The following is a 56,021-nucleotide window of genomic DNA, read 5'->3' on the forward strand; positions in this document are numbered from 1 at the left end:
GCCCCGGCGTCCCTAGTTGAGGACCTGGCTCTTGACGCGGTCGTTCATCGACTTGATCCCTTCGGCGACCGACTTCTCGCCGACCATGATCAGCTGGTGCTCCTCGTTGAGGATCGTGTCCACGTCGGAGGTCTTGTCGCTGACCGGCATCTCCAGCAGGACCTTGTCCGGCTCGAAGGCCTTCTTCGACAGCTCGTCGGCCGGCATGCCCTTGAGCTTGAAGTACGCCTCGGTGATCGCCGGGTCCTGCAGCGCCGGGACCACGCCCACCTGGGCGATCGCCGAGGCGCCCTCCTTGCCCGCGGCGAACTGGACGAACTTCTTGGCCAGGTCGGCGTTCTCGCTCCGCTTGTTCACCGCGAACGCCGTCGGCGAGCCGAACGTGACGACCTCGCCGGAGCCCTGCCGTTGCGGCATCGGGGCCAGCGCCCAGTCGACCTGGCTCTCACCCTTCTCCTTGGCTTCGAGGATGCCGGAGATGTACCAGGTGCCCATGGGCATCATGGCCGTCGCGCCGGTCTCGAACATGGTCCGGTAGTCGGCCTGCTGCGCCGTCGCGGTGCCGAAGTCCAGCGCGTTGCCGCCCTTCTGCAGGCCCAGCGCCATGTTGTACTGGTCGGTGAAGAAGGCGTAGTCGCCGCCGAGCTGGTCGCCGCCCGTCTGGGCCGCCGAGACCGCCTGGACCACCGACCGCCAGGTGTGGTGGTAGGTGCCGTAGACCTTCTGGCCGCCGTCGCCCTGGGTGAGCCGCTGGGCGTGCCTGGCGTAGTCGTCCCAGGTCATGGCGCCGTCGAGGGTGATGTTCGCCTTGTCGAACAGGGTCTTGTTGTAGTAGAGCAGCCAGAAGTCCTGACGGTACGGGACCGCGAAGTAGGTGTTGTTCACGTTGAACGCGTCCAGGCCCGCGAGCTTGGCGCTGTCGGTCGACTTGACCAGGTCCGTGACGTCGAGGAGCTGCCCGCGGCTGGAGTAGCGCGAGTAGTCCGTCACGTTCTTCATGGTGATCACGTCGGTCTTGTCGCCACCGGCCAGCATCGTGGTGACCTTCTCGGGATAGTCGTCCGCGAGGATGTCCACGGGCTTCACCTCGACGCCGGGGTTCGCCTTCTCGAAGGCGTCGAAGAGGGCGGTGAACTCCGGGGTCTTGGCGAGGTTCCACACCGTCACCGTGAGGGTGGCGCCTCCGCCCTCACCGGCGGGCTCACCGGAGCCGCCGCCACCGCAGGCGGCGACCGCGAGGGCGAGCGCGGCGGCCACCCCGGCGGTCCTCACCCAGGGGCGGCGCACTCTGACCTTGACGGGCGGATTCGAAGCGAACATCGATCCGGTCTCCTTCCATGAAGCGGGCTCAGGCGCTCACGGCGATCTCGTCCGCGGTCACCGGCGCGCGGGGCGGCAGGCCGGACACGTAGCGTTCGAGCTCGTCGAGGGCGCTGTCACTCATCCGCCGGGTCTCCGATCCCAGAGACCCGGCGATGTGGGGGGTGATCATGACGTTGGGCAGGTCGTACAGCGGCGAGTCAGCGGGCAGCGGCTCCGGATCGGTGACGTCGAGGATCGCGTCGAGCCGCCCCGGCACGCACTCCCTTTCCAGGGCGGCGGTGTCGAGGACGGACCCGCGCGCGGTGTTGATGACGGTCGCACCGTCCCTGAGCAGGGCGAGCTCCGCCGCCCCGATGAGGTGACGGGTGGCTGGCAGCGCCGGCACGTGCAGGGTGAGCACGTCGCAGCGCGCCAGCAGATCGGGCAGCCCGACCAGCCTGCCGCCCGCCGCGCGCACCCCGGCCGGGTCGGCGTACGGGTCCGCCACCAGGATGTCGACCTCCAGGGCGCGCAGCCGTTCGATGACCCGGCGGCCCACCCGTGAGAAGCCGACGACGCCGATGGTGCGTCCGCGGTTGGACAGCTCGCCGCGCCCCGCCGCGTAGGACCAGTCGTCGCGATGTTTGCGCGCGTCCTGGGCCAGGAACGGGGCCTTCTTGCCGGCGAAGATGATCGCGGCGAGAGTGTACTCGGCGACCGGTATCGCGTTCTCGTCGGCGGCGTTGGTCACGAGGATCCCGCGCCGCCAGACCTCGTCGGTGACGAAGGGGCGCACCGTGCCCGCGCAGTGGAAGACGGCCCGGAGCTCCGGGGCGCCGTCCAGCAGGTCCTTCGTCAGCGGCGGGCAGCCCCACGAGGTCACGAGCACCTCGACCTCACGCAGCCGGCGACGGACGAGCGGGTCGTCGAGGTTCATGGCCGAGATAGGATCGGCGAGTTCGACGAGATCGTGCAACCGGCGTAACTGCGGCTCCTGAAACTGCACCTGGATGTGTGCGGGATCCATGACCAGCAGGGCCTGTGGCCGTCGACGGTCTCTCACGCGGGTCCTTTCGGCGCAGCAAGCGCTTGCCAGTGCCGCTGATCATGTCCATTCATGTCAATCACGTCAAGACCTCGTAACAGGGCTATGCGATCGTTATTGATCGGGATGGTCAGCCGTAACGGCGTATTTCGGTCCGATTGCTGATCGAAGTGAGCGCTTTTGATCAGAGCGTGCTTGACGTGTTCGCTCGGTGCTGCCAGCATCCTGAACCCACGCAGGAGATCGCTGACTGGAGGCCCGATGCGCTGGCTGCGGGAGCTGGACGACCGGACACTGTCGCCCCACACCGGCTGGACCCGCGATCACTGGGCGGCGCTGGCCGACCATCTCCTGCTGACGGCACGGCGGCACGCCTCCCCCTCCCACGCGCGGATCTCCTTCCCCGGCGAGCCGGGCGGCTACGGGCCGGACGTGGACGCGCTGGAGGGCTTCGCCCGCACCTTCCTGGCCGCCGGGTTCCGGGTGGCGGGGGAGTCCGGCCGCGACCCGCACGGCCATCTCGAGTGGTACGCGCGCGGCCTGGCCGCCGGCACCGACCCGCGCTCCCCCGAGCGGTGGGTGCGGCTGGACGAGCACGACCAGGCCAAGGTCGAGGCCGCCTCCATCGCCCTGGTGCTCCACCTGACCCGGCCGTGGCTGTGGGACCGGCTCGACGACGGCGTGCGCGAGCGGGTGATCGACTATCTCGCCCCGGCGATCGGGGCCGCCTACCCGCCGATCAACTGGGTCTGGTTCCAGCTCGTGGTCGAGCAGTTCCTCGCCTCCGTCGGCGGGCCCTACTCGCGCGCCGACCTCGAGGCCGGGCTCGCCCTCACCGACGGGTTCGTCCGAGAGGAGGGCTGGTACGCCGACGGCGACCGGCGCGCCTACGACCACTACGTCGGCTGGGCGCTGCACTTCTACCCGCTGCTGTGGACCGAGATGGCCGCCGGCGACCCGGCCGCCGACGCCCGCCGCCCCGCCTACCTGTCCAGGCTGGAGCGCTTCCTGCACGACGCCGTGCACCTCGTCGGGGCCGGCGGGTCCCCGCTGATCCAGGGACGCAGCCTCACCTACCGGTTCGCCGCCGCCGCCCCGTTCTGGGCCGGCGCGCGGGCCGGCCTCACCACCCCCGCGCCCGGCCTGTTGCGCCGCGCCGCCTCCGGGATCGCCCGCCACTTCGCCGAGCGCGGCGCCCCCGGCGACGACGGCCTGCTCACGCTCGGCTGGCACGCCCCCTGGCGGCCGATCGCCCAGTCCTACTCCGGCACCGGCTCGCCGTACTGGGCGGCCAAGGGCCTGTACGGTCTCGCGCTGCCCGCCGACCACCCGGTGTGGACCGCCGTCGAGGAGCCGCTGCCGGTGGAGGAGGGCGACTTCCAGCGCGTGATCCGGTCACCGGGCTGGCTGGTCTCCGGCACCCGCGCCGACGGCCTCGTCCGGGTCGTCAACCACGGCACCGACCACGCGCTGCCCGGCGACCACCGCACCGACTCCCCGCTCTACGCCCGCCTCGGCTACTCCACCGCCACCTCACCCGTCCTGGCCGGGCCGCACGCCGCCGACCCCCTGGACCAGTCGGTGACCCTGCTGGACCCGTCCGGCCGGCCCAGCCACCGCACCGGCTTCGACACCCTCCTGGCCGACCGCCTCCCCACCGGCACCGTCGTCGGCGCCTCGCGCTGGCAGGCCCACTGGGTGGACCCCGACCCCGGCGCGCCCGACCACGGCTACGGCCGCGCCGGCGCCGTCACCACGGGCCCCGGGCTCACGGTCATGTCCGCCCTGCGCGGCCCCTGGGAGGTCCGCCTGGTCCGGGTGTCCGCCCCGTGCCCGTACCCGCTGCGCGTCGGCGGCTGGCCCGCCCCCGCCCCGCTGCCCTCCCGGGTCGTCCCCGGCCCCGGCCTCGACCTGGCGGACGTGACCTCCGCCCCGGACGCCACCCCGCTGTCGTCCGAGACGCTCATCCCCTGGTGCGGCACCAGGGCGGCCGCCGAGCCTGACCGCTGGTACTCCGCCCTCCTCCACCTGGGCGCGGCCACCCCGCCGCCCGACCTCGCCCTGGGCTCCACGACCGCCCGCGTCACCTGGCCCGACGGCGTCGTCGACACCCTCCGTCTTCCCTGAGGGCCGCCTTCCCTGAGGGCCGTCTTCCCTGAGGGCCGTCTTCCCTGAGGGTCGTCAGGCCGAGGACGAGCGGACGATCAACCGGGGCTCGACGACCACGCGGTGCGCCGGGCGATGCGGGTCCTGGTCCGCCAGACGGGCCGACAGCAGCGCGAACGCCGCCCGCCCGATCGCCGCCTTCGGCGGCCGGACCGCCGACAGGGGCGGGTCGCACAACTCGGCGACCTCGTCGTCGTACGTGACGACGCCCAGGTCGCCCGGCACCCGGATGCCGCGCTCCTGGCAGCGCTCGACCAGGCTGATCGCCTCCGGGTCGGAGTGCACCAGCAGCGCGCTGGTGCCCGTCGCCAGGCAGGCGTCGAGGATGTCGTCCAGGGCCGCCGCCCAGCCGGGGTCACGCCGGTCCACGGTGGTCACGTCCGGGACGCCGTCGAGGTCCAGTCCGAGCTCCTGGCACGCCTGCCGCCACCCGTGCCGCACGTGCGGCGTCGTCGGGCTCCGCACGGTGGTGATGACGCCGACCCGGCGGTGCCCCAGCGCGGCCAGGTGCCGCACCGCCATGGCGGCCCCGAGCACATGGTCGCTGACGACGGACTCCATGGCCTCCCGGTAGGGCCCGACGGTGGCGGCGCGTTCGACGAGCACCACCGGGACGGGCGACTGCCCCAGCCACCGCACCAGCTCCTCGCCGTCGTCGCCGGTGGTGGTGGGCGCGACCAGCAGCCCGTCCACGCCCACGAACTCCACCAGCCACGACAGCTGCCGCCGCTCGTCGGCCGCCTGGTAGGAGGCGCCGCGCAGCACGAGCCTGGCCCCGGCCGCGGCGGCGGCCTCGCGCACGCCGCGGATCACGTCGGGCCAGTAGTAGTCGAGCGAGGGCACGACCATCCCGACCGTGAGCCGGCGCGTGTCGCCGCCGTTCTCCTCGGGGGCGGGCTGCGGCGGCGCCGGCCTGTCGGGCTCGCCGACCAGCGCGCCGCCGTGCAGCACGGCCCCGCCGCGCACCCTCCGGATCACCCCCTGCGAGGCCAGCAGCGCGATGTCACGGCGGATGGTGATGGCCGAGACGTCCAGTTCCTCGGCCAGGTCGGTGACGCGCACGACGCCGCGCTGCCGCAGCAGCTCGACCACCTGGGCGCGGCGCTCGTCGGGCAGCGGCGCCGGCGACTCGGGCCCGGTCATCCGCGCACCCCCACCCGCACCAGCACGGACCCGGCGGCGGTGCCGGGCACCGCCAGCTCCAGCCGGGTCAGCCGCTCGCCCCACACCGCGGCGAGCATCGGATCGTCCAGCTCGCGCACCGTCAGCGAACCCGCCGCCAGCCCGGGGTCCCAGGTCAGCACGGCGGCCCGCCCGCCTCCGGGCGGCCGCACCTCCACCTCGCCGGGACGGTCCCGCCGCACCTCGCCGGCCAGCAGGTAGCGCAGCACGCTGGGCTCGCCCGCGCCGGTGAAGCGCCAGGCGTCCTCGATCGTCACCTCGCCGGACGACCGGTCGAGCCGGGCCGTCCGCCACCACCGTTCCAGGCCGTCCACGGGGTAGGCGGGCGCGAGGTCGAGCCGTACCAGGAAGCCGTCCGGCCCGTCGGCCGCCTCGACGTCGCGGGCGTGGAAGGACGCGCCGGCCCGCTGCGGCGTGCCGCGGACCTCGGGCACGTTGTGCCAGTCGCCGCGCATCGTCCAGATCGCGTACCGGTCGGGCCCGAAGGTCCCGGCCGTGTACGTGGGCCGCCCCGCGTCGACCACGGCCGGCACCCCGTCCACGGCCACCACGACCGAGCCGACGTCGTTGTGGTTGTGGTTCTCCCCGTTGTGCCCGCCCTTCACCACGAGCGCCGGTCCGCGGGCGGTGCCCGCCGCTGCGCGGGCGACCCCCACCTGGACGCCGGGCAGCCACGCGGAGGCGACCAGCGGCGGGTCGGCGGCCTCGGCCGCCGGCCAGTCCGGGTCGGCCAGCTCGCCCATGGCCCGCCCCAGCTCGGCGTCGGGAGAGACGGCGGCGGAGCGCCGCGAGGCCGCGTGACGGACCCCGAGCGGATCGCCGGCCCGCCGCGCCCACCGGTGCGCCACGTGCCAGGGCCGCTCACCGGGCGGCCGCGCGCGGCTGTCGGCGACGTTCACGTACCACTCGCCGCCCAGATGCATCAGGTACGGGAAGCGCGCGGTCGCGCGGGCCACCGGCACGGCGGAGGCGTCCAGCGCCCCGGCGGTGGCGTGCTCCAGCACGTCGAGCGCCTCCAGCGCGCGGCAGGCGCCCTGCCACCAGTATTCGTAGCCCTCGTCCACCGACCCGTCGGCGGGCAGCGCCCCGAGGTAGCGGTCGACGCCCTCGACGGCCAGCGCGACCTGCAGCGCCCGCTCCTCGCCCGGCTCCGCCAGGCGCAGCGCGGCGACGAGCACGTTGCCGCAGATCCACGGGCACCAGTTGTGCACGTGGCCGTCGAGCCCGAGCCAGTGCCAGTCGCGCCGCCGGGTGAACGGCTCCAGCACCCGCGTCCGCACCTCGGCGCGCACCCGCTCCCGCAGCCCGGGGAAGCGCCGGTCGAGCGGCTCGCCGAGCGCCTGGTCGGCCCAGGCGAGCTGGGCGGCCACGTCTCCGGCGCCGAGGTCGAGGCAGGGGGCGGCCGGGTCGGGCAGCACGGCGCCGCGCGGCCGGCAGGACTCCTCGTGGGCGGGCCAGCACCACGAGGTCTGCTCGCACAGCAGCGCGATGCCGTCGGCGGCCTCGGCCAGCCACCCGTCGTCGCCGGTGGACGCCGCCATGAGCACGGCCCGGGTGAGCCGCTGCTGGCGGCCGAACACGGCGTCCTCGTAGGCGGTGCGGTCGCCGTCCTGGAAGTAGCGCGCGTACTGGGAGGCGAGCGGCTGCGGCCAGGGCGTGCCGCGCTCGGCCTCGGCCCGCTCGCGCATCAGCGTCAGCGCCCTGCGGGCCGGTTCGCCGCGCAGGTCGGGCGCGGCCAGCGCGCGGCCGGGGTCCAGCAGGACGCCGGCCAGCGCGTCCGGGGAGGCGGCCGGGCCCCAGAGGCCGAGCAGGGGGCCGGGCCGCCCGCTCGCCGTGGCCTTGACGGCGGAGCCGGTGGCCGTAGTCGTCATGTTCCTCCTCCGAGCCCCCACAGCGTATCGATCGAACCTGATCGAAGATGATTCCTCGCGAACCTCCATGGTGCAAGTGATCGAACTTCGCCCGTCCGGCGACCTGCCGTTCCGGGCGCCGACCGGCGGGGGAGCCGCCGTGCCGGCCTGCCAGGAGTGAAGGCCGGGTCCATGGGCAAAGGGAGGCACCCTTTGCGAAGACGGGAGATTCGGATGGCGACGAGCGCCGGACGGCGTGCGGAACGGGTGGCCAGGGAGACGCTCGGGCTGGAGGAGCTGCGGCCCGGCCAGCTCGAGGCCATGACGGCGCTCGCGGAAGGCCGGGACACGCTGGTGGTCATGCCGACGGGAGGCGGCAAGTCGGCCGTCTACCAGGTGCCCGCGCTGCTGCTGGACGGGCCGACGCTGGTGGTGTCGCCGCTGATCGCCCTCCAGCGCGACCAGGTCGCCGGGCTGCGCCGGCGCGACGAGCGGGCGGTCAGGCTGGACGCCGCCACCTCGAAGAAGGAGCGGGACTCCTCCTTCCAGTCGCTGCGCGCGGGCGAGACGGAGTTCCTGTTCTGCGCGCCCGAGCAGCTCACCAAGCCCGACGTGGTGCGCGAGCTGGCCGCCGCGAAGCCGTCCCTGCTGGTGGTGGACGAGGCGCACTGCGTGTCCGCCTGGGGCCACGACTTCCGGCCCGACTACCTGCGGCTCGGCGCGGTCGCCGAGGCCCTCGGCCGGCCGGTCGTCGCCGCGCTGACCGCGACGGCCGCGCCCCCGGTACGGACCGAGATCATCGAACGGCTGCGCATGCGCGACCCGGTGGAGATCGTGTGCGGGTTCGACCGGCCCAACATCCACCTGCGGGTACGGAGGACGTCCGGCGACGGCGAGGACGTGGTCGAAGCCGTCGAGGAGCTGGCCAAGCCCGGTCTCGTCTACACCGCCACCCGCAAGCAGACCGGTGAGCTGGCCGGCCGCCTGCGCGAACGCGGGGTGCGGGCGGCCGCCTACCACGCCGGGATGCGGCGGGCCGACCGCGACGCCGTCCAGGAGTCGTTCATGACCGGCGAGCTCGACGTGGTGGTGGCCACCAACGCGTTCGGGATGGGCATCGACAAGCCGGACGTGCGGTTCGTCGTGCACGCCCAGGTGCCCGGCTCGCTCGACGCGTACTACCAGGAGATCGGCAGGGCGGGCCGGGACGGCGAGCCCGCCGCGGCCGTGCTGTTCTACCGGCCGGAGGACCTGGGGATGCGGCGGTTCTTCACCGGCGGGCTGCCGGACGAGGACGCGCTGGCCGTGATCGCCCGCGCCATCCGCGAGGCGGGCGGGCGCACCGACCGCAAGCACCTGCGCGAGCTGCTCGGGCTCAGCGTCCGCGGCGTCACGTCGCTGCTCAACCTGCTGGAGAAGGCGGGCGCGGTCCGGCTCGGCACCCGCTCGGTCAGCGCCACCGAGGACGCGCCCCCGCCCGAGGAGGCGGCGCGGGCCGCCCGGGAGGTCGCCGAGCGGCACCGGGAGGTGGAGCGCACCCGGCTGGAGATGACGCGCCGCTACGCCGAGATCCGCGACTGCCGGCGCGTCTTCCTGCTCGGCTACTTCGGCGAACGGCTGCCCGGCCCGTGCGGCGCCTGCGACACCTGCACGGCCGGCACCGTCTCGGAGCCGGAGCCGGTGAGCGGCGGCCCGTTCCCCGTGCACGCCCGCGTCGAACACGTCGAGTGGGGGCCCGGCGAGGTCATCCGCCGCGACGAGGACCGGCTGACCGTGCTGTTCCACGAGAACGGCTACCGCGAGCTGCTCCTGGAGGCCGTCGTGCGGGAAGGGCTGCTGCGCGAGGCCGGGTGACCCGGGCACCCCTCCCGGTCGTGCACCATGGAAGCGTGACCGTCGCAGCAGACACCGCGCTCGACCGGCTGGCCGGCCTGATCGAGGCCGGCGGGGTGCTGGTGCTCAGCGGGGCGGGGCTGTCCACCGAGTCGGGCATCCCCGACTACCGCGGCCCGACCGGCCGGTCCCGCAACGCCGAGCCGATGACCTACCAGCGGTTCGTCGGCAGCGAGCAGGCCCGCCGGCGCTACTGGGCGCGCAGCCATGTCGGCTGGCGGCAGATCGGCGAGGCCCGCCCCAACACCGGGCACCTGGCGGTGGCCGCGCTGGAGACGCGCGGCCTCCTGGCCGGCATCGTCACCCAGAACGTCGACGGCCTCCACCAGGCGGCCGGGGCGCGGCAGGTGATCGAGCTGCACGGCGGCCTCGACCGGGTGGTCTGCCTGACCTGCCGCGAACGCACCCCACGGGCCGACCTCGACCTGCGGCTGCGCGCGGCCAACCCCGGCTGGGCGGCCGAGGCCGGACAGATCAACCCCGACGGCGACGCGGTGCTCACCGACGCGCAGGTCGAGGGGTTCCGGCTGGTCGGCTGCCGCTCGTGCGACGGGGTGCTCAAGCCCGACGTGGTCTTCTTCGGCGAGAACGTGCCGCGCCCGCGGGTCGAGCAGTGCTTCGCTCTCGTCGGGTCGGCGCGGGCGCTGCTCGTGCTGGGCTCGTCGCTGGCCATCCGCTCCGGCCTGCGCTTCGTGGACCGGGCGGCCGCGCTCGGCCTGCCCATCGCGATCATCAACCAGGGGGCCACGGGCGGCGACCACCACGCCACCCTCACCGTCGACGCCCCGCTCGGCGCCACCCTCACCGCCCTCACCGCCACCTCCCCGCAGGACCGCTGACGCGGGACCGGTGTGCGAGGGCGGCACAATAGGTGCATGCCCGCCACCTGTCATTGCGGCCTGCCCGCCGCCTACGCCGACTGCTGCGGCCGGCTGCACCGCGGCGAGAGCGCCGCCACGACGGCCGAGCAGCTCATGCGTTCGCGCTACTCCGCGTTCGGCGTCGGCGACGCCGCCTATCTGATGCGTACCTGGCACCCGTCGACCCGCCCGCCCGGCCTGGATCTCGAAAGGAAGACCCGCTGGGTGCGGCTGGAGATCCTGGAGACCAGCGGCGGCAGCGTCGTCCACACCGAGGGCACAGTCCGCTTCCGCGCCCACTACGTGCACCGCGGCAAGCCGGGCACGCTGGAGGAGCACAGCCGGTTCGTCCGCCACGAGGGCCGCTGGCTCTACGTCGGCGCGCTCTAGAGGCAGCCGGGTCAGGGCTCGAAGCACCGCAGGAGCCGCTGCGGGACGCGAGCGTCACGGACCTGAAGCCGCTCTGGACTTCTCCTTTTTCAGGAGTAGTGTCTCCTCGAAAAGGAGTTCGACTGCGAGGAGGAGCCATGGCGCGGGTGGTGTCACGGGACGGCACGTCGATCGTCTATGAACGGGTCGGCGACGGTCCGGTCGTCGTCCTGGTGGGGGGAGGGCTGGACGACGGGACGGAGAACGGGCCCCTGGCCCAGGAGCTGGCCGAGGACTTCACCGCCGTCAACTACGCTCGCCGTGGCCGTGCCGGGAGCGGCGACGTGCAGCCGTACGCGCTGGAACGCGAGATCGAGGATCTCGCGGCGCTGATCGACGCGGTCGGCGGGCCGGCGCACCTGTTCGGCGCCTCCTCCGGCGGCGCGCTCGCCCTGGAGGCGGCGGCGGCCGGGCTGCCGATCGGCAAGCTGGCGGTGTTCGAGGTGCCTTACGCGGTCGGCGGCCCCGCTGTCGAGGCCTGGCAGGCCTACGTCACGCAGCTGCGCGCGGCACTGGCCGACGGGCGACGCGACGAGGCGGTGAAGCTGTTCATGCGGCTGGCGGGCGTCTCCGAGCAGGACATCGCCGGAGCGGAGAGCTCGCCGATGTGGTCCCCGCTGCTGGAGCTCGCTCACACGTTGGCCTACGACGCCGCGTGCCTGGGTGACGGGCCGCCGCCCGCCGCCCGGCTCGCGACGATCACCCAGCCGACGCTGGCGCTCACGGGATCGGGCGTCGACCCGCACATGGCAGGGCTGCAGAGCGACTTCTTCAGCGGGGCCGCCGACGCGATCGCCGCGTGCGTCGCCCGCGCCGAGCGCCGCGTCGTCGAGGTGCGCGAGCACACCGTCAACGCCAAGGCCCTCGCTCCCGTGCTCACCGACTTCTTCCGGTCCTAGCGGACGGCCCGCGTCCGCCCCATCGAGTATCCGGGTTGATCAGTCGCCGGGGACCCCTCGGGAGGCTCTGGAGGTCTTCGGCGGCCGGTCCCGCCGGGTGAGCGCCGGCACCAGTCCTTGCGGCAGGAACAGCACGACCACGATCAGCACCAGCGCGTACACCGCGTACGACAGCACGCTCGGCGCGTAGCTCGGCATCCCCGGCAGCGCGGCGAGCCGGTCGAGCCCCTGGACGAGCAGGGTGATCGCGCCGGCTCCCGCCACCGCGCCCCACACCGTGCCGAGCCCGCCCACCACGGCCATGACGATGTACTGGATGGAGATCAGCACCGGGAACGACCCCGGCGCGACGTACCCGGTGTAGAAGCAGTAGATGCCGCCCGCCAGCCCCGCGAACGCCGCCGACAGCGCGAACACGACCAGCTTGTAGCGGCCCACCGGGATGCCCGAGGAGGCGGCGGCCGTCTCGCTCGTGGCCAGGGCGCGCAGCGCCCGGCCGGGGCGTGAGGTGATGACGTGGTGCGTGACCAGCATGACCAGCGCCAGCGCTCCCCAGGTGAGCCAGGCGTACGCGGCCGCGCCGTCCATCTCCCAGGACCCGACGCCGAACTGCGGGATGGCCTGCAGCCCGATGTCGCCGCCGGTGAACTCCAGCTGCCCGGCCAGCGACAGCAGGATGAGCTGGACCGCCAGTGTCGCGAACGCCAGGTGGTGGCCGCGCAGCCGCAGCAGCGGCATCCCGATCACCGCCGCGAACAGGGCGGCCACCAGCGGCGCGGCCACGAGCCCGAGCAGCGGGGGGAATCCGTTCAGCGTGAGCAGCGCCGCCGTGTACGCGCCGACGCCGTAGAAGGCGCCCTGCCCGAGCGAGACCTGCCCGGCGAACCCCATCAGCAGCGACACCCCGACGGTCACGATCGCGGCCAGCCCCAGCAGGACGTAGACGGCCAGCGCGCTGTCGTCGAGCACCAGCGGCAGCGCCAGCGCGACGGCCACGGCCGCGGCCCCGGCGGCGATCCGTGCGGCCGTGCTCCCGGCGATGACCCGTGCGGCCGCGGTTTCGGCGGCGACCTTCTTCACACCGCCTCCTCGTGGATGGCCGACCGGCGGCTCGCCTGCACGATCATCACCACCAGCATCAGCCCGAGCGCCACCTCCAGCTGGTGCGAGCCGTACCCGTACCCGGCGGCCATGGTCTCGGCCACTCCCAGCAGCAGCGCCCCGCCGAGCGCGACGACCGGGCGGGTGAGCGCGCCGAACACGGCGGCGGCGAAGGCGTTCACGATCAGGGTCACGTCCGTGTCGAAGGAGATCGGCCGCAGCGGCGTGATCAGCACCCCGGCGAGCCCGCCGAGCAGCCCGCCGAGCGCGAACGCCAGCAGGCCCATCCGCCGGGGGTCGATGCCGACCACGCGGGCCGCGTACGGGTTGGACGCGCACGCGGTCAGCGCCTTGCCCAGGTAGGTGCGCCCGAAGAAGAGCGCGAGCAGGGCGAACGTGGCGGCGGTGACGGCGATGACCAGCAGGTGCTGGGTCTGGATGCGGGCGCCGGCGATCGTCACCGACCCGGCCAGGCCGGGGGCCGAGCGCGGCTGGTCGCCCCACAGCACGATCTCGACCGCGTACGCGAGCACCCCGACGCCGAGCGTGACGATCAGCGACGACAGCGGCGTGGTGCCGGGCCGGCCGATCGCGGCCAGCCCGGTCAGCAGCCCGGCCAGGCCGGCCAGCAGGACCGCCGCCGCCTCGCTCACCCCGTGCGGCATCCCGAGTCCGAGCAGCGAGGACGTGCACAGCCCCGCGACGACGGCGAACGTGCCCTGGGCGAAGTTGACCACCCCGGTCACCCGGTGGATGGCGACCAGCCCGCTGGCGATGAGCGCGATCGCGCAGCCCACGGCCAGCCCGTTGAGCAGATACGTCAGGAAGGCGCTCATGTGATCGCCCCGCCCAGGTAGGCGCTGGCCACGCGCGGGTCGCCGGCCAGCTCCGCGCACGGGCCCTCGGCCTGCACCTGACCGGATTCGAGCACGTACGCGCGCGAGCACAGCTCGAACGCCAGCCGGGCGTTCTGCTCGATCAGCAGCACCGCCACCCCCTGCTCCCGGTTGAGCCGGGTCAGGTGGGCGGCCAGGTCGGCGGTGATGTTCGGGGCCAGGCCGAGCGACAGCTCGTCCACCACGAGCACCTGCGGCCGGGACATCAACGCCCGGCCGACCGCCACCATCTGCTGCTCGCCGCCGGACAGCACGCCGGCCCGCCGCCCGGCCAGGTCGGCCAGGCGGGGCAGCAGCTCGTAGACCGGTGCGGGGTCGCGCTGCCCGGAACGCCAGCCGCCCAGCGCCAGGTTGTCGGCGACCGACATGTCAGGGAAAAGCTGGCGGCCCTCCGGGACCAGGGCCAGCCTGCCTCCGATCCGGACCGTGCCCGACGCCGGGGCGAGCAGCCCGGCCAGGGTGTTGGCCAGCGTCGACTTGCCGGCCCCGTTCGGCCCGAGCAGCGCCACCATCTCGCCCTTGTCCACCGCGAGCGTGACGCGGTCGAGCGCGGTGGCCGTGCCGTACTCGACGACCAGGTCCGCGACGTCGATCATGACGCCGGCCCGAGGTAGGCGGCGAGCACCAGCGGGTCCTCCCGGATCTCGGCCGGCGGGCCCTCGGCGATGACCTGCCCCAGGTCGAGGACCACGACGCGGTCGGCGAGCCGGGTCACGAAGCCCACGTCGTGCTCGATCAGCAGGATCGTCAGCCCGTCCGCGCGCAGCTCCTCCACCAGCGCGGCGAGCCGCTCCCGCTCGTGCCCGCGCAGCCCGGAGGCCGGTTCGTCGAGCAGCAGCAGCCGGGGCCGCGCGCACAGCGCGCGGGCCAGTTGCAGCGCCCGCTGCTGGCCGATCGGCAGCCGGTCGGCGGGACGGCCGGACCACTCGGTCAGCCCCACCCGCGCCAGCGCGGCATCGGCCTCGCGGCCGATCTCCCGCTCCTCGCGGCGGTGCCGGGGCAGCCGCAGCGCCGCCGACACGAACCCCGACCGGGTACGGCCGTGCATGCCGACCATGACGTTCTCCCGGACCGTCATGCCGCGGAACACCCGCGCACCCTGGAAGACGATCGACATGCCGAGCCGGGCCCGCCGGTGCGGGGCCAGCCGCTCCACCCGCCGCCCCAGGAAGGCGATCTCCCCGTGGTCGGCGGCCAGGTGGCCGGTGACCAGGTTGAACAGCGTGGACTTGCCCGCCCCGTTCGGTCCGATGACGGCGCACACCTCGCCCTCGGCGACGTCGAGCGAGACGTCGCGCACCGCGTAGACGCCGCCGAAGGAGCGCGACACCCCGGTGACCGCCAGCACCCGCTCACCCCAGCCCGGCGACGGTCTTGGCCAGCTGCTCCTGTGCCCACTCGGTCGGCACGAACGCGCCGTCCTTGACCGTGTTGACCGAGATGTACTCGGGTGAGAGCCCGGAGTGGTCGGTGGGGGAGTAGCGGAAGCGGCCGTTCGGGGTGATCAGGTCCATCGTCTCCAGCGCCTGCTGGACCTTCTCCTTGTCGGTGCTGCCCGCCTTCCTGATCGCCTCGAACAGCAGCAGGCTCGCGCTGTAGCCGTCCTGGGCGAACTGCGGCGGCGGGTAGCCGTGCTTCTCCTGGTAGGGCTTGGCCATCTGCTCGATGACCTGCTTCTGCTTGCCGTCAGGCAGGTGCTCGCCCACCACGCCGATCGCGCTCTGCACCGTCATGCCCTCGGCGGCCTCGCCCATCGGCTCCAGCCACAGCTTGCTGGCCTGCGACGCGGTCAGGAACAGCGGCGTCTTCAGCCCGGAGGCCGCGTACTGCTTGGCGGCGGTCACGCCCGGCGCGCCCGAGCCCCAGAACACCAGCGCCTCCGCCTCGGAGTCGCGCACGTGCTGGAACAGCGGGCTGAAGTCGGAGGTGCCGGTCTCGTACGCCTCGTCCACCGCGATCGTGACCCCGTACTTCGGCGCCAGCTCCACCATCGACTCGTGCCCGGAGACCGAGTAGGCGCTCTTGGAGTCCCAGGCCACCGCGATCGTCTTGATGCCCTGCGCCTGGATGTACTGCAGGTAGCGCTCGGCGTACATGCTGGACAGAGCGGGCGTGACGAAGATGTACGACTTGATCGGCTCGACCTGCTCCACGGCGGGGGCCAGCGACAGGTAGGGCATCTTCTCGCGCTGCGCGAGCGGCTCGATGGCCAGCGCCGAGTTGGAGAACACCGGGCCGATCAGCGCGTCGATCTGGCCCTTGATCTGGTTGTAGGCCACGATGCCCTGGTCGGGGGCGGTCTTGTCGTCGCGTACGACCAGCTCCACCTGGCGTCCGAGCAGTCCGCCCTGGGCGTTGACCTGCTCGACGGCCAGCTCGACCGCCTTCTTGTCCTCGCTGCCCAGCGGCGTGTAGTTGCCGGTGAGCGAGACGATGAGGCCGATCCGGATCGGGTCCTGCCCGCCGTCGCCGCCGTCTGTGCCGCCGCCACCGCCGCCGCCGCACGCGGCCAGGGCCACCGCGAGACTTGCCAGGAACGGGAGCAGCTTGCGCATCGGGGCCTCCTGGGGAAGTGGCCCCGAATGTAGGCAGGTACATTACGGCTGTCAATAGAATGCCTAACATTGCGGCGGAGCGGGCTGTGGCGGAACGGGACGGCGGCGTGCGGCCGCAATCGGTGATCCTGACCTTCCTCGGCGATCACGTGTACGGCCGGACCGCCTGCGTGTTCTCCGGCAGCTTCATCGACGCGTTCGCCCGGGTCGGCATCTCCGAGGAGGCGACCCGCTCGGCCCTCACCCGGATGGTCCGGCGTGGCCTGCTGCGCCGCCAGCGCGCCGGGCGGCGCATGTACTTCGGGCTCACCGCCACCAGCGCGGAGGTGCTCAAGGACGGCGCGCGGCGGATCTGGCACACCGGCGTGGTCAACGACGCCGACCACGACCGGTGGACCCTGGTCGGCTTCTCGCTGCCGGAGTCGTGGCAGCGGCAGCGCCACGAGCTGCGCTCGCGGCTCGTCTGGGCCGGGTTCGGTCCACTGCAGAACGGACTGTGGATCGCTCCAGGTGAGGTGGACGCCACCGGCCTGATCGAGGATCTGGGCTGCGGGGTGAAGGTGTTCTCCGCCGAGCCGCGGCAGCCCACCGACATGCAGGCGCTGGTCGCCGACGCCTACGACCTGGCCGGGCTGGGCCGGCGCTACGAGGCTTTCCTGTGCCGCTGGGACCGGCCGGACCCGGTGCCGGCCGCGCCCGACGACCTGGCCCGCTCACTGCTGCTGCTCACCGAGTGGCTGCAGATCATCAGGACCGACCCCCGCCTGCCGCTGCGCCACCTGCCGCGCGACTGGCCGGCCGAGAAGGCCCAGAAGGTCTGCCACCGGCTGCACGAGCGGTTCAGGCCGGAGGCGGCCGCCATCGTCGAAGGGCTCCTCGACACCGTTCCCGATCTATGTTGGGCACAACCGTGACAGCCGTCGCATAGTGGCCTAACTTGAGGGCGGAGAACCTCAAGGAGGGCGATGCGGAATCAGGGGCTGGGCTCGTGGCCGGCACGCAGGACCCGGATGACGCCCGAACGGGTGGCTCTCACGTACCGGGAGGACCACCGCACCTACCGCGAGCTGACCACGCGCGTGGACCGGCTCGCGTCGGCGCTGCGCGGGCTCGGCGCGCGGGCCGGCGACCGGATCGCCTACCTGGGCCCCAACCACCCGGCGCTGGTCGAGACCTTCTTCGCGGCCGGGGCGCTGGGCGCGGTGTTCGTGCCGCTCAACACCCGCCTGGCCGCGCCCGAGCTGGACCACATCCTGCGGGACGCGGGCGCGGAGATCCTGCTGCTCGGCGCCGGGCACGACGGGGCCGGCCTGCCGGGGCGGCACGTCCGGGCGGACGAGTACGAGGACCTGGTGGCCTCCGGCGACCCCGCGCCGCTCGACGAGCCCGTGGCCCTGGACGACCCCTGCCTGATCATGTACACCTCGGGCACCACCGGGCGGCCCAAGGGCGCCGTGCTCACCCATGCCAACCTCGTCTGGAACACCTTCAACCTGCTCGTGGACGTGCCCTTACGGCACGACGAGGTGACGCTGATCAGCGCCCCGCTGTTCCACATCGCCGCGCTCGCCCAGACCCTCGTCCCCACGGTGCTCAAGGGCGGCCGGGCCGTCCTGGAGCCGTCCTTCGACGTGGACCGCACCTTCGACCTGGTCGAGAACGAGCGGGTCACGGTCATGTTCGGCGTGCCCGCCATGTTCCTCTTCCTCGCCCAGTCACCCCGCTGGCCCGGCGCCGACCTGACGAGCCTGCGCCACCTGCTGTGCGGCGGCGCCCCGGTGCCCGAGCCGCTCATCCGCCTCTACCAGGACCGCGGGCTGACCTTCCTGCAGGGCTACGGCATGACCGAGACCGCGCCCGGCGCGCTGTTCCTGGCCGCCGAGCAGTCGATCGCCAAGGCCGGATCGGCCGGCGTCCCGTGCTTCTTCTCCGACGTCAAGCTGGTCGCCGCCGACGGCTCGCCCGCCCCTCCCGGCCGGCCCGGCGAGGTGTACGTGCAGGGCCCGAACGTCACGCCCGGCTACTGGAGGCGTCCCGAGGAGACCGCCGAGGTGCTCTCCGCCGACGGCTGGTTCCGCTCCGGCGACGTGGGCATCGCCGACGAGGACGGGTACGTACGCATCTCCGACCGGATCGGCGACATGTACATCTCCGGCGGCGAGAACGTCTACCCGGCCGAGGTCGAGAGCGCGCTCTACAGCCATCCGGCGGTGGCGGAGGTCGCCGTGATCGGCGTCCCCGACGACAAGTGGGGCGAGGTCGGCAAGGCCCTGGTCGTGCTCCGCCCCGCCGCCGCCGCCGAACCCGCCGAACTGATCGCCCACCTGTACGGCAGGCTGGCCCGCTACAAGATCCCGAAACACGTGGAGTTCGTGCCCGAGCTGCCGAGGAACGCGGCCGGCAAGCTGCTCAAGGCCCGGCTCCGCGACCGCCACGGCCAGGGCGGCCATTGACCGGCCCGCCCGCCGCCGCGCCCACCCGCGACCCGAGGAGATGACCCATGCGCACCTCACCGCCGTTCCGCGCCGACCACGTCGGCAGCCTGCTGCGGCCCCAACGGCTCCTTCAGGCCAGGCAGACCCTGTCCGGGGAGGAACTGCGCGAGGCCGAGGACCAGGCCGTCCGCGAGGTGGTGCGCCGACAGGAGGCGATCGGCCTGCAGTCGGCCACCGACGGCGAGTTCCGGCGGGCCTCCTGGCACATGGACTTCATCTACCGGCTCGGCGGCATCGGCCAGGCCACCGACGAGCACATCACCGTCCGCTTCCACAACGAGCGGGGCGACATCGAGTTCACCCCGGCCGCGCTGCGGGTCCACGACAGGATCCGGCTCGCCGAGCCCATCTTCGCCGACGACTTCACGTTCCTGCGCGACACCGTCACCACGGCGGTGCCCAAGCTCACCATCCCGTCGCCCAGCATGGTCCACTACCGCGGCGGCCCCGCCGCCATCGACCGGGACGTCTACCCGGACGTGGAGGAGTTCTGGTCCGACCTCAGTGCCGCCTACGCCGAGCAGGTGCGCCGCATCGGCGAGCTCGGCTGCGCGTACCTGCAGTTCGACGACACCAGCCTGGCCTACCTGAACGACCCCGCCCAGCGCGCCGAGCTGGCCGAACGCGGCGACGACGCCGACCACATGCACCTGCGCTACATCAAGCAGATCAACGCCGCGATCGCCGCCAAGCCCGACGGCATGACCATCACCACCCACATGTGCCGCGGCAACTTCCGCTCCTCGTGGGCCGCCGCCGGCGGCTACGACTTCGTCGCCGAGGCGCTCTTCTCCGAGCTGGCCGTCGACGGGTTCTTCCTGGAGTTCGACGACGAGCGCTCGGGCGGGTTCGAGCCGCTGCGGTTCGTGCCGCCCGGCAAGATGGTGGTGCTCGGGCTGGTCACCACCAAGCGCGGCGAGCTGGAGTCGAAGGACACGCTCAAGCGCCGCATCGACGAGGCCGCCAAGTTCGTCGACCTCGACCAGATCTGCCTCTCCCCGCAGTGCGGCTTCTCCTCGACGGTGGAGGGCAACGTGCTCACCGCCGACCAGCAGTTCGCCAAGCTGGCGCTGATCGTGGAGACCGCCCGGGAGGTGTGGGGCTGACGGCTGGGCGCGCCCCGTCAGCCCCCATGATGGCGCGCGCCCTGCTCCCTGGGCAGTCCGGCGGCGCGGTCGTCAGGGGTGGGCGCGGCATCCCGGGCGGCCGAGGACGACCACCACCAGGGAGCCGTTCCTCCGGGGGCACGGAGCCGCCGCACCGGACGCGTGAGGGCCGGTCAGGCGCGGGCATTCCGGAGAGCCGGGCTGCGGCTCGCACGTAGGACGGACGGGCAGCCCGAGCGCGGCGGCCAGGGCGTGGGCGCCCGTCGTGGTCAGGCTGATCGGAGATCCTGCCATGGCCTCCGGCCGCCCGCCGGGGACGTCCTTCCCGGCGCGGCCCGGCGGCGGCTCGCCCCGGGCCCTGAACAGACCGAGGGCGGTCAGGATCAGGGCGAAACCGCCGATGATGCCGGCGGCCTCGTCGGCGGCGCTCGTGCCTTCGGCGACGATGGTGACGCCCAGATAGACCAGCCCGACCGAGGCCAGGACGGTGGTGAAAAGCTTTCTCGCTCTGTTCTTGCGATTCTTCGACATGGAACTGCGTCTCGGCTTTCCGTAAGCGACGGTTTTCACGTGTTCTGACGCAGGTCAGCGGAGGTTTGCCGAGGAGGGGCCGTCACGATTCCGCAACGTTGAAAGTTATACGAAAGCAGGCCGGGCAAGTTTTAGGTAAATGTCAGAGAATTGTGCATGAAAGGGTAGGTGAGGTATTCGTACCACTCCATGAGGCGAGAAAACCGAAACTAGTGGACGATCCGGGAGTCAGCAGGGCGTTCCAGCCGAGATGCGTCACGGTCACGTGGGCGCCGTCGGAGGTCAGGGCGCCGTTCCAGATCTGACTGACGCGCTGCCCGTCGGCGAACGTCCACGACACCCGCCACCCGCTCGTCGCGGTGGCGCCCGTGTTGGTCACCGTCACCTCACCCTGGAACCCGCCGTGCCACTGACTGGTGTTGCGGTAGGCGGCCGTGCACCCGCCCGGCGGCGTCACCGTGGGCGTCACCGTGGGCGTCACCGTGGGCGTCACCGTGGGCGTCACCGTGGGCGTCACCGTGGGGGTGACGGTGGGGGTGACCGTGGGAGTGACGGTCGGGTGCGGGCCGGAAAGGGCGTCGGCCAGCGCCGGGTACCACCGGTCGGCGATCTTCCGGTCACCCGAGGCGTTCGGGTGCACCCCGTCGTAGGTGTCCGCGGCGGTGCTGAACCCCGTCCACTGGTCGACCACCACCACCGGCGACTGCGCGGTGGAGATGCCCGCGGCCCAGGCCGGGATGGCGTTGTTCAAGGCCACCACCCGCTGGGCGCACGCCCCGCACGTGGCCGGGGTCATCGGGATGATCTGCGCGACCAGGACGCGCATCGCCGGGTTGCTCGCCCGCATCTGACCCACCAGCGTGGTGTACGCGTCCAGGATGGCTGCGGGCGGGATGTCACTCCACACGTCGTTGGTGCCGAAGTGCATCAGCACGACGTCCGGCCTGGTGGCCGCCAGCCAGCCGGGAAGCTGGTTCTGGCGGGCCACGTTCGTGACGAGCGCGCCGCCGTGCCCCTCGTTGTCTCCGTCGTACGCGACCGAGCAGCCCTGGGGCGGGAGGGTGCCGACGAAGTCGACGTCGGTGTGGCCGGTGTCCCGCAGCCGGTTCCAGAGCAGGGCCCGCCAGCAGCCGGGGGAGCCGGTGATGGAGTCGCCGAGCGGCATGACGCGGATGGCGGCGGCGCCCGCGGCGGTCCCGTTCGCGGCGACCAGCGTCCCCGCCAGGAGAGCCAGCACCGCCACCAGGATGACCCGTACCCTCGCCATCGCCCGCTCCCGTCGTCGTCTCCGCAGATCGTAGGAAGGGGCCGGGAACTCGCAAAGACGGCCGCCTCCCCGAAGGGCCGTGACCTGCGCGGACCGCCAGAAAGGGGATGTAACTTTCAACCCCGCGCTACGGAGGGCCGTTCCCGTTCCGTTCCCGGGGACGGGGTGGGAGCGGAGGGCGCCCGGTGGGGAGCCCTCCGCTGGGGTCAGTGGCGGTCGCTCACGTGCCGGACCTGGTCGCCGGCGTGGTCCGTGGTCGTCCTGGCCGCCTCCGAGGCCGACTCGCGCACCTGCTGGGCCGCCTGCCCGGCGACGTCCTTGACGTCATGGCCGAGGCTCGCGGCCGACTCGCGCACGCTCTCCTTGATCGGCTCCACCAGGTCTCCGGCCTGCTCCCTGAGCTGCTCACCGGCCCGCTGCTCCGCCTCGGTGCGGGGGATGAGCGCGGCCGCCAGCAGCCCGACGCCGAACGCGATCAGGCCGGCGGCCAGCGGGTTGCCCTGCGTGCCGCGCATCGCCTGCTCGGGAGCCGCCCGCACGGCGCCCGCCGCGTGCTCGGCCCCCTGGCGGACCGCGCCCGCGGCCTGCTCCGCGCCTTCCCTGACGGCCTCGCCCGCCTGGTGCGCGCCGTGCGAGACGGTGCCCGCCGTCTGCGCCGCGCCGTGGCGGATCTGGTCGGTGGTGCGGGACGAGGTTCCCATGATGCGCTCCCATGTCGTACGCGCTGCGTCGCGCGCGCGGTCGGTCCGGCGTCGCACGATCCGCTTCGGGCTGGTACGGTCCGCCAGCCGGTCGACGTCGGCGGCGAGCTCGGCCCGGGTGACGGCGATCTGGCTTCTCACTTCCTCAGGTCGCGTGCCCATGCCGCGTCCTCCTTGAGGGTTTCGATGGTCTGCTCCGGCTTCGGGTTCACCCGGCGCAGCCGGGCGCGTCCGGACACGAACAGCGCCGCCCCGGCCGCCGCCCAGATCGCCGCGACGATCAGCGCCGCCCAGCCCAGGTCCATGACGTTGCCCAGGCCGAACATCACGGCCAGCGTCAGCAGCACGGCCACCATGTAGCCGGCGAACCCGGCGCCGCCGAGCATCCCCGCGGCCTTGCCGGCCTTGACCGCCTCCTGGCGGATCTCCGCCTTGGCCAGCTCCACTTCCTGGCGGAACAGTTTGGAGACGTCCTCGCCTATTTCGGCGACGAGCTGGCCGAGCGACTGCTGTTCCTGGTCGGGGGTGGTCATGGCAGGTCACCGGCCCTGCCGGGGGGCGGGGTCGCGGTGCCGGGAGGGGGTACCGGCCGGGTCGGATCCCCGCTGCCCTCCAGGTCAGGCTCGCCGTACGGCCCGGTCCCGGGAGCGCCCGGCTCGGTGTAGGGCGCGGAGCCCGGCGCGGCGTACGGCGCGGAGCCGGTCTCGGTGTAGGTCGTGGAGCCCGGCTCGGCGTACGGGGTGGGCCCCGCGGGGTACGTGCCGCCGGTGAACGCGTTCGGCGCCGGCTCCGGGGACCGCCGCTCGTCCTGCTGCGGGCCGCTGGTGGCCTTGGCGATCCGGCCCACCAGGAACCCGGCGGCCAGCGCCCCGGCCAGGAACACCGCCGGCTTGCGCCGGGCGAAGTCCTGCACCTCGCTCACCACCCCGGCGAGGCCGTGCTGCTCCAGGTAGTCGGCCGCTCGCCGTCCCCCGTCGGCGACCTGCCGCACCACCCCGGCCACCTGCGAGTCCGGCTTGGCGCCGTCGTTCATCGCGGCCAGCTCGTCCGCCCACTGGCGGATGCCCTGCGCGGCCCGCTCACTCTGGTGCCTGGCCTGCGCCCTGGCCTGTTCACGGATCTGCTCGACGGCCTGGCGAGTCTGCTCGCGGGCCTCTCCAGCGACGACCCCCGTCTGCTCCCGCGCCGTCGCGGCCACCTCACGGGCCGCCTCCTTGCCTTGCTGGAACGTCCCCTCCTGCTGTACGCGGGGCGGCTGGGGGGAGGTTCCGGCTGGATACTCGGTCATCGATGCCCTCCAAGGGCTCGTGTCGTCCAGAGCGCCTGCCGCTACCCTCCGTCCCAAGCCCTATTCAAAGACGGGCAAACAACGCCCAAAGACAACGGGCTTTCACCGACCGGCTCCTGGACCGACGCGGGCCGTACTCCTGGGCGAGCCCGTACGATCCCGAAAGAGTGTCGGCGGGCGGGTAGGCGGCGACACCGCCCGGCCGGGCATCAGGGCGGCAGGTGCGAGACGATCGTGTCCCGTATGAGGGCTATGTCGTCGATACTCTGCCGGGCGAGCTGATTGAAGATCAGGCCGTACTGGTGCGTGGCCGCCTGGTCCAGATAGAGCACCCCGTCACGGCCCATGTCCATCCAGACCAGCCGTTGCCCGGCATCGTCGCCAGGCTCCGAGAGCATCAGCAGGGTGAAGGAAGACTCGGCGATCTGCCGCGGCCTGCCGAGAAGGCTCAGCTGCATGTGGACGTTCGGCATATCCAGAATCTCGAGGAGCTTCCGGAGCTGTGCGCGCATGATGGCTGGTGATCCGAAGTGCCTCATCAGTACGGACTCGTCCAGGACGATATGCAGGTGCAGGGGTGAAGGCGCTTCGAGGAGCTGCTGACGTTTCATCCGGATGGCGATGCGATACTCGATCTGCTCGGGGGTGAGCGCGGTGTCGATCAATTGCCAGTTCTGGATGAGTTCGCGCGCGTAGGCCTCGGTCTGCAACAGACCCGGCACCACGTCGGCTTCCCAGAGACACGCCGCCCTGGCCACCGCCTCGATGTCGAGGAAAGCGGCGAAACCCTCCTGGGGAGATGACCCCGCGTACGCCCGCCACCAGCCTCGTGGCCGATCATGGGCCGTCAGCGCAAGCAGTCGCCGCCGGTGGTCGGGGGAGAGGCCGGGATCGTACAGATCGAGAAGGGCTTCCGCGTCGGTCGGGGAAATGCCGATGCGGGCGTTCTCTATCTTGCTCAGCTTGGCGGTGGACCAGCCGAGTCGTTCCTTCACGTCGTCGCCGGTCATGCCGGCCCGATCGCGGAGTCTGCGGAGCTCGGCGGCCATCATCAAGCGGGGGACAGGTGTCGGCTTGCGGTCGTTCACTCCACTGGCGCCAATCTCTTGATATACCCCGCTTTGTTGCTATTAGTCCCTTGAGGGGAGGCAGAGAAGTAACCCTTTCAGGAAATATTGCACGAAAACCTTCTCTCTGTCACCGTAATAAGAGGAGGAGAAGGTGATCCTCGCTCGGCCACACCTGGCTCTTCGATCACAAGTCTCCGACTGACCCTGGGCAGGGTGCGAGGCACGAGGCCAACGGCGACACCGTGCGCATGTGCCTGTTCACCACCTCGCGATCGGCCACCACCCCGGCCGGTCCCCGGAGAAGGAGGCCGTCACGTCCGATGGTTTCTGTTACCTCACGACCGGCCGGACACAGCGCCGGGCGGTCACGGCGCACCGCCTTGTAGCCCAGGGGGCCCTGGTGATGAGCTCCCGCGGCCCATGGCCGGTGCCATGGCACCGACTGCAACTGGGGTACCTGCACGACGTCTACCTGGCCCTGATACGGCGAGAGGTCCAGCTCAGCGCCCACTGGATCAGCGAGTTCGTGCCGCGATCCGCGACCATCCTGCTGGCTGAGACCGCCTCGAACGGCGCCACGGAGTTCGCTCTCGCCTGGGACGAGGAGAGCGGCTGGCGTCTGGGAGTGTTCGTCCAGGGTGACGAACGATGCCCCACCCTGCTCCGCCGCCAGGAGTACATCTGCGGAGCCGTGCTGCCCGATCCCGCCGAGGTGGCCGACACCGTCGTCACGCTGCTCAGGCGGCACCTGCGGCGGAGGTGGCCGTGGCAGGCGTCCCAGACGTTCTGGGGCGGCTACCCTCCCTCCTACCGCTGCTATCGGGACGTCGACGACGGCTTTGACGACCTCCTCCGAGGCCATCTCCCTCCGGACGACCCGAGTTGCCTCCCCTCATGGAGCGGCCACTGAAGCCTAAAATTTCCACATCGGGCAACAGCGAACCGGCGAATGCCGCCCGATCCCGGGCGTGATCATGTGATCATGTGACTTACCTGAACGCTAGGTCGATCTAGCTAGAGAGTCACAAGGCGGACAAATGATACATAGGGGCGGGATGCCGCACGCCGGGCTGACCGGCAGCGAGATCTGGAAGCGCGCCTGCGGTACGGACAAGAACTGCGTCGAGGTGGCAGGGCTGGCCGACGGCCGGGTGGCCATCCGGGACAGCAAGGACCTGACGGCTCCGCCCCTCGTCCTGGAGCCCGAGAGCTACGGGCTCTTCCTGGCCGCCATCAAACGCGGAGACCACTGACCCGCGCCGGTCGTCCCAGGAGCGCGTCGCGGGCCGGGTGATCGGCGGTCGCGTCGCGCTCCTGGTCCAGCTCACGCGGACAGGACCGCCCCCTTCCGCGTGTCACGCCCGGGGTGAGCGGACGCGCGGAGAGGGCAGGGCAGGGGGCATGAAGAAGACACTGCTGGCCACGACGCTCGGCACCGCCGCGGCGGCCGCTCTGGGCGCCGCCGCCACCCGATCCGGGATGCCCTGGTTCCAAAAACTCGACAAGCCCTCATGGCAGCCGCCGCCGGTCGCCTTCCCTCTGGTGTGGAACCCGCTGTACGCGCTCATCGCCTACGGCGGCGCCCGCGCGCTGGACCGGGCGGGTGACGGGCGCGGCGCGCTCGGCCGCACGCTGGCGGCCAACCTGGCGCTGAACGCCGCCTGGCCGGCGCTCTTCTTCGGCCGCCGCTCGCCCCGGCTGGCGCTCGCCGAGATCTTCGCGCTCAACGCCGCCAACCTGCTGCTCGTGCGCAAGGCCCTGCGCGCCGACCGCACCGCGGGGCTGCTCCTGGTCCCGTACGCGTCGTGGACGGCCTTCGCCACGGTGCTGAACGCGGAGCTCGTCCGCAGGAACCCCGAGTAAAGGCCAACGGGCCCAACCCTTACGTAGTCGATCCCTCACGCAGGGTACTGATCCAGTCGGATGATCAGATCACCGTTCGCAGGGGGGATCCATGCGCAAGCGCACCATGATCGCAGTCATCACCGCCGCCACCGCCGGCGTGCTGCTGGCAGGCGGCCCGGCGACCGCCGAGGACGAGCGCTGCGTCAAGCGCCACGTCGGTCCGGGCTGGTCGCCGAACTGGCCGATGCTCGACGAACTGGGCATCAGGAGAATCGTCGAGCGGTCGTCCGGCACCGCCTCGGTGTGCGTCGGCGGCCGGTCCGCCACCCCGGAGCGGCGACCCAGCACCACGGCCGTCGAGCCGTAACCCGCCCGCCGGAGCCCGGCCGCCCCGGCGGGACGGCCGGGACGATCCTGACACCCGCCTGCCGGGCCGTCAGAGCGACAGGTCACGTGCCGGGTGCGCGGTGCCGCGCCCGCCGAGGCCCTACGCTGCTGCGCATGGCGAACCGGGTGATCGACGGCCGCTTCGAGCTCGTGGCCCGGCTCGGCGGCGGCGGCATGGGACTGGTGTGGCGGGCGTGGGACCAGGCGCTGCACCGGGAGGTCGCGCTCAAGGAGGTGCGGCCGCCCGATCCCGCCCTGGGGGAGCACGACCCCGCCCAGGCCCGTGAGCTGCGCGCCAGGGTGCTGCGCGAGGCGCGGGCCCTGGCCCGGCTCAACCACCCGCACGTCGTCACCATCCACCACATCGTCGACACCGGCGAGGACGCCTTCCCCTGGCTGGTCATGGAGCTGGTGACCGGGGGGACCCTCCAGGACCGGCTGTCCGACGGGCCGCTGTCCCCGGCCGAGGCGGCCCGGCTGGGGCGGGAGGTGCTGTCCGCGTTACGCGCCGCGCACGCCGTCGGCATCCTGCACCGTGACGTCAAGCCCGGCAACGTCCTGTTACGCCCGGACGGGCGCTGGGTGCTCACCGACTTCGGCATCGCCGCCGTCCAGGAGTCGCCGGGACTGACGGCGACCGGCTCGTTCATCGGCTCGCCCGAGTACATGGCGCCCGAGCGCATCAACGGCCACGAGGGCGATCCGGCCTCCGACCTGTGGTCGCTCGGCATGCTCCTGTACGTGGCCGTGGAGGGCCGTCACCCGCTGCGGCGGGCCACGCCGCTGGCCACCCTGGCGGCGGTGCTCAACCAGGAGGCGCCGCCGCCGGAGCGGGCGGGCGCGCTGGCGCCGGTGCTGTTCGCGCTGCTCAACCGCGACCCGGCGGCCAGACCGGACCCCGGCACGCTGGACCGCATGCTCACCGCCGCGGCCCAGGACCCGGGGCCGCCGCCCTACTCCGGCCCCCACCCGCTCCACGGCCCGTCTCATGCGGGTCCGTCCCATCCCGGCCCGTCCCATGCGGGCTCGTCCCACGCCGGCCCGCCGCTTCACGGCCCGTTCTCGTCCGGTCCGCATGGCCTGCCGGGGCAAGGCCCGCCGTCCGGGTCGGCCGGGTCGTACCCGGGGTCTCACGGCGGGCCCGCGTACGCCGGTTCTCCCGCGTACGGGCCGGGCGGCGGGCAGCCGTCAGGCCCGCAGGGGGCGTCCTGGAGCACCCTGCCGCCGCACGGCCGCAGATCGGGCCGCCGCAGGGGAGTGACGACGTCGATCGTCCTCGGCGTGGCGGCGGTCGTGGTCGCGGCGGCCGTGGTGTGGGCGCTGCCGGGGTTCCAGCGCGGCGGCGTCACCGCAGCCCCGTCCGCGGGCGACCGGACGAGCGCGCCGCCCGCCTCCGGGAGGCCCCCGGAGACGACCCCGGAGAAGACCCGGGAGGCGGCCACGGAGGAGACTCAGGGGCCGCCGGAGGAGCCAGCCGACCTGCTCACCCCGGCGGGGATGCGCCGCCTGGTCGCCGACCTGCGGACGGTCATGGGGGGCACGGAGGTCGTCGAGCTGGTCGTCTATCCGACGTACGCGATCGCCGGGGCCCCGGTCAAGGGCCGCAAGGCGGTCTACGACCGCTACACCTACCGGGGCGGCGTGGCCACCAAGGACGGCCCCGGCGGTCCCGTCACCAACCCCACCGTGAACCTGCGGGCCTACAACTGGAACGCGCTCCCCGGCCTGATCCGCAGGGCCGACAAGGAGCTCGGCATCAAGAAGCCCACGACCCGCTACGTCATCGTCGACGCCGCCTTCTACGAGAACGGCTCGATCCGGGTCTACGTCTCCGACGAATACCACGCGACGGGCTACCTGGCGGCCGATCCGACGGGCAAGGTGCTCGCGAAGTACCCAGCCGGAGGCTAGGAACGGTTAGATCCCGGCGTACCCGGGCACCTCATCGGCCATGGCGGAGCACGGGTTCCTGGTGATCGGCAACGCGGCGGCAGGCGGGGTCGACGAGACGGCGCGCGCGACGGTGCTGGAGGAGTTGTCGGGGGACGTGGCGACCTTCGACGTCGAGCGGCCTGGCGACATCGAACGCGCCCTGGCCGACCATCCCGCACGCGTCCCTGTCGTGCTGGGCGGCGACGGGACCGTTCACGCGGTGGTGGCGGCGCTGCTGGCCAGGGGAGAGCTGGCCGAGCGCCCGATCGGGCTGGTGCCGCTGGGCACCGGCAACGACCTGGCGCGCGCCCTGGGCATCCCGCTCGACCCGCGGGAGGCGGCCCGCGCGCTGGACGGTGGCCGGGAGCGGACGCTGGACCTGCTGGTCGACGACGAGGGCGGCATCGTGGTGAACGCCGTGCACGTCGGCGTCGGCGCGCACGCCTCCGAGCACGCGGTCGCCCTCAAGCCGCTGCTGCGCCGGGCCGCGTACGCGGTGGGCGCGCTGGTGGCGGGGGTGCGCAGCAAGGGGTGGCGGCTGCGGGTGAAGGTGGACGGCGAGCCGGTCACGGACGGGCGGCGGCGGGTGCTCATGGTGGGGATCGGCAACGGCGTCTCGATCGGCGGCGGCACCCCGCTCGCGCCGCACGCCCGCCCCGACGACGGCCTGGCCGATGTGGTGATCTCGTACGCGGTCTCGCCGCTGGCCCGGCTGTCCTTCGGTGTTCTGCTGCGTCGCGGCAGGCATCCGGAGCGCGCCGACGTGGTGACGGTCAGGGGCCGGGACGTCACCGTGGAGGGCGAGCCGGTCCCGGCCAACGCCGACGGCGAGCTCTTCCCCCCGGCGACCCGCCGCGCCTGGACGGTCCGCCGCGCCGCCTGGCGGGTGATCGTTCCGCAGGACTCCTGAGCCGCGTGGTCGTCCCGCAGGACTCCTGAGCCGCGTGGTCGTCCCGCAGGACTCCTGAGCCGCGTGGTCGTCCCGCAGGACTCCTGAGCCGCGTGGTCGTCCCGCAGGACTCCTGAGCCCCCTGGCGGGTCGGCGCGGCATCGCTCACAGTGGAGACCTGACGGTTCTCACCCTCAGGGGGACGAGTGAGCGAGTCGCCACAGCTGCCGATGTGGATGCGCAGGAACGGTTTCGGCCCTGCGCCCGAGCTGTCCGCCGCGGAGCGGGTCAGCCGGGTCGCCACCCCGTTCGGCGCCGACGCCTGGATGGTCACCCGCCACGCCGACATCCGCGAGGTGCTGGGCGACGCCGAGCGTTTCCCGATCGCCATGCGCGGCCTGGCGCAGTTGCCGGGCGCGCCGGAGCTGACCGAGGAGCAGCTCGCCGTCCTGCGCGCCGGCAATCTGCTCCAGATGAACCCGCCCGACCACACCCGGGTGCGCCGCGCCCTGGCGGCCGAGTTCACCGTCCGCCGGATGCGCCGCCTGGAGCCGCGCGTCGCCCGCATCGTCGGCGAGCACCTGGACGCCATGGAGGCGGCCGGCCCGCCCGCCGACCTGGTGAGCGCGTTCGCGCTGCCCGTCCCGTCGCTGGTCATCTGCGAGCTTCTCGGGGTCCCGTACGAGGATCGGGAGGACTTCCAGCGGCGCACCGGCCGCATGCTCGACATGCGCACCCCGCCCGACGAGGCGGTCCGGCTCCAACTGGAGTCGCGCGCGTACATGGCCGAGCTGGTCGCCCGTCAGCAGGCCGACCCCGGCGAGGAGCTGATCGGCACGCTGGTGCGCGAGCACGGCGACGACCTGTCCACCGACGAGCTGATCGGCATCGGCGGGCTGCTGCTGCTCGCGGGGCACGAGACCACCTCCAACATGCTCGCGCTGGGCACCCTCGCCCTGCTGCGCCACCCCGGCCAGCTCGCCCTGCTGCGCGAGGAGCCGGGCCTGGTGGAGGCCGCGGTCGAGGAGCTGCTGCGCTTCCTGAGCATCGTCCACTCCGGCACGTTCAAGGTGACCGGCGCCGAGGTCGAGATCGCCGGGCAGCGGATCGGGCCGGGCGAGCTGGTGGTGTGCGCCCTGCCCGCCGGCAACCACGATCCGGAGCTGGTGGACGATCCCGGCCGCCTGGACCTGTCGAGGGGCGAGCCCGGCCATCTGGCCTTCGGGCACGGCGTCCATCACTGCCTGGGCGCGCCGCTGGCCCGGATGGAGCTGCGCATCGCGCTCCCGGCGCTGCTGGAGCGCTTCCCCGCGCTCAGGGAGGCGGAGCCGGCCCCGGTCTTCCGCGGTCAGCACATCGTCTATGGGCTGACCTCCCTGCACGTCGCCTGGTGACTCAGGCGGGGGTGATCGGGAAGTTGTGCCGGAAGACGTTGCCCGGGTCGTAGGCGGCCTTGACCCGCCGCAGGCGCTCCAGCGTCGGCGGCGGGAACACCCGGGTCAGCAGCTTGTCGTCGAAGTGCGGCTCGAAGCTGAGGTAGGCGGCCGTCACGTTCAGCCCGTCCCACGCCCGCTCCGCGCGCTCCACCGCGCCCGGGAGGACCACGCCGGTGATCGAGAAGTTCTGGGTGCGGTGGGCGTAGGCGGTGGCGGCGGGGTCGACGTCGTTGACCGCGCCGCCGACCGAGCGCACCTGGAGCATGCCGAGCAGCCCGTCGCCGAACATCTGCGCGAGCCGTCCCGTGGTGGCCGCGTCGAGGTGGTCCACCAGCGCGGAATGGCCGTGCAGGCCGCCGGCCTGCCCGGTGTGCCGGTTGCGGTGCGGCGCGACGACCGCCGCGTACGGGGCGAGCCGCGCCTCCTGCCGCAGCACCGGCGCCACCTCCAGGAACGGCTCCAGCGCCGCCACCGCCTCATCGGTGTCGTCGCCGGCCCACACGGCGAGCGTCTGGGCGAGCGGGCCCTGACCCGGGCCGCCCTGGAAGATCGTGGTGAACGGGGTCAGCCTGCGCGGGCTCGCCTCCACCGTGCGCCCCCAGCTCTCCAGGTACGCGGCAGTGTCGGAGGCGTCGTGCACGAACACGGCGAACACCACGTCGGCCAGCTCGGCCGCCTCGATGTCGAACGAGGTGACGACGCCCAGGTTGCCGCCCGCGCCGCGCAGCCCCCAGAACAGGTCCGGGTGGTGCCCGGCGTCCGCCCGCACGGTCCGGCCGTCGGCCAGCACCACGTCGGCGCCCACCACGTGGTCGAGCGTGAGCCCGTAGGAGCGGGCCAGGAACCCCTGCCCGCCGGCCGTGGCCAGCCCGCCCACGCCGACGTCGCCGTAGTCGCCCGAGCTGATCGCCAGCCCGTGCGGGGTGAGGGCCTGCGCCACGTCGCCCCAGCGGGCGCCGGCGCCGACGCGCACCAGCCCGCGCCCGCGGTCGAGCACCTCGACCGTGTCGAGCGCGCCGACGTCGACGACGATCCCGCCGTCGTTGGTGGACCGCCCGCTGATGCCGTGGCCGCCGCTGCGCACGGCCAGCGGCACGTCCTGGCCGCGCGCGTACGCCACCGCCTCGGCCACTTGCGCGGCCGTGGCGGGGCGGAGCACCAGGCCGGGGGAGCCGGGCCACACGTAGGTGGAGCGCACGCGCTCGTACTCGCGGTCGCCGGGCTCGACGGCGCGGTCCGCCAGTGAGGCGGGCAGCGCGTCGTAGTCGATGCCGGGACGGCGCAGGGAGAGCGCCCGGGGCGGTCGCGCGGGACCGGTGGCGGCGCCGCGGGTGGCGCGTTCGGCGGCGACGGCCTCGCGCAGCGCGGGCGCCAGCTCCCGGCCGAGCCGCTCGACGGCGCCGGGGTCGTCCCCGGCGAGGATGAACGTGCTGATCCCGTCCTCGACGACCAGCGGCAGCAGCCGCTCCACCCACTCCCCGGCGGGGCCGCCGGCGAACCCGTCCATGAGGTTGAGCAGGCGGCGGATCTCCCGTGGGTCGCGGCCCGCCCCGGCCGCCGCCTCATCGATGATCTTGTTGCCCGCGGTGATGTCCTCCGGCGTGGCGTAGCCGAGGCTGGGCAGCCAGCCGTCCGCCTTCTCGCCGACGAGCCGCAGCATCCTCGGCTTGTACGCGCCGAGCCAGATCGGCACGTGGTGGGCCGGCGCGGGACCCCGCTTGGCGCCGTCGACCCGGTGGTAGGCGCCGCCGGCCTTGAGCGGGCGGCGCTCGCCGGCGTCCCACACGCCGCGGATCACGTCGATGGCCTCGCTGAGCGCGTCCACCGCCTGCCCGGGGGTCAGCCGCCGGCCGCCCATCGCCGCCACCGCGTCCCAGAACGCGCCCGCGCCCAGGCCCAGCTCCACCCGGCCGCCCGACAGCAGGTCCAGGCTCGCGACCGATCGGGCCAGCACGGCGGGCGGCCGCAGCGGCAGGTTGAGCACGTTGCCCGACAGGTGGATCCGCTCCGTGCGCGCCGCCACCCAGGTCAGCAGCGTCCAGGTGTCCAGGAAGGCCGGTTGGTACGGGTGGTCCTGGAAGGTCACCAGGTCGAGGCCGGCCTCCTCGCTCAGCCGTGCCAGCTCGACGGCCCGCTCGGGCCGGGCGGCCTGCGGGGTGATGAACGACCCGAAACGCAGGTCGTGGCCGTAGTCGGGCATCGCATCCTCCAATAGGTAGATATGTCAACCTTAATCAGCTTAGGTGACATGTCAACCTCGGTGGCATAGGCTGGCGGCATGACAGCCACGACCGCCTCCGAGCTGGCCGCGTGGCGGGCCTACAGCACCGCGCACGACCAGCTGACCGCCCACCTGTCCCGCGAGCTGGCCCGGGCCACCGGGCTGTCCGAGGCCGACTACCGGATCCTCGACGCGCTGCTCGACGCCCCCGGCGGGCGGATGCGGGCCCTGGAGCTGCGCTGGGTGCTGCAGTGGGAGAAGAGCCGGCTGTCCCACCAGGTGGGCCGGATGGCCAGGCGCGGCCTGCTCGGGCGCGAGTCGTGCGCCGAGGACGCCCGGGGCTGGGACATCACGCTCACCCCCGAGGGACGCGAGGCCGGCGCGCGGGCCCGGCTGGTGCGCGAGCACTCCGTCCGCCGCACCGTGCTCGAAGCGCTCGGACCCGACCGGCTGGCCCAGCTGGCGGAGACGGCGGCCCTGCTGTCGGCCCGGCTGGAACGGGTCGCGGAAGAGGACCCGTCCTGCCGCGCCGCCCGCGCCGAGGCCTTCCCCGAGGCTTCCGAAGACCCGGGGCCGTCACCCCGCTGAGCGCAGCAGCAGCAGGGCGATGTCGTCGTCGCGCTGGCCGGCGCTCTGGGCCTGCTCCAGCAGGGCGTCCGCGATCTCCTGCAGCGGCCGCCGGGCGAAGCGGCCCAGCCGCCGGCACAGGTCCTCGATGCCGTCGTCGAGCGTCACGCCGGGCGCCTCGACCAGCCCGTCGGTGTAGAGCACGAGCATGCCGCCAGGGGGCAGCGCCATCCGCGCCGCCTCGTACGCGGCGTCCGGGTCGATGCCCAGCAGGAGCCCCGGCGGCGGCTCGATCAGCCGGACGTCCCCGTCGTGGTGCAGCAGTGCGGGGAGGTGCCCGGCGCTGGCCACGTCCAGCAGCTCCCGGCTCAGGTCGAGGTTGACGTAGAGGCAGCTGGTGAACCGGTTCGGCGTCAGGTCGATGAGCAGCCGGTTGGCGTGCGTGAGCACCTGGCCGGGGTCGGCCCCCGAGGCGGCGTAGGCGTGGATCGCGGTGCGCACCTGCCCCATCAGCGCCGCCGCCGTCGGGTCGTGGCCCTGCACGTCGCCGATGACCGCGGCCGCGCAGGTGTCGCCGAGCCGGATCAGGTCGTAGAAGTCGCCGCCGATGTCCATGCCGCGGGTGGCGGTCACGTAACGGGACGCCATCTCCAGCCCGTCGACCCGTGGCAGTCGGTGGGGGAGCAGGCTGGCCTGGAGGCTCTGCGCGAGCTGGTGCTTGGTGTCGTAGAGCGTGGCCCGTTCCAGCGCCTGCGCGACCAGCCCGGCGAGCGAGGTGAGGGTGGCGCGCTCGTCGGCGGTGAAGTGGTGCGGGCGCTCGTAGCCGATCACGAGCGTGCCGAGCGTCCGTACCGGCGTGTTGAGCGGCAGCACCGCGCAGGCCGCGATGCCGTCGTCGGCCGACGGGGGATAGATCTCGCGCAGCTCTCTGGGGGTGGCGTAGAACACCGGCCCGGCCGGGGCGCCGGGGGCGCTGGGGGCGTCGGGCTCGGACATCGACCACTCGTTGAACTGCTCGATGCTCGCCTGGACCGTGCCGTGGCTGCCGAGCAGGATCATGCGGCCGCTCTCCATGGTGACGATGGACAGGGACTGCGCGTTGAAGAAGGGCAGCACGTGGTCGGCCACCTGGTCGACGACCTCCTGCACGGTGGCCGCCTGGCTGAGTGTGGTGGCCAGCTGCAGCATGCCGTACAGGGTGGTGGCGTCCGCCGTCACCCCGCCGGGCGGCATCGGGTCGGGCATGAGATGGCCGGGGTCGCGCGCCATGGTGCTGGGCGTGATCCGGACGCTGAGGCCGAGCGGAGCCGGGTAGAGCTGGAAGGCCAGCCACTGCTGCCCGCCGGGACGCCGGGCGGTGAAGGAGGCGGGCTCCTGGCTGATCACCGCCGCCCGGTAGCGGTCCTCGTACTGGGGGGTTTTCAGCCACGGCAGCACCTCCCAGGGGCGCTCGCCGAGCAGGCGGGACGGCGACTCGCCGAGCAGTTCGGCGGCCGGTGCGGTGAGGAAGGTGATCCGGCCCTCCAGGTCCAGCGCCAGATAGCCTTCCGGCAGCCCGTTGAGGCAGTCCAGGGCGGCCAGGCCGGCATCGGGGTCGAGGTGCCGCCCCCGAGCGCGGGAGACGACGCGCGGCCGGGCCCGCGCCTGCACCGGCTGCCCGATCAGCGCGGCCTCGCGCAGCACCGTGCCCATCTCGCGGCACGTCTCCTCGATCACCCGCCGCTGTTCCTCGGTGAGCTCCGCCTGGCCCGACGGCCACGCCAGCAGCAGGCCGCCCCAGTCGGCGTCGCCGGTGTGGACGGGCGCCGCGGCCAGCGCGAAGTGGTACGGCAGCGCCAGTGCGGCGCCGGGGAAGCTGCGGGCCAGGTCCTCCTGGTCGGCAAGCCAGACCAGGCGGCGTTCGCGCACCGCCACCGCGACCGGGACCGGCCCGCTGAGGCGGACCCTGGACCAGGCTCGGGCGATCGCGGCGGGGAATCCGTGCTCGGCTTCCATGAACAGCACCTGGCCGTCCTCGCCGAGCAGGTAGAGGGCGCCGATGTGCGCCCCGCTCGCGTCGACGGCGTCCAGCAGGAGGCCATGGAGGTGCCGCGCGTCCCGGCCGGGGCCCGCGGCGGCCTGGGGCTCTCGCCGCACGTCGCTAGCCCTTCCCGGCCCCGATAGCCATAAATCCCCAGAAATCCCCCATACAGGCAGGATGCACCTATATATCCGCAGTCAAACCTGAAATTTCCTGACAGCGACAACCGTGGTCGTCACGCGATGCTTTCGTGACCGGACGAGGGGTAAGGGGCAGGTGAGCGCTAGGGGTATCGGGGGAGGCGTGAGACGTTCGCTGCGGCCGCGGCGCGAGAGGAACCACCTGACGCAGTGGATGTTCTCGGCCATGCTGATCGTCGTCACCGTGGCGGTGCTCGGGCTCGGCCTGCTGCTCGGGGCCGTCGACCGGCTGGCGCCGCTGCTCATCTTCCTGCCCGCGATCATCTCCGGGATCGGCAGCGTCGCGCAGACCACCGTCGCGTCGGTGTGGGTGGTCGTGGTGATGGGCGCGGCGCTGTACCCCGCGGGCGAGGGCGCCGGCCTCGACGTGAGCGCGGTGGTCTTCGCGGCCCTGTTCGGCGTGGGGAGCGTGGTCGGCTGCCGTTACCGGATCACCCGCGACCAGGAGGTCCACCGGCTGCGCTCGGCCGGTGCGGCGCTGCAGCGGCAGCTCGTCCGCCCGCTGCCGCTGCGCACCCCCCACGTGGTGGTCGACGGGGCCTACGAGCCGGTGGAGGAGGACTCCACGGTCGGCGGCGACATGTACGAGGTCGCCGACACCGATCACGGCACCCGGGTGATGATCGCCGATGTGCAGGGCAAGGGCCTGCACGCGATCGGGGCGGCCATCGCGCTGCTGGGCGCGTTCCGGGAGGCGGCCCATCGCGAGGAGAGCCTGATCGGCGTGGTGGAGGCCCTGGAGACCGCGGTGGCCAGGTACAACGAGGGCGAGCGGCGCGCGGGCGAGCCGGAGCGGTTCGTCACCGCCCTCGTCCTGCACATCGACGACCGGCCGGAGGCGGAGGCGGTCAACTGCGGGCACATCCCGCCGTACCTGATCGCCGACTCCCGGGCGTGGCAGGCCGATCTCGGCGAGCCGGAGCTCCCGCTCGGCCTGAGCGGACTGGCCAGGCGGGGGAGCAGGCCGCGCGCGTCGGCGCGCTTCCTGTTCCCCCGGAAGGCCAAGATGCTGCTCTGCACGGACGGCGTCACCGAGGCGCGCGCCCCTGACGGCGTCTTCTACCCGCTGGAGGCCCGGCTGCGCGCCTGGGCCAGGCATCCTCCCCAGGGCCTGGCCGACGCGCTGCTGTCGGACCTGCACGCCTTCACCCGCGCCGACTTCGGCGACGACCTGGCGGTCCTCACGCTGCGCCGGACCGGCTCGGGATGGCGCTGATCAGCCGGGGTCGCCGGCCCGGTCGGCGCCCAGGTCGCGGTGCCGGAACATGTCGATCAGCGCCTGGACCGGGATGCCGGCCTCGGTGTGGTGGCGCAGCTCGGCGCTCGGGTCGATCTGGTAGTGGTTGCGGCGCCCGATCCGGATCCGCTCCAGATAGCCGGCTTCCTCCAGGTCGGAGACGATCCCCTGAGCGGCTCGTTCGGTGATGCCGATCGTCGCGGCGATGTCGCGGAGCCGCGTCTGCGGATCGGTGGCCACGGCGATCAGCACGCGCGCGTGGTTGGTCAGGAACGTCCACCCGGACTTTCGGTCGACGACATCGCTCATCCCATCGCCACCCTCCTGGGCCCATCTTTGTTCACCGGAACATTTTATACCGAAAACTTCTTCCGGTATGGTGTGACGCGGAGGTCGCGTCGCGGGGAGTCACGATGGTGATGAGCAACGTCCGGCACACCCAGGTGCCGTTGTCCGAAGAGCCGCGTGCCGAAGAGCCGCGTGCCGAAGAGCAGTTGTACGCCGACGGCATGCTCCGCGTCACCCGCACGGTGACGCCGGGGTGGGCCCTGGTCCGGTTGGAGGGCGACCTCGACGTCACCAACCGCACACGGGCGCTGTCCGCGCTGAGACGGGCGCTGAGACGGGCGCGGCCCCTCGGGGATCGCCTGATCGTGGACGTCGGCGGCGTGCGCTTCATCGACGTCGCGGGGCTGCGCGCGCTGCTCGACTTCACCGAGGACGCCGCCGCCGTCCTCCGCGACGTCCCGGCCCAGATGCGCCGCCTGATGGACCTGCTCGACCTGCCCCCGCTCGACCGAGCGGACAGCCGGACGCCCGCCCCCGGAGGGAGCGGGCGCCGCGTAAAGGGGCGGGGGATCGCCTAGTTCAGCGACTCCGCGGGGCCGTGCCGGTGCGCGGCCTGACCGCGCGCCTGGCTCGCCGCCGTCCCCGCGCCGCCGATGCCGCCGGTGTCGAAGGCGTACGTGGCCGCCAGGGTGGCGATCGCGTCCGCGTTCACGTCCAGCGCCTTGTCACTGATGTTCTTGATCGTGTCGCAGGCCTGGTGGTAGCACGGGTCGAGCGGGACGCCCGCCGTGCCGCCGAAGATCGCGGCCTCCTCGGGGGTCTTGAGCACCTCGGCGCCGGTGAACAGGCCACCGGACGGGATGCCGACCTCGATGAACGGCCCGTAGTCCGACCGGCCGGTGAAGGCCGTCGCGGTGAACGGCTCGCCGCGGTCGGCGAAGTACTTCTCGAAGTCCGCCTCGATCTGGTCGGATCCGGGAGGCCCGGCGGTGCCGAAGGCGTCGCCGTCACCGTCGTAGATGCCGAAGGTGTAGTTCGTCGAGGCGATCATGTCGAAGTTCAGGTAAAGAGCGATCTTGGCCCGCTCCTCCTCGGGGAGGTTGGCCACGTAGTGCGCCGAGCCGAGCAGGCCGAACTCCTCGGCCCCCCAGAACGCGAACCGCATCTTGTTCTTCGGCTTCAGCTTGGCCATCTGGAGCGCGACCTCCAGGACGCCGGCGCTGCCCGAGCCGTTGTCGTTGATGCCGGGACCCTCCTGGACGCTGTCCAGGTGCGCGCCGAGCATGACGACGTTGCCCGGGTCGCCCTTCCGGCTCTCCGCGATCACGTTGTACGTGGTCCGCATCTCGGAGACCGGGTCCCAGTTCATCGTGACGGACGTGCCGGCGGCCGCGAGCTCCTCGCCGACGGCGAAGCTGGTGAAGAACGAGGGGATGGTGATGCCGGGACCGCCGAGCACCGGGTTCAGGTCGATCTCGGTGCGGCCCTCCTGGCCCTCGTTGAACACGATGGCGCCGGACGCGCCCGCGGCGATCGCGTTCTCCACCTTGACCCGGAAGTTGCACGTGCCGCGCTGCATGAGCGCGATGCCGCCGGGGGTGAAGCCCGCGAAGTCGCTCGCCTCGCAGCCCGAGGTGGAGCTGTTGGGCTCGCCGGGCGGCAGCGTCAGGTCCACCGGCTGGATCGGTCCGCTGACCGAGCCGGCCGGGGAGTCGCCCATGGCGATGTAGTCGCTGAAGAACCCGTAGCGGTAGGTCTCCTCCTGCGGCGCGGTGCGCTTGAGCAGGGGCGGCGTCCGGTAGCCCTCGAAGAGGAACTCGAACGGCTGGACCGTGACCTTGTACCCGGCCAGGCGCAGCAGCAGGGACACGTAGTCGCGCGAGGCGTCGTAGCCTCTGGTGCCCGACACGCGGGTGCCGTCGAAGCGGTCGGCGATCGCCTGGAACACCCGCAGGTGGTTCTTGACGTTCTTGCCTGAGACAGCCTTGACGATCTTACGAACGTTGTCGTTGCGGGGATGGGCTTGGGCCGGTCCGGCGGCGGCGACCGTGGAGAGCGCCACTGCGGCGGCGACCACGCCGGCCACGCACGTACGCAGGCGGGAACGCATGATTGCTCCTTGGAACAAGGGGGGATGACCCGGATCAAAATCGCGCGTTCCCCGAATTTATTGAGAATTTAGGCCGTCATGGAAGAGATGGAGAAGCATCTGTTCCATCACGGAGTCAGAACGGACCCGCGGGATTTCCCGTCCGCCACCCGTGCCGCCCACGGTGCCCGGCGGTCCCGTGCCTCGTCATAAGGTGTTCGGCATGGCTCCGAAGATCGCGACGGCGCGGCGCGTCGACCTTCCCGAACTGCTCGACTTCCTCCGTACCCGGCACCACGGGCTGCTCTCCACGACACGGGCCGACGGACGCCCCCAGCTGTCACCCGTCGCCTGCGGCGTCGACGGTGACGGCCGGATCGTGATCTCCACGTACCCAGAGCGGGCCAAGACGCGCAACGCCCGCCGCGACGACCGGGTGTCCGTCTGCGTGCTCTCCGACGACTGGGACGGCCCGTACGTGCAGGTGGACGGGCGGGCCGAGGTGCTCGACATGCCCGAGGCCCTGGAAGGGCTGGTCGAGTACTTCCGGTGCATCTCCGGCGAGCACCCCGACTGGGACGAGTACCGCGAGGCCATGCACCGCCAGGGCAAGTCGCTCATCCGCGTCCGCATCGAGCGCTGGGGCCCGATCTCGACCGGCGGGTTCCCGCCCCGGTTCGCCGGCTGACCAGGGCGTCCGCCTCTTGTGGCGACCCGGCGACGAGGCGGAGACTGGAAAGACGACGGAGGGGGACCGTCATGATCGAGGTCAAGAGTCTCGACAAGCCGGACGAGCGCCGCGACTTCCCGAGGGGGCATCTGGAGGTGCTCGAGATGAGCGGCCTCAGCTTCGGCGTGGCCACGTTCGAGCCGGGATGGCGCTGGTCGGAGTCGGTCAAGCCGATCGCCGGCACCGAGTCCTGCCAGGTGCACCACAACGGGCTCGTGGTCCACGGCCGGCTGGCCATCAAGATGGACGAGGGCATGGAGACGGAGGTCGGCCCGGGAGAGCTCTTCGTCTGCCCGCCCGGACACGACGCCTGGGTCGTCGGTGACGAGCAGGTGCTCGTCTACGACTTCGCGGGCGGCGCCGCCGACTACGCCAAGGCGAAGGGGGACTGAGGACACGGGAGACGCGGGGCCCGCGGGCCTCGCGTCCGCATGCCGCTGTTCGCGGCGCCGCTGGCGGCGCGCCGCCGCGGGGGCGTCACGGCAGCCGGGTGACCAGGATCCCGTCGTCGTCGCTCCACAGCTCGGCGCCCGGGTGGAAGGTGACGCCGCCGAACGACACCGGCACGTCACGCTCGCCCACGCCGTCCTTGGCGCTCTTGCGCGGGTTGGAGCCCAGCGCCTTGACGCCCAGGTCCAGCTCGCGCAGCGCCGCCACGTCGCGCACCGCGCCGTTGATCACCACCCCGGCCCAGCCTCCGGCCACCGCGGACCCCGCGATCACGTCGCCCATCAGCGCCGTGCGCACCGACCCGCCGCCGTCGACCACCAGCACCCGCCCCTCGCCGGGCTCCGCCAGGGCCGCCTTGACCAGGGCGTTGTCCTGGTGACACCGCACCGTCGCGATCCGGCCGTGGAAGGCGCGGCGTCCTCCGTACTGGCGCAGTTGCAGGTCGCACGAGTCGAGCTCGTCGCCGCGCTCGTCGTACAGGTCGGCGGTGCTGACGGTCATGATGGCCCCTTCGGCGGTCCGGGACGGCGTGTCGATCAACGCTACAGCCAGGTCAGGCGGCGTCCCGACCTCGGTGGTCGTGCGGCGGCGCGGCCAGGTCGGCGCCGCGCGCCGGGTGGTACGGGTCCGCGGCGGAGTGCAGGCCGGCGGTCTGGATCACGCGGCTGACGTCGGTCGGCGTCAGCAGGCCCACCAGCCGGCCGCCGGGGTCCAGCACCACGGCGCGCCCGTCGGCGCAGCCCGCCATCCGGGGCAGCAGGTCCACCAGCGGCTCCTCCGGCGTGGCCGCGGGCACCTCGCCCGGCGGGCAGGCGATCTCGGCCAGGCGGGTGGCCGCCCGCGCCACCGGCGGCACCTGCCGGACGCGGTTGAGCGTGACCAGCCCCGCGAAGCCGCCGTCCCGGTCCACCAGCGGGTACGTGGACAGGCGGCGGCTGAGCACCACCTCCTCGATCAGCCCGGCCACGGTCTCGTCCGGACGCGCCACGACCGGGTCGCCGGACATCACGTCGCCGACCCGTACCCCGTGCAGCGCGGACCCCAGCCGCGCCTGCTGCTCCTCGGCGCTGGCGGCGTTGACCAGGAACAGGCCGATCAGGGCCAGCCAGAGGCCGTTGAAGCTCGCGCCGAACACGATCTGCGCGAAGCCGATCGCGATCAGCGCGTACCCGAACACCCGGCCGGCGCGGGAGGCGGCGACGGCGGCCCGGCCGCGGTCGCCCCACCGCCACCACAGCGCGGCGCGCAGCACCCGGCCGCCGTCCAGCGGCGCGGCCGGGATCAGGTTGAAGACGGCCAGCAGCACGTTCACGGCGGCCAGGTAGACGAACAGGCCCACGACGAGCGGCGGGCCCCCGAGAGCCCGGACCAGCGCCGCCACCGCCCCGAACACCAGGCCGGCCGCCACGCTCGTCAGCGGCCCCACCACCGCGATCCGCAGGTCGGCGCGCGGGCTCCGGGGCTCGCCGCGCAGCTCCGCCAGCCCGCCGAGCAGCCACAGCGTGATCCGCGCCACCTCGATGCCGTGCCGCCTGGCCATCAGCGCGTGGGCCACCTCGTGCGCCAGCAGGGAGGCCATGAACAGCAGCGCGGCCACCACCCCGGCCGTCAGGTAGGCGGCGACCGGCAGGTCGGGGAAGGCGAGCGGGAACCGGCCGAAGGCCAGCCCGAACACCAGGATGGCGACGATGACCAGCACGCTGATGTTCATCCCGACCTGGATCCCGTAGATCCGGCCGAGCGGGATCGTCGAGCGCATCTTCCCTCCAGGGATCCGTCGTCCCGTCCCGCTACCCACGCAGCCGCGGGCGACGCCCGAGGCCCGCCGGGCCGGTTTCGGCCGGGTGGACCCAGGGCAGTGCGCTCGGATGACAAGACGACGCTTCTCCCTACGCGGATTCTCCCTACGTGACAGCACGCCCGCCCTGCTCACCCGCGGCTACGCCTGGCTGCCGGACCTGCGGCGACGGGCCCGGGGTGACGTGGTGACCCGGGTGCTGGGCAGCCGGGCCACCGGTCTGCGCGGGCCGGAGGCGGTGCGGTTCTTCTACGACGAGCGCCACGTGCGGCGGCACGACGCGCTCCCCGAGCCGGTCAAGGGCACCCTGCTCGGCAAGGACACCGTCCACTCCCTCGACGGCCCCGCCCACCGGGCCCGCAAGGGCCTGTTCCTGTCCGTGCTGGCCGATCCCGACTCCATCGGCCGTCTGGTCCGGCACGTCGGCGACGCCTGGGACGAGACGGTGGCGACCTGGCCGGGACGCTCGCCCGTGGTGCTCTTCGACGAGGCCGCCGAGATCATCGCCAGGGGCGTGTGCCGCTGGGCGGGCGTGCCCGTCGCCGAGGCCGGCGTGAAGGCCGTCGCGGCCGACATGGTGGCCATGGTCGACGGCTTCGCCACGCTCGGGCCGCGCCACTGGCGGGCCAGGCGCGCCCGGGGCCGCCGTGAACGGTGGCTCACCCGGCTGTTCGAGGACGTCCGCGCGGGCTCGGTCAGCCTGCCCGCCGGATCACCGGCGGACCTGGTCGAGCGGCACCGCGACGCGGCCGGGCAGCCGCTGCCGCCGCAGGTCGCCGCGGTCGAGCTGCTCAACTTCATCCGCCCGACCGTCGCCGTCGCCTGGTTCGTCGCCTTCGCCGGTCATGCGCTGCACCGCCGGCCGGAGACCAGGCAGGCGCTGCGCGACGGCGACCACGCCTACGCCGAGGCGTTCGCGCAGGAGGTCAGGCGCTTCTACCCGTTCGCGCCGTTCGTCGGCGGGCGGGCGGTGAGCGACCTGACGTGGCGCGGCACCGTCATCCCGGAAGGCTCGCTCGTCCTGCTCGACCTGTACGGCCAGAACCACGACGCGACCCTGTGGCGGAACCCCTACAGCTTCGACCCCGGCCGGTTCGTCGGCGCGACCGTCGGCCGCGACGACCTGGTGCCGCAGGGCGGCGGCGACCCGCACACCGGTCACCGCTGCCCCGGCGAGGCGGTCACCGTCGCGCTGCTGCAGGACCTGTCGGTGCGGCTGGCGGCCCTGGAGTACACGGTGCCGCCGCAGGACCTGACGATCTCGCTGCGGCGCATCCCCGCCCGGCCGCGCAGCGGCGTCGTCCTCGAAGGCGTGCGGGTGCCCGCTCAGGTCAGCTCCACCACGACGGGCGCGTGATCCGACGGGCCCTTGCCCTTGCGCGCCTCACGGTCCACGTAGGCCGAACGCACCCGTTCGGCGACGCCCGCGGCGGCGTACACCAGGTCGATGCGCATCCCCATGTCCTTGTGGAACATGCCCGCCCGGTAGTCCCAGTACGTGAACGGGTGCGGCCCCTTCATCGGCGTGGGCACCACGTCCCTGAGCCCGAGCGCGCGCAGCCCGGCCAGCGCCTCCCGCTCGGCCGGCGTCACGTGGGTGGACCCGGCGAACACGGCCGGGTCCCACACGTCGGCGTCCGTCGGCGCGACGTTGAAGTCGCCGCACGCCACCACCGCCCGTCCGGCCCGCAGCTCGGCCCGCACCGCCTCGCCGAACGCCGCGAACCAGGCCAGCTTGTAGGCGTAGTGGGGGGAGCCGAGGGCCCGCCCGTTGGGCGCGTAGATCGACCACATCCGCAGCCCGCCGCAGGTCGCCCCGACGGCCCGGGGTTCCGGCGTGGCCGTGACCGTGCCCCGCGCCGAGTCGAACCCCGGCTCGCCGGGGAACCCGGCCGACACCTCCTCCAGCCCCACCCGGGACAGCAGCGCCACCCCGTTCCACCGGCCGTCGCCGTGGGCGGCCGTCGCGTACCCGAGCGCGGCCACCTCCTCGGCGGGGAAGGCGTCCGCCGGGCACTTCGTCTCCTGCAGGCAGACGACGTCCGGCTCCTTCTCGGCCAGCCAGCCGAGCAGCCGCGGCAGCCGGGCCTTCACCGAGTTCACGTTCCACGTCGCCAGGCGCATGGCCCCAGCTTGTCAGAGCATCACCGGCGCTTCGCCTGATTGTGGGGCCTCGCCACGCCGTGTCCGTCGGTGCCTTGATCGTGCGAATGCGCACCTCGTAGCCTCTTTTCCGCGGGGGGCGCACGTGTTCGGCCGGGGGGGCCTTCATGACATGGATGCACAGCGGGGTGGCGGTGACGGTGGTGGCCGTCCTGGCCGCGTCCGCCTCGACGGTCCCGGCGGCGGCCGCGCCGCGGTGGCGCTGTCCGCTGATCTTCGGCCACGGCGGCTATCCGAAGGACCCGGGCGCCACCCGCAAGGACCGCATCCGCCAGGCCAACAACCCCAGCGCCGTCAGGGACCTGCGGCGCGCGGGCTCCGACGGCGTCGAGGCCGACGTCCAGCTCACCAGGAACGGCACCAAGGCCGTCATGTGGCACAACACCACGACCAACGGCCTGACCGGCCGCCCGCGTGCGATCACCGACCTGTGGTGGAGCAACGGCCCCGACAGCCTCAAGAACCGGCGGATCGCGCGCGGCCCGTACCGGGGCGAGCGGGTCTACACGCTGAACGAGTGGCTGTCGTACGCGGCGTCGACGCGTACGGTCGCGCTGCTGGAGATCAAGGCGGAGGCCCGGCGCATCCTGGCCGGCAGGCACGCCGCGGCCGGATGGCGGGAGATCTCCGGCCCGATCCTGAAGCGGCGGAACGCCCAGCCGATCATGGTCTACTCGCGGGACGCGTGGATCCAGCATGAGCTGGCCCGGCGACTCCCGTCGCTGCTCAAGGGCTCGCACGCGCGCTGGACCGACAGCGTCGTGTGGGACGAGCCGCCGCCCGGCTGGACGGGCAACGTGAGCCGCTGGCAGAGCATACTCAAGCTCCGCCCGCTCAGCGTCATGACCAACTATCCGGGGCAGTACCGCCGCTGGATGGCCGGGCGCTGCCGCTGACGGCTACCGGACCGGGCTGAAGTCCTTCAGCTCGCGCACGGCGCGGTCCATGTCGTCGGCGGTGCCGAGGTTCAGCAGCTTGGTGTAGAGGATGTCGCCCGCGGCGGCGCCCCGGCGGATGGCCAGCGCGCGGGCGGTCATCCGCGCCTGGATCTCCTTGACGATCACCTGCGGGTCGCCGCGCCAGCCGTACTCGGACAGGAACAGCCGCAGCCGCCTGGGCCGGGCGTCGAACGCGGTGAAGCCCTCAGCGGCGGCCACGTGCCGCGAGTGCAGCGGCACCCAGCTCAGCGCCATCCACGCCACGTCCGACTCCACCGAGACCGGGCCGGCGAAGTCCCAGTCGAAGAACCCGGTCAGGCGGCCGTCGTGCCAGGCGGCGTTGAACGCGCTGGCGTCGTTGTGCGCGATGATCAGGCCGGGCCGCCAGCGGCCGCCGCCGCGCCAGACGGTGTCGGCGGGCGGCCGGAAGCCGGCCACGGCCGCGTGGTAGTCGCGCAGCCACCGGGCCACCTGCCGCAGCGCGTCCTCGGTGCGGGTCCACTCCGGCCAGACCTGGCACGTGCCCAGCGTCTCGCCTTCGAGGAAGGTGAGGACCTCGCGCCCCTGGTCGTCGACGCCGAGCACGCGCGGCGCGCCGTCGAAGCCGGCGCGCTCCAGGTGTCTCAGCAGCTCGTGGACGGCCGGGGTCCACGCTCTGACGGCCCTCCGCACCGTCGCGCCGATGCGGACCGCGCCCCCGTCGTTGCCTCCCTCGAGGCGAGTTTCCGCCACTCACCCACCTGCCTCTGGGAACGGGAACGACTCAACCCAGGCTCTCAACAGGCACGGCATTCTCCAAGACGAAGAACTGCCAACAAAGGACCTGTGTCCACATGTGGACATGAGAAAAGACCAGATAGGGAGCGCATCAGCTTATACGCCGTTTTTTTGGTCTTTACAAGATATTGTCAGAGTATCCGGCCGGTGCTACCTCTTGCGGATGCGGGTGAAACCGCGCGTCCCGGGCACCACAGGAGGCAACCGTGCCGACCACATCCTGGTTACGCACCACCGTGATCGCAGCCGCCACCGCGGCGTTAGTCCTGCCCCTCGCCACGCCGGCCATGAGCGCGCAGACCGCGTCCGCCGGCAACGACCCCATCGTCCACGACTTCCAGGCCGAGCAGCACGGCAAGCCCGACGTCGACAACCGGCAGGGAACGGTCCCGCCGCCCGTCGGGGCCGACGCGCGGACCGCCGCGCCCCAGGCCACCATCCGATGGAACGCTCTCGGCACCCCGGCCGTCGTCACCGCCGCCCAGCCGCTCGCCGAGGGCCTCGGCGCCGACCCCGAGCAGGCCGCGCGCGCGTACCTCAAGAGCAACGAGCGGCTGTTCGGCCTGTCCGCCGAGGCGGTCGACGCGCTGGAGAAGGTCGCCGTGAACCCGATCGGCGACGGCCACGCCGTGCTGCTGCGCCAGCGGTTCGGCGACCTGCCCGCCGGGGTGGACGGCATGGTCGCCGTCGGCGTGCGCGACGGCGCCGTACGGCACGTCACCTCGACGCTGTCGCGCGAGACCGCCGCGCCGCCGGCCGCCGCGATCGACGAGCAGCGGGCGCTGGAGCTCGCCGCCAGGGACGGCGGCGTCGACCTGGCCACCGCCGTCACCAAGCGGGTCACCAAGGTCGCGGTGCCGGCCCCCGACGGCGTGCACAGCGCCTACGAGGTGGTCCTGATCGGCGGCGGCGACGGTGAGCCGGCCGCGTACACCACGCACGTGGACGCGGTCAGCGGCCAGATCCTGGTCCGCGAGAACCTCGTCGACCACCACCACGACCCGGACAACCCGAAGTGGGACGTGTTCCCGGCCAACCCGCCGGGGGACTACTCCACCCGCGACACCCGCGAGACCTGGTGCCACGAGGGCGAGCGCGGCTGCGACCACGTCCCCGGCGGCGACCCGGCGACGGGCCTGGCCTGGGACGTGGACCACGCCACCGGCCAGCCCACCGGCACCAGCATCGGCAACGCCGCGCGCACGTACGAGAACCGCGCCAGCGGCGACCCGTTCACGGTCGGCACCCGCAGCAACGTGCTCACGCCGAGCCGGAACTACCAGTACCCGTGGCGCAACACCTGGTTCAACGCCAGGTGCAACCCGGCCGTGTTCGACCAGCCGGGTGAGGCCGACCTCGAGGCCGCCATCGCCAACCTGCACGTGCAGCACAACCGCATGCACGACTGGTCCTACCGCCTCGGCTTCACCGAGACCGCCTGGAACATGCAGCAGGACAACGGCGACCGCGGCGGGCTCGGCGGCGACCCCGAACTGGGCAACGCCCAGGCCGGCGCCCGCGACCTGACCGTGCGCGACAACGCCAACCAGATCACCGGCCCCGACGGGGTCGCGCCGATCACCAACATGTACCTGTGGCAGCCGATCGCGGGCGCGTTCTACGCGCCGTGCGTCGACGGCGACTACGACATGTCGGTCATCGGGCACGAGTACAGCCACGCGATCTCCGGCCGCATGATCGGCGGCCCCAACGCCGGCTGGAGCGGCGCCCAGGCGGGCGCCATGAACGAGAGCACCTCCGACCTGTTCGCCATGGAGTACCTGTTCGAGTACGGCTTCCGCCCCGCGGGCGACACCCGGTACGTGACCGGCGGGTACGTCACCGGCGACAAGGCACGCGGCATCCGCAACTACGACATGTCCAAGTCGCCGCTGAACTACAGCGACATCGCCTACGACCTGGTGGGCCAGCAGGTGCACGCCGACGGCGAGATCTGGACGGCCACCCAGTTCGACGTGCGCGCGGCGTTCGTCAAGCGGTACGGCGACGGCACCGCGAAGCAGCAGCGGGAGTGCGCCGACGGCAAGCGGCCGGTGGACAGGTGCCCCGGCAACCGGCGCTGGGCGCAGCTCTCGTTCGACGCGCTGCTGCTCATGGCCTCCGGCGCGGTCAGCTACGTCGACCACCGCGACGCGCTGCTCGCCGCCGACGCCATCCGCTTCGGCGGCAGGAACCAGGACATCATGTGGCGCGCGTTCGCCCAGCACGGCCTGGGCGAGGGGGCGGCCAGCAACGGTCCCAACGACCCCGACCCGACGCCGAGCTTCGTCGACCCGGAGGGCCGCAACGGCTCGCTGAGGATGAAGCCGCTGGGCGAGGCCGGGGACGCGGCGCTGCGGCTGTACGTGGGCGACTACGAGGGCCGCGTGGTGCCGGTCGCCGACACCGACCCGGCCACCGAGCTCGGCGACACCGTCGAGATGACGCCCGGCGTGTACGACTTCGTGGTCACCGGCAACGGCTTCGGGCACACCAGGCTCAAGGGCGTGGTGGCGCCGGGGGTCACCCTGCCGCTCCCGCTGGCCCTGACCCGCAACCACGCCTCCGCCACGGCGGGCGCCACGGCCGCGGGCGACGGCGTCAACCACGCCAGGCTCATCGACGAGACCGAGGCCACGAACTGGGCCTCGCTCACCGGCGCCCCGGCCGGCAAGTCGGTGACCGTGGACCTGGCGGGCGACCGGCCCGTCAAGATCCGCAGGGTCCAGGTGAGCGCCATGCTCAGGCCCAACGTCAACGACCCGGCCGACCCCGGCGGGCAGAACCGCTTCTCGGCGCTGCGCTCGTTCGAGGTGCTGGCGTGCTCCGGGGACTGCGCGGACCCGGCCCGGTTCAGGAAGATCTACACCAGCCGGTCGGACGCCTTCGACACGGCGCTGCCCCGGCCCCGCGGAGCCGACCTGCTCATCAAGTCGTTCCGCGTGCCCGCGACCGACGCCACCCACCTGATGGTCCGCGCGCTGACCACCCAGTGCACGGGCAACCCGCTGTACGCGGGCGAGCAGGACGCGGATCCCAACTCGGCGACCGACTGCGGCACGGCCAGCCCGGCCCGCGATCAGGTCAGGGCCGCCGAGTTCCAGGCGTTCTCGCACTGACCCCCGGCTCGCACTGACCCCCGGCTCGCACTGACCGCCGGCTCGCACTGACCGCCGGTCCCCGCGGTCCGCGTCCTGCGCGGGCCGCGGGGACCACCCTCGTGCCCCCTCTTGGGCGACTTGGGCGTTCGATGACGGTTTGGCATGGATTGAGCGTCGCTATCATCACACCCCTTGTGGCGAGGGGAGATCTGATCGTTATCTACGCGAGTCGCACTACATCCGTGGAGGCCCCGTGCGCTTACTCGTCTCCCTGGCGGCCGTCGCCGTATCCGCCGCGCTCCTGACACCAGGAGTGGCCGTCGCCGAACCTGTCCAGCAGCCCACGCCGCCGTCCCGCGACTTCGGCAACGGGCCGGAGCGCAACGAGGAGGCCGCGGGAGCCGGCGAGCAGGTCACCGCGCTGCGCGCCGCGCCCGAGGAGTCCGCCGGGACCGCCGGGTCCGCCCGCCCCGCTCCAGGCCACGACCGCGGCTACCCGCGGCGGACCACGCTGCCGGTGCCCGCGCAGAACCCCGCCGACGCCGCCATCAAGCTCGGCCTCGTCCCGTACCACGGGATCGCCCCCAAGCTCAACGACCTGCAACGGCGCAGTGACCGGGTGAGCGCGGAGATCACCGGCCGCAGCCACAACGGCCACGACCTGTACCTGGTGACCGTCACCGCGCCCGAGAGCCGCGCCGAGGCGCGCGAGCAGGACCGGATCCGCGAGCGCATCCTCGACGACCCGGCCGGGGCGGCCCGCGACCGGTCGCTCCCGAGGAAGTACAAGGCGCCGATCTTCATCAACGGCAACATCCACGGCAACGAGTGGGAGGGCACCGACGCTGCGCTGCGGGTCATCGAGGAGCTCGCCACCAGCACCGACCCCGCCGTCGCCGCCCTGCTCAAGCGGACCCGCCTGTACTTCAACGTGACGGCCAACCCCGACGGCCGGATCGCCGGCACCCGGCAGAACGGCGCCGGGTTCGACCTGAACCGCGACTTCGTCACCGCCTCCCAGCCGGAGACGAGGGCGATGCGCCAGATCATGATCGACAAGCAGCCGGTGGCCATGCTCGACCTGCACGGGTACGTCAACGGCACGCTCGTCGAGCCCACCACCCCGCCGCACGGCGCGAACTACGAGTACGACCTGTTCATCACCAACACCTACGCCAACGGCCTGGGCATCGAGGCGGCCATCCTGGCGCTCGGCTACACGCCGGAGAAGGACGGGGTGTTCCCGCCGCAGATCCCGTTCCGGGACTCGGCCGAGGGCTGGGACGACTGGCCGCCGATCTTCACCCCGCAGTACGCGCCGTTCCAGGGCGCGGTCGCCACGCACACGATCGAGTTCCCGATGCGGGTGAACGGCGCCGACTACACCAACCAGCCCGTCGAAGAGCTGCGCCGCCGCTCGGCCATCAACGTCGACATCGCCGCCGCCGCCGTCAGGGCCACCTACGGCTTCGTCGACTCCCGGCACGACCGGATCATCGCCGACCAGATCGAGGTGTTCCGGCGCGGCGCGGCGGGCGAGCCGGCCAAGGAGGTGCCGCTCGGCATCGTGCCCGGGTTCGGGCCCGAGGACGTCTACACCACCACCTACCCGCGCGCGTACGTCATCCCCGAAGGCGACGGGCAGCGCTCGGCCACCGCGGCGGCCCGCCTGGTGGACCACCTGGTCGCCAACGACGTCCGGGTGACACGGGCGAAGCTGCCCTTCCGGGCCGGCGGGAAGCTCTACCCGGCCGGCTCGTACGTGGTCGACATGCGCCAGCCCAAGCGCGGCCTGGCCAACGTGATGCTGGAGCCGGGGCACGACATCTCCCCGCGGGTGGACGCCATGTACGACATCTCCGGCTGGAGCCACGCCCTGCTCTGGGGCGCCACCGTGGACACCGTCACCTCCGGCTCGCCGCACGTGCTCGGCGTGCCGGTCGTCGCGGCCGCCCCCACCGGGTCCGTGCCGAAGGGCCGCGGGCCGCTGGCGCTGGCCGTACGCGACGCCAAGGAGGTGCGCGCGGTCAACGACCTGCTCGACCGGGGCGTGCAGCTGACCTGGGCGGACGGATCGGCGATCGTCCCGGACAGCGCCAGGGACGCCGCCAGGGCCGTGGCCGGACGGTACGGCGTGACCTTCACCAAGGCCCGCTCGGCATCCGGCGCCCCGCTGGCGCCGGTCCGCGTCGCGGCCGCCGTCTCCGCCGACGAGCTGTTCACGCTGCGGGAGCTGGGCTTCGCCGTCACCCCGGTCTCCACCGCGGTGCTCAACGCCGGCTTCGACTGGAGCGGCACCGACGTGCTGGCCGTCTCCAGCGGGCTCAGCTACACCGCGCTCAACCCGCAGGCCAGGGCCGCGCTCGACGCGTTCCTGACCACGGGCGGCGTGGTCACCCGCGGCGGCACCGGCGCGGCCTTCAACGCCGCCGCCGGGCTGCTCACCGCCACATCCGTGGCCGGCCGGAGCGACGCCAACGGCGTCGTGCGGGTGACGAACGGCGACGGCCAGGTGGCCGGCGACGGACCGGCCCACGCGTTCGTGTACTCGCCGCGCTGGTTCACCGGCCTCGGGCCCGAGGTCACGGTCGAGCAGTCGTACGCGACCGACGGCCCGCTCGTGTCCGGCCACTGGCGTCCCAACCCGGACGGCACCGGCGGACCGGACGCGGCCAGGGGCCAGGCCGCCGTGGTGAGCGGGCGGGACGAGCGGGGCGCGGCGGTGGTGCTCTTCGGCACCGAGCCGCTGTTCCGCAACCACCCGAAGGGCCTGTTCCCGCAGGTCGCCCGGGCGCTCTACTGGTCGGCCGCGGTCACCGGCAGCCCGGTGACCACCCCGTAGCCGGCCTGGGCCGGCGGTCCCCGCTTGGGGCCGCCGGCCTTCGTCCGCGACGCCCCGGATCCCGTACGCGCGTTGATCGTCCCCGCGCAGGCCGGTTCCCGAGGGGCTGGCGTAGAATGGAGCGATGTTCTGTTGCGTCAGGGACGGCGTCGCGCGGGTCGCGCGCGTCGCGCCGGAGAGAGACGGATGAGGCTCACACTCGGCTCCCGGACGTTCGGCGAGGCGCCGCTGCTGATGGCGATCGTCAACCGCACCCCCGACTCCTTCTACGACCGCGGCGCCACCTTCGCCCGCGAGGAGGCGCTGCGCCGGGTCGACCAGGTCGTGGCCGAAGGGGCCGACATCGTCGACATCGGCGGGGTGAAGGCCGCGCCCGGCGTCGAGGTGGACGTGCGTGAGGAGATCGAGCGCACCGCCCCGTTCGTGGCCGAGGTGCGCGAACGCCACCCCGACCTGGTGATCAGCGTCGACACCTGGCGGCACGAGGTCGGCCGCGAGGTCTGCCGCGCCGGAGCCGACCTGCTCAACGACGCCTGGGGCGGGGCCGACCCCAAACTGGCCGAGGTGGCCGCCGAGTTCGGGGCGGGACTGGTGTGCGCCCACACCGGCGGCGTCGAACCGCGCACGCGGCCCCACCGGGTGGAGTACGCCGACGTGGTGGCCGACGTGATCGAGCGGACCGTGGCGCTGGCCGAACGGGCCGTCGCCGCCGGGGTGCCGCGCGAGCGCGTGCTCATCGACCCGGCCCACGACTTCGGCAAGAACACCTGGCACTCCCTGGAGGTGACCCGGCGCGTCGACGAGCTGGTGGCCACCGGCTGGCCCGTGCTGGTGTCGCTGTCCAACAAGGACTTCGTCGGCGAGTCGCTCGACCTGCCCGTGGGCGAGCGGCTGATGGGCACGCTCGCGGTGACCGCGCTCTGCGCCTGGCAGGGGGCGCTGGTGTTCCGCGCGCACAACGTGCCGGAGACGCGGCAGGTGCTCGACATGGTCGCGGTGACCCGAGGCGTCCGGCCGCCCGCGCGCACCGTGCGGGGGCTCGCGTGATCGTCGCGGCGGCGACCGTCCCCGGCGCGCCGCTGCTGCTGCCCGGCGTCACCGGCGGTCCCGTACGGGAGGCCGAGCGGGCGCGCGAGGCGATGGCCGCCGCCGTCACCGCGCTGCTCGGCCAGGGGGCGGAGGAGATCGTCGTCGTGGGCGGCGCGTCCGCCACCCGGCCGTTCCCCGCCGACGCGTCGGGCCCCGAGTCCCGGCTCGCACCCACCCCGCCCGCCCGACCCCGGAGACCCGAGGAAAGCGCCGCGCCGGGGTCCCGGGCGGCCGACCGGGCCCGTGCGGCGGCGCCGGGGTCGCGGAGGGTCGGTGCGGACGACGTCCTTCCGGTCTCGCTGGCCGTCGGGCGATCCCTGCTGGCGGGGTGCCCGGTGCCGTGGACGCTCCAGGGCGTCGGCGGCGACGAGCCGCGCGACCGTTGTCTTGAGCTCGGCCGCGAGCTGGGCGCAGGCGAGCGGCCTGTGGGGCTGCTCGTGGTCGCCGACGGCAGCGCCCGGCGCGGCGAGAAGGCGCCCGGCTACGTCGACCCGTACGCGATCGACCTCGACGCCCGGATCGGCGCCGCGCTCGCGGCGGCCGACCCCGGGGCGCTGCTGACCCTGGACCCGGCCGGCTGCGAGCGCGCCATGGTCGCCGGGCGCGCCGCCTGGCAGGTCATGGCCGCCGCCTGCGCAGACGGGACGTGGCGCTCCCGGGTCCTGTACGAGGAGGACCCGTTCGGCGTCGCCTACTGGGTCGTCACCTGGACCTGACCACGCCCCGCCTCGCGGCGGTGGCCAGGTCGTCACCTGGACCTGACCACGCCCCGCCTCGCGGCGCCTGCCGGGCCGTGACCTGGACCTGACCACCGCCCGGCTCGCGGCGGTGGTCGGTGCGGTCAGTGGGTGGCCGCGTGCTGGGCCGCCGATTCCCAGGTGCGCAGGTACGATTCCGCCCCGGCGGCCATGTCCTCGACGATCTCCGGGCCGGCGATGATCCGCATGTCCTCGATCCAGTCGGGCACCAGGCCGTAGTTCGCGACGCCGTCCACGTTGACGTCCCACACCCGCTGGCCGGTCTGCTGGCGGTCCAGGGTGACGCCGTTGAGTGACGTGAACGGGTAGCTCACCGGGTTCCCGGCGTTGCCGGCCCGGGGCCCGGGCAGCTGGCCGATGCCGTTGGCGTCCAGCCCGTACCCGTAACCCGGCACCTGGTGGGCGTCGCGGAGCGGCTCGGTGCGCCGCCACTCGTCCACGAAGTGCTCGGCGTCGTGGCCGTACTGCGCGACCATGCCGCCGAGCGCGTAGATGCGCTCCAGGTAGCGCGGGTCGGTCCAGCTGTGGGAGGAGATGACGCCCGGGTAGCCGGCGGCTTCGAGCAGGTCGAGCGTGCTGTCGGCGGCCTTGACGCTCATGTGGTCGACCTCGATCATCATGCCGCGCCGCATCATGCCCTCGACCATGTGCCGGCCGAGCGCGGTCAGGCCGCGGGTGTTGCAGTGCGGGGCCGGGGGATAGGCGGGCAGCGAGACGCCCGGCGGCAGCAGGCGGGCGATCTGGTCGGGCAGCACGCCCGCCGGGTCGATGGTGTTGTCGTGCTCGGCCGTCGTGCAGGTGCGGGCCTGCCAGAAGGAGCCGGTGCCGAGCAGGTTGCCGACGTTCACGATCACGCCCTGGGTGCCGGAGTCGAACCGCACCCCGCACAGCGCGTTGTCGTACTTGTGGCAGACGAACATGCTGCGCACGCCCAGCGCGTACATCTCGTCCAGGCCGCGGTCGATCTGGGCCCGGGTGCAGCGGGGGATGCCGAGGATCTGGCGGCAGCCGAACGGCTCGGACGTCTCCACGCCGAGCACCACGGCCAGCTTGCCCGCCTCGATCACCTGCCGCGCCTGTGCGGTGTTGTCGACGATCCGGAACCAGCCCCGGCCGGGACCGCCGTGCTCGGCGTCGATGTGGTCCTGCATCTGGCGGGCGCGCTGGGCCTGCAGCCTGATCGAGTCCATCTCGTCGCAGCCGTGGCGGCGCAGCGGGTAGATGGCGCACAGCTGGCGGTTGGCCACCAGGTGGTTGACCAGCACCCGCAGCCCGCCGCGCCAGGCCCGCTCCACCCAGGTGTAGTAGGCCTGCTGGTGGGTCAGCGAGTCGTGCGCCGGCCAGTCGCGGAACGTGGGCCAACCGATGGGGTCGTGGGTGCCGGTGGGCGAGCCGGTGCGGGTGAAGTTCTCGAACCAGGCCAGCTCGCCGTTGGGGTAGTGGTCGGGGCAGTCGCGCAGCGCGGCGGCGATGCCGTCGGGGTCGAACGGCTTGCCGCAGATGAGCATGCCGCCGAACGCCTCGTACGAGAACAGGTGGCTGTGGGCGTCGACGAATCCGCGCGCCTCGGCGGCGGCAGCGGCGGCACCCGCAGCGGCGCTCGCAGTGGCGCTCGTGGTGGCGCTCGT

The 56,021-nt window shown here is 73.1% G+C and carries 50 protein-coding genes (1 of these 50 running past the window's edge); 26 read left to right on the forward strand and 24 right to left on the reverse strand.

What is annotated here, in order from left to right; all coding sequences use genetic code 11:
- Positions 1 to 12: 12 nt before the first annotated feature.
- Both OUY22_RS08720 and OUY22_RS08725 read right to left on the reverse strand, forming a co-directional pair.
- Positions 13 to 1,320: an ABC transporter substrate-binding protein gene (locus tag OUY22_RS08720; protein ID WP_270154310.1), complete on the reverse strand. Its 1,308-nt coding sequence runs from the start codon at positions 1,318 to 1,320 to the stop codon at positions 13 to 15.
- 28 nt (positions 1,321 to 1,348) lie between these two features.
- Positions 1,349 to 2,329, reverse strand: coding sequence for a hydroxyacid dehydrogenase (locus OUY22_RS08725; protein WP_270154312.1), 981 nt, complete (start codon positions 2,327 to 2,329; stop codon positions 1,349 to 1,351).
- A 279-nt stretch (positions 2,330 to 2,608) separates the two neighbouring features.
- On the opposite strand from OUY22_RS08725, the gene OUY22_RS08730 reads away from it, so the two are divergent.
- The gene (locus OUY22_RS08730) at positions 2,609 to 4,474 is read left to right on the forward strand and encodes a DUF2264 domain-containing protein (protein WP_270154313.1); all 1,866 of its coding nucleotides are present in this window, start codon (positions 2,609 to 2,611) and stop codon (positions 4,472 to 4,474) included.
- A 54-nt stretch (positions 4,475 to 4,528) separates the two neighbouring features.
- Here OUY22_RS08730 and OUY22_RS08735 read toward each other — a convergent pair whose 3' ends face one another.
- Both OUY22_RS08735 and OUY22_RS08740 read right to left on the reverse strand, forming a co-directional pair.
- On the reverse strand, positions 4,529 to 5,656 hold the full coding sequence (locus OUY22_RS08735; protein WP_270154314.1) for a substrate-binding domain-containing protein: 1,128 nt from the start codon (positions 5,654 to 5,656) through the stop codon (positions 4,529 to 4,531).
- A complete protein-coding gene (locus OUY22_RS08740; protein ID WP_270154315.1) occupies positions 5,653 to 7,566 on the reverse strand; it encodes a heparinase II/III family protein in 1,914 nt (637 codons plus the stop codon). Before OUY22_RS08740 ends, OUY22_RS08735 begins: the two co-directional genes overlap by 4 nt.
- 213 nt (positions 7,567 to 7,779) lie before the next feature.
- On the opposite strand from OUY22_RS08740, the gene OUY22_RS08745 reads away from it, so the two are divergent.
- The 4 genes from OUY22_RS08745 (at position 7,780) to OUY22_RS08760 (ending at position 11,626) form a co-directional block, all read left to right on the forward strand.
- On the forward strand, positions 7,780 to 9,399 hold the full coding sequence (locus OUY22_RS08745) for a RecQ family ATP-dependent DNA helicase (RefSeq protein WP_270154316.1): 1,620 nt from the start codon (positions 7,780 to 7,782) through the stop codon (positions 9,397 to 9,399).
- Positions 9,400 to 9,434: 35 nt separating this feature from the next.
- The gene (locus OUY22_RS08750) at positions 9,435 to 10,277 is read left to right on the forward strand and encodes an NAD-dependent protein deacetylase (protein ID WP_270154317.1); all 843 of its coding nucleotides are present in this window, start codon (positions 9,435 to 9,437) and stop codon (positions 10,275 to 10,277) included.
- 36 nt (positions 10,278 to 10,313) lie between these two features.
- Complete coding sequence (locus OUY22_RS08755) at positions 10,314 to 10,688, forward strand: YchJ family protein (protein WP_270154318.1); 375 nt, start codon at positions 10,314 to 10,316, stop codon at positions 10,686 to 10,688.
- 137 nt (positions 10,689 to 10,825) lie between these two features.
- A complete protein-coding gene (locus OUY22_RS08760) occupies positions 10,826 to 11,626 on the forward strand; it encodes an alpha/beta fold hydrolase (RefSeq protein ID WP_270154319.1) in 801 nt (266 codons plus the stop codon).
- 39 nt (positions 11,627 to 11,665) lie between these two features.
- On the opposite strand, the gene OUY22_RS08765 is transcribed toward OUY22_RS08760, so the two are convergent.
- From OUY22_RS08765 to OUY22_RS08785, 5 genes are read right to left on the reverse strand one after another with little or no spacing between them, the layout of a single operon-like run.
- A complete protein-coding gene (locus tag OUY22_RS08765) occupies positions 11,666 to 12,706 on the reverse strand; it encodes a branched-chain amino acid ABC transporter permease (protein ID WP_270154320.1) in 1,041 nt (346 codons plus the stop codon).
- Positions 12,703 to 13,563, reverse strand: a complete 861-nt coding sequence (locus OUY22_RS08770; RefSeq protein WP_270154321.1) for a branched-chain amino acid ABC transporter permease — start codon at positions 13,561 to 13,563, stop codon at positions 12,703 to 12,705. The genes OUY22_RS08765 and OUY22_RS08770 overlap by 4 nt, the downstream gene beginning before the upstream one ends.
- Positions 13,560 to 14,219, reverse strand: coding sequence for an ABC transporter ATP-binding protein (locus OUY22_RS08775; protein ID WP_270154322.1), 660 nt, complete (start codon positions 14,217 to 14,219; stop codon positions 13,560 to 13,562). The genes OUY22_RS08770 and OUY22_RS08775 overlap by 4 nt, the downstream gene beginning before the upstream one ends.
- Entirely contained in the window at positions 14,216 to 14,971 is a 756-nt protein-coding gene (locus OUY22_RS08780; RefSeq protein ID WP_270154323.1) for an ABC transporter ATP-binding protein, read from the reverse strand. The genes OUY22_RS08775 and OUY22_RS08780 overlap by 4 nt, the downstream gene beginning before the upstream one ends.
- Positions 14,972 to 14,975: 4 nt before the next feature.
- Positions 14,976 to 16,178, reverse strand: coding sequence for an ABC transporter substrate-binding protein (locus tag OUY22_RS08785; RefSeq protein ID WP_270154324.1), 1,203 nt, complete (start codon positions 16,176 to 16,178; stop codon positions 14,976 to 14,978).
- Positions 16,179 to 16,264: 86 nt separating this feature from the next.
- On the opposite strand from OUY22_RS08785, the gene OUY22_RS08790 reads away from it, so the two are divergent.
- From OUY22_RS08790 to OUY22_RS08800, 3 genes are read left to right on the forward strand one after another with little or no spacing between them, the layout of a single operon-like run.
- Positions 16,265 to 17,092, forward strand: a complete 828-nt coding sequence (locus OUY22_RS08790; protein WP_270154325.1) for a PaaX family transcriptional regulator — start codon at positions 16,265 to 16,267, stop codon at positions 17,090 to 17,092.
- Between the two features lie 51 nt (positions 17,093 to 17,143).
- Positions 17,144 to 18,631, forward strand: a complete 1,488-nt coding sequence (locus tag OUY22_RS08795; protein ID WP_270154326.1) for an acyl-CoA synthetase — start codon at positions 17,144 to 17,146, stop codon at positions 18,629 to 18,631.
- A 47-nt stretch (positions 18,632 to 18,678) separates the two neighbouring features.
- Positions 18,679 to 19,779: a 5-methyltetrahydropteroyltriglutamate--homocysteine S-methyltransferase gene (locus OUY22_RS08800; RefSeq protein ID WP_270154327.1), complete on the forward strand. Its 1,101-nt coding sequence runs from the start codon at positions 18,679 to 18,681 to the stop codon at positions 19,777 to 19,779.
- A gap of 72 nt (positions 19,780 to 19,851) precedes the next feature.
- On the opposite strand, the gene OUY22_RS08805 is transcribed toward OUY22_RS08800, so the two are convergent.
- From OUY22_RS08805 to OUY22_RS08830, 6 genes are all read right to left on the reverse strand, one after another.
- Entirely contained in the window at positions 19,852 to 20,310 is a 459-nt protein-coding gene (locus OUY22_RS08805; RefSeq protein WP_270154328.1) for a hypothetical protein, read from the reverse strand.
- Between the two features lie 142 nt (positions 20,311 to 20,452).
- Positions 20,453 to 21,577, reverse strand: coding sequence for a cellulose binding domain-containing protein (locus OUY22_RS08810; protein ID WP_270154329.1), 1,125 nt, complete (start codon positions 21,575 to 21,577; stop codon positions 20,453 to 20,455).
- 206 nt (positions 21,578 to 21,783) lie between these two features.
- Positions 21,784 to 22,440, reverse strand: coding sequence for a DUF3618 domain-containing protein (locus OUY22_RS08815; RefSeq protein WP_270154330.1), 657 nt, complete (start codon positions 22,438 to 22,440; stop codon positions 21,784 to 21,786).
- Positions 22,416 to 22,811: a phage holin family protein gene (locus tag OUY22_RS08820; RefSeq protein WP_270154331.1), complete on the reverse strand. Its 396-nt coding sequence runs from the start codon at positions 22,809 to 22,811 to the stop codon at positions 22,416 to 22,418. Before OUY22_RS08820 ends, OUY22_RS08815 begins: the two co-directional genes overlap by 25 nt.
- Complete coding sequence (locus tag OUY22_RS08825; RefSeq protein WP_270154332.1) at positions 22,808 to 23,566, reverse strand: hypothetical protein; 759 nt, start codon at positions 23,564 to 23,566, stop codon at positions 22,808 to 22,810. The genes OUY22_RS08820 and OUY22_RS08825 overlap by 4 nt, the downstream gene beginning before the upstream one ends.
- 209 nt (positions 23,567 to 23,775) lie before the next feature.
- A complete protein-coding gene (locus tag OUY22_RS08830; protein ID WP_270154333.1) occupies positions 23,776 to 24,654 on the reverse strand; it encodes a helix-turn-helix domain-containing protein in 879 nt (292 codons plus the stop codon).
- Between the two features lie 232 nt (positions 24,655 to 24,886).
- Here OUY22_RS08830 and OUY22_RS08835 point away from each other — a divergent pair, with 232 nt between their 5' ends.
- The 7 genes from OUY22_RS08835 to OUY22_RS08865 all read left to right on the forward strand — a co-directional run bounded on the left by OUY22_RS08835 (position 24,887) and on the right by OUY22_RS08865 (position 31,083).
- Complete coding sequence (locus tag OUY22_RS08835; RefSeq protein WP_270154334.1) at positions 24,887 to 25,546, forward strand: DUF6292 family protein; 660 nt, start codon at positions 24,887 to 24,889, stop codon at positions 25,544 to 25,546.
- A gap of 127 nt (positions 25,547 to 25,673) precedes the next feature.
- Positions 25,674 to 25,889 (forward strand): DUF397 domain-containing protein, encoded by a 216-nt coding sequence (locus OUY22_RS08840; protein ID WP_270154335.1) that lies wholly within the window; start codon positions 25,674 to 25,676, stop codon positions 25,887 to 25,889.
- Between the two features lie 148 nt (positions 25,890 to 26,037).
- Positions 26,038 to 26,499, forward strand: a complete 462-nt coding sequence (locus tag OUY22_RS08845) for a TspO/MBR family protein (protein ID WP_270154336.1) — start codon at positions 26,038 to 26,040, stop codon at positions 26,497 to 26,499.
- Positions 26,500 to 26,590: 91 nt separating this feature from the next.
- Positions 26,591 to 26,848 (forward strand): hypothetical protein, encoded by a 258-nt coding sequence (locus OUY22_RS08850; RefSeq protein WP_270154337.1) that lies wholly within the window; start codon positions 26,591 to 26,593, stop codon positions 26,846 to 26,848.
- Between the two features lie 134 nt (positions 26,849 to 26,982).
- Positions 26,983 to 28,779, forward strand: coding sequence for a serine/threonine-protein kinase (locus OUY22_RS08855; RefSeq protein ID WP_270154338.1), 1,797 nt, complete (start codon positions 26,983 to 26,985; stop codon positions 28,777 to 28,779).
- A gap of 40 nt (positions 28,780 to 28,819) precedes the next feature.
- Positions 28,820 to 29,710 (forward strand): diacylglycerol/lipid kinase family protein, encoded by an 891-nt coding sequence (locus tag OUY22_RS08860; protein ID WP_270154339.1) that lies wholly within the window; start codon positions 28,820 to 28,822, stop codon positions 29,708 to 29,710.
- Positions 29,711 to 29,895: 185 nt separating this feature from the next.
- Positions 29,896 to 31,083 (forward strand): cytochrome P450, encoded by a 1,188-nt coding sequence (locus OUY22_RS08865; protein WP_270154340.1) that lies wholly within the window; start codon positions 29,896 to 29,898, stop codon positions 31,081 to 31,083.
- Position 31,084: 1 nt separating this feature from the next.
- Here OUY22_RS08865 and OUY22_RS08870 read toward each other — a convergent pair whose 3' ends face one another.
- Positions 31,085 to 33,325 carry an LLM class flavin-dependent oxidoreductase gene (locus OUY22_RS08870; RefSeq protein WP_270154341.1) on the reverse strand — a complete coding sequence of 747 codons (2,241 nt, stop codon included), beginning with the start codon at positions 33,323 to 33,325 and terminating at the stop codon, positions 31,085 to 31,087.
- 78 nt (positions 33,326 to 33,403) lie between these two features.
- Here OUY22_RS08870 and OUY22_RS08875 point away from each other — a divergent pair, with 78 nt between their 5' ends.
- Complete coding sequence (locus tag OUY22_RS08875; protein ID WP_270154342.1) at positions 33,404 to 33,934, forward strand: MarR family winged helix-turn-helix transcriptional regulator; 531 nt, start codon at positions 33,404 to 33,406, stop codon at positions 33,932 to 33,934.
- Here the strand turns inward: OUY22_RS08875 and OUY22_RS08880 are convergent.
- Positions 33,923 to 36,049, reverse strand: a complete 2,127-nt coding sequence (locus tag OUY22_RS08880; RefSeq protein ID WP_270154343.1) for a SpoIIE family protein phosphatase — start codon at positions 36,047 to 36,049, stop codon at positions 33,923 to 33,925. The genes OUY22_RS08875 and OUY22_RS08880 overlap by 12 nt on opposite strands.
- Positions 36,050 to 36,236: 187 nt before the next feature.
- Here OUY22_RS08880 and OUY22_RS08885 point away from each other — a divergent pair, with 187 nt between their 5' ends.
- Positions 36,237 to 37,349: a PP2C family protein-serine/threonine phosphatase gene (locus OUY22_RS08885; protein ID WP_270154344.1), complete on the forward strand. Its 1,113-nt coding sequence runs from the start codon at positions 36,237 to 36,239 to the stop codon at positions 37,347 to 37,349.
- Here OUY22_RS08885 and OUY22_RS08890 read toward each other — a convergent pair whose 3' ends face one another.
- Positions 37,350 to 37,679, reverse strand: coding sequence for a helix-turn-helix transcriptional regulator (locus OUY22_RS08890; protein WP_270154345.1), 330 nt, complete (start codon positions 37,677 to 37,679; stop codon positions 37,350 to 37,352).
- 104 nt (positions 37,680 to 37,783) lie between these two features.
- On the opposite strand from OUY22_RS08890, the gene OUY22_RS08895 reads away from it, so the two are divergent.
- Positions 37,784 to 38,236, forward strand: a complete 453-nt coding sequence (locus OUY22_RS08895) for an STAS domain-containing protein (protein WP_270154346.1) — start codon at positions 37,784 to 37,786, stop codon at positions 38,234 to 38,236.
- Here the strand turns inward: OUY22_RS08895 and OUY22_RS08900 are convergent.
- Positions 38,233 to 39,768 carry a M28 family metallopeptidase gene (locus tag OUY22_RS08900; protein WP_270154347.1) on the reverse strand — a complete coding sequence of 512 codons (1,536 nt, stop codon included), beginning with the start codon at positions 39,766 to 39,768 and terminating at the stop codon, positions 38,233 to 38,235. The two genes, OUY22_RS08895 and OUY22_RS08900, sit on opposite strands and share 4 nt — an antisense overlap.
- 202 nt (positions 39,769 to 39,970) lie before the next feature.
- Here OUY22_RS08900 and OUY22_RS08905 point away from each other — a divergent pair, with 202 nt between their 5' ends.
- Both OUY22_RS08905 and OUY22_RS08910 read left to right on the forward strand, forming a co-directional pair.
- Positions 39,971 to 40,435 (forward strand): PPOX class F420-dependent oxidoreductase, encoded by a 465-nt coding sequence (locus tag OUY22_RS08905; RefSeq protein ID WP_270154348.1) that lies wholly within the window; start codon positions 39,971 to 39,973, stop codon positions 40,433 to 40,435.
- A 71-nt stretch (positions 40,436 to 40,506) separates the two neighbouring features.
- Positions 40,507 to 40,869, forward strand: coding sequence for a cupin domain-containing protein (locus OUY22_RS08910; RefSeq protein ID WP_270154349.1), 363 nt, complete (start codon positions 40,507 to 40,509; stop codon positions 40,867 to 40,869).
- Positions 40,870 to 40,954: 85 nt separating this feature from the next.
- Here the strand turns inward: OUY22_RS08910 and rraA are convergent, their stop codons facing one another.
- Complete coding sequence (gene rraA, locus OUY22_RS08915; protein WP_270154350.1) at positions 40,955 to 41,428, reverse strand: ribonuclease E activity regulator RraA; 474 nt, start codon at positions 41,426 to 41,428, stop codon at positions 40,955 to 40,957.
- 52 nt (positions 41,429 to 41,480) lie between these two features.
- Complete coding sequence (locus OUY22_RS08920; protein WP_270154351.1) at positions 41,481 to 42,686, reverse strand: site-2 protease family protein; 1,206 nt, start codon at positions 42,684 to 42,686, stop codon at positions 41,481 to 41,483.
- A 109-nt stretch (positions 42,687 to 42,795) separates the two neighbouring features.
- On the opposite strand from OUY22_RS08920, the gene OUY22_RS08925 reads away from it, so the two are divergent.
- A complete protein-coding gene (locus OUY22_RS08925; RefSeq protein WP_270154352.1) occupies positions 42,796 to 44,082 on the forward strand; it encodes a cytochrome P450 in 1,287 nt (428 codons plus the stop codon).
- Here OUY22_RS08925 and OUY22_RS08930 read toward each other — a convergent pair.
- Positions 44,052 to 44,849 carry an exodeoxyribonuclease III gene (locus tag OUY22_RS08930; RefSeq protein WP_270154353.1) on the reverse strand — a complete coding sequence of 266 codons (798 nt, stop codon included), beginning with the start codon at positions 44,847 to 44,849 and terminating at the stop codon, positions 44,052 to 44,054. The genes OUY22_RS08925 and OUY22_RS08930 overlap by 31 nt on opposite strands.
- A 146-nt stretch (positions 44,850 to 44,995) precedes the next feature.
- Between OUY22_RS08930 and OUY22_RS08935 the strand changes: the two genes are divergently transcribed.
- Positions 44,996 to 45,784 (forward strand): glycerophosphodiester phosphodiesterase, encoded by a 789-nt coding sequence (locus tag OUY22_RS08935; protein WP_270154354.1) that lies wholly within the window; start codon positions 44,996 to 44,998, stop codon positions 45,782 to 45,784.
- A 3-nt stretch (positions 45,785 to 45,787) separates the two neighbouring features.
- On the opposite strand, the gene OUY22_RS08940 is transcribed toward OUY22_RS08935, so the two are convergent.
- Complete coding sequence (locus OUY22_RS08940) at positions 45,788 to 46,558, reverse strand: phosphotransferase (RefSeq protein ID WP_270154355.1); 771 nt, start codon at positions 46,556 to 46,558, stop codon at positions 45,788 to 45,790.
- Between the two features lie 251 nt (positions 46,559 to 46,809).
- On the opposite strand from OUY22_RS08940, the gene OUY22_RS08945 reads away from it, so the two are divergent.
- From OUY22_RS08945 to OUY22_RS08960, 4 genes are all read left to right on the forward strand, one after another.
- A complete protein-coding gene (locus tag OUY22_RS08945) occupies positions 46,810 to 49,722 on the forward strand; it encodes a M36 family metallopeptidase (RefSeq protein ID WP_270154356.1) in 2,913 nt (970 codons plus the stop codon).
- A 235-nt stretch (positions 49,723 to 49,957) separates the two neighbouring features.
- On the forward strand, positions 49,958 to 52,546 hold the full coding sequence (locus OUY22_RS08950) for a M14 family zinc carboxypeptidase (RefSeq protein ID WP_270154357.1): 2,589 nt from the start codon (positions 49,958 to 49,960) through the stop codon (positions 52,544 to 52,546).
- Between the two features lie 186 nt (positions 52,547 to 52,732).
- On the forward strand, positions 52,733 to 53,593 hold the full coding sequence (gene folP, locus OUY22_RS08955; protein ID WP_270154358.1) for a dihydropteroate synthase: 861 nt from the start codon (positions 52,733 to 52,735) through the stop codon (positions 53,591 to 53,593).
- Entirely contained in the window at positions 53,590 to 54,351 is a 762-nt protein-coding gene (locus OUY22_RS08960; protein WP_270154359.1) for a class III extradiol ring-cleavage dioxygenase family protein, read from the forward strand. The genes folP and OUY22_RS08960 overlap by 4 nt, the downstream gene beginning before the upstream one ends.
- Before the next feature lie 125 nt (positions 54,352 to 54,476).
- On the opposite strand, the gene OUY22_RS08965 is transcribed toward OUY22_RS08960, so the two are convergent.
- Positions 54,477 to 56,021 carry the 3' portion of an amidohydrolase family protein gene (locus tag OUY22_RS08965; RefSeq protein WP_270154360.1) on the reverse strand. The gene runs 123 nt beyond the window's last position, so only the last 1,545 of its 1,668 coding nucleotides appear in the window; its start codon lies beyond the right edge, outside the window; its stop codon occupies positions 54,477 to 54,479.

This window comes from Nonomuraea corallina (assembly GCF_027620315.1).
GTDB lineage: Bacteria > Actinomycetota > Actinomycetes > Streptosporangiales > Streptosporangiaceae > Nonomuraea > Nonomuraea corallina.

Excerpts from the sequence above, each read along its gene's own strand:
- OUY22_RS08810 (WP_270154329.1), bottom strand. The coding sequence starts at position 21,577 with ATGGCGAGGGTACGGGTCATCCTGGTGGCGGTGCTGGCTCTCCTGGCG.
- OUY22_RS08900 (WP_270154347.1), bottom strand. The coding sequence starts at position 39,768 with ATGCGTTCCCGCCTGCGTACGTGCGTGGCCGGCGTGGTCGCCGCCGCA.
- OUY22_RS08730 (WP_270154313.1), top strand. The coding sequence starts at position 2,609 with ATGCGCTGGCTGCGGGAGCTGGACGACCGGACACTGTCGCCCCACACC.
- OUY22_RS08770 (WP_270154321.1), bottom strand. The coding sequence starts at position 13,563 with ATGAGCGCCTTCCTGACGTATCTGCTCAACGGGCTGGCCGTGGGCTGC.
- OUY22_RS08785 (WP_270154324.1), bottom strand. The coding sequence starts at position 16,178 with ATGCGCAAGCTGCTCCCGTTCCTGGCAAGTCTCGCGGTGGCCCTGGCC.
- OUY22_RS08905 (WP_270154348.1), top strand. The coding sequence starts at position 39,971 with ATGGCTCCGAAGATCGCGACGGCGCGGCGCGTCGACCTTCCCGAACTG.
- OUY22_RS08745 (WP_270154316.1), top strand. The coding sequence starts at position 7,780 with ATGGCGACGAGCGCCGGACGGCGTGCGGAACGGGTGGCCAGGGAGACG.
- OUY22_RS08925 (WP_270154352.1), top strand. The coding sequence starts at position 42,796 with ATGACAAGACGACGCTTCTCCCTACGCGGATTCTCCCTACGTGACAGC.
- OUY22_RS08795 (WP_270154326.1), top strand. The coding sequence starts at position 17,144 with ATGCGGAATCAGGGGCTGGGCTCGTGGCCGGCACGCAGGACCCGGATG.
- OUY22_RS08860 (WP_270154339.1), top strand. The coding sequence starts at position 28,820 with ATGGCGGAGCACGGGTTCCTGGTGATCGGCAACGCGGCGGCAGGCGGG.
- OUY22_RS08775 (WP_270154322.1), bottom strand. The coding sequence starts at position 14,219 with ATGATCGACGTCGCGGACCTGGTCGTCGAGTACGGCACGGCCACCGCG.
- rraA (WP_270154350.1), bottom strand. The coding sequence starts at position 41,428 with ATGACCGTCAGCACCGCCGACCTGTACGACGAGCGCGGCGACGAGCTC.
- OUY22_RS08805 (WP_270154328.1), bottom strand. The coding sequence starts at position 20,310 with ATGTCGAAGAATCGCAAGAACAGAGCGAGAAAGCTTTTCACCACCGTC.
- OUY22_RS08820 (WP_270154331.1), bottom strand. The coding sequence starts at position 22,811 with ATGACCACCCCCGACCAGGAACAGCAGTCGCTCGGCCAGCTCGTCGCC.
- OUY22_RS08870 (WP_270154341.1), bottom strand. The coding sequence starts at position 33,325 with ATGCCCGACTACGGCCACGACCTGCGTTTCGGGTCGTTCATCACCCCG.
- OUY22_RS08855 (WP_270154338.1), top strand. The coding sequence starts at position 26,983 with ATGGCGAACCGGGTGATCGACGGCCGCTTCGAGCTCGTGGCCCGGCTC.
- OUY22_RS08935 (WP_270154354.1), top strand. The coding sequence starts at position 44,996 with ATGACATGGATGCACAGCGGGGTGGCGGTGACGGTGGTGGCCGTCCTG.
- OUY22_RS08895 (WP_270154346.1), top strand. The coding sequence starts at position 37,784 with ATGGTGATGAGCAACGTCCGGCACACCCAGGTGCCGTTGTCCGAAGAG.
- folP (WP_270154358.1), top strand. The coding sequence starts at position 52,733 with ATGAGGCTCACACTCGGCTCCCGGACGTTCGGCGAGGCGCCGCTGCTG.
- OUY22_RS08850 (WP_270154337.1), top strand. The coding sequence starts at position 26,591 with ATGCGCAAGCGCACCATGATCGCAGTCATCACCGCCGCCACCGCCGGC.
- OUY22_RS08800 (WP_270154327.1), top strand. The coding sequence starts at position 18,679 with ATGCGCACCTCACCGCCGTTCCGCGCCGACCACGTCGGCAGCCTGCTG.
- OUY22_RS08845 (WP_270154336.1), top strand. The coding sequence starts at position 26,038 with ATGAAGAAGACACTGCTGGCCACGACGCTCGGCACCGCCGCGGCGGCC.
- OUY22_RS08840 (WP_270154335.1), top strand. The coding sequence starts at position 25,674 with ATGATACATAGGGGCGGGATGCCGCACGCCGGGCTGACCGGCAGCGAG.
- OUY22_RS08875 (WP_270154342.1), top strand. The coding sequence starts at position 33,404 with ATGACAGCCACGACCGCCTCCGAGCTGGCCGCGTGGCGGGCCTACAGC.
- OUY22_RS08910 (WP_270154349.1), top strand. The coding sequence starts at position 40,507 with ATGATCGAGGTCAAGAGTCTCGACAAGCCGGACGAGCGCCGCGACTTC.
- OUY22_RS08725 (WP_270154312.1), bottom strand. The coding sequence starts at position 2,329 with ATGGATCCCGCACACATCCAGGTGCAGTTTCAGGAGCCGCAGTTACGC.
- OUY22_RS08825 (WP_270154332.1), bottom strand. The coding sequence starts at position 23,566 with ATGACCGAGTATCCAGCCGGAACCTCCCCCCAGCCGCCCCGCGTACAG.
- OUY22_RS08735 (WP_270154314.1), bottom strand. The coding sequence starts at position 5,656 with ATGACCGGGCCCGAGTCGCCGGCGCCGCTGCCCGACGAGCGCCGCGCC.
- OUY22_RS08920 (WP_270154351.1), bottom strand. The coding sequence starts at position 42,686 with ATGCGCTCGACGATCCCGCTCGGCCGGATCTACGGGATCCAGGTCGGG.
- OUY22_RS08760 (WP_270154319.1), top strand. The coding sequence starts at position 10,826 with ATGGCGCGGGTGGTGTCACGGGACGGCACGTCGATCGTCTATGAACGG.
- OUY22_RS08890 (WP_270154345.1), bottom strand. The coding sequence starts at position 37,679 with ATGAGCGATGTCGTCGACCGAAAGTCCGGGTGGACGTTCCTGACCAAC.
- OUY22_RS08755 (WP_270154318.1), top strand. The coding sequence starts at position 10,314 with ATGCCCGCCACCTGTCATTGCGGCCTGCCCGCCGCCTACGCCGACTGC.
- OUY22_RS08740 (WP_270154315.1), bottom strand. The coding sequence starts at position 7,566 with ATGACGACTACGGCCACCGGCTCCGCCGTCAAGGCCACGGCGAGCGGG.
- OUY22_RS08815 (WP_270154330.1), bottom strand. The coding sequence starts at position 22,440 with ATGGGCACGCGACCTGAGGAAGTGAGAAGCCAGATCGCCGTCACCCGG.
- OUY22_RS08720 (WP_270154310.1), bottom strand. The coding sequence starts at position 1,320 with ATGTTCGCTTCGAATCCGCCCGTCAAGGTCAGAGTGCGCCGCCCCTGG.
- OUY22_RS08930 (WP_270154353.1), bottom strand. The coding sequence starts at position 44,849 with ATGCGCCTGGCGACGTGGAACGTGAACTCGGTGAAGGCCCGGCTGCCG.